The 52,537-nt window shown below is 44.0% G+C and carries 45 protein-coding genes and 1 other annotated feature (1 of these 46 running past the window's edge); of the genes, 34 read left to right on the forward strand and 11 right to left on the reverse strand.

Features of this window, described 5'->3' with window-relative positions:
• From H539_RS0111400 to H539_RS0111410, 3 genes are all read left to right on the forward strand, one after another.
• Window positions 1-898, forward strand: partial view of an NERD domain-containing protein gene (locus tag H539_RS0111400; RefSeq protein WP_026693614.1) — the 3' portion only. 101 nt of this gene lie to the left of the window's left edge; 898 of the gene's 999 nt are visible here — the last part of the coding sequence; the start codon falls outside the window, past its left edge; its stop codon occupies window positions 896-898.
• A 267-nt stretch (window positions 899-1,165) separates the two neighbouring features.
• Window positions 1,166-3,319 carry a type I pullulanase gene (pulA, locus tag H539_RS0111405; protein ID WP_026693615.1) on the forward strand — a complete coding sequence of 718 codons (2,154 nt, stop codon included), beginning with the start codon at window positions 1,166-1,168 and terminating at the stop codon, window positions 3,317-3,319.
• 441 nt (window positions 3,320-3,760) lie between these two features.
• A complete protein-coding gene (locus H539_RS0111410) occupies window positions 3,761-4,537 on the forward strand; it encodes a phosphotransferase family protein (protein WP_026693616.1) in 777 nt (258 codons plus the stop codon).
• Here H539_RS0111410 and H539_RS0111415 read toward each other — a convergent pair.
• Window positions 4,534-4,812, reverse strand: coding sequence for a YtzH-like family protein (locus tag H539_RS0111415; RefSeq protein WP_026693617.1), 279 nt, complete (start codon window positions 4,810-4,812; stop codon window positions 4,534-4,536). The genes H539_RS0111410 and H539_RS0111415 overlap by 4 nt on opposite strands.
• 175 nt (window positions 4,813-4,987) lie before the next feature.
• On the opposite strand from H539_RS0111415, the gene trmB reads away from it, so the two are divergent.
• Complete coding sequence (trmB, locus tag H539_RS0111420) at window positions 4,988-5,626, forward strand: tRNA (guanosine(46)-N7)-methyltransferase TrmB (RefSeq protein ID WP_026693618.1); 639 nt, start codon at window positions 4,988-4,990, stop codon at window positions 5,624-5,626.
• Window positions 5,627-5,749: 123 nt separating this feature from the next.
• Complete coding sequence (locus H539_RS0111425; RefSeq protein WP_026693619.1) at window positions 5,750-6,598, forward strand: YtnP family quorum-quenching lactonase; 849 nt, start codon at window positions 5,750-5,752, stop codon at window positions 6,596-6,598.
• Between the two features lie 55 nt (window positions 6,599-6,653).
• Here the strand turns inward: H539_RS0111425 and H539_RS0111430 are convergent, their stop codons facing one another.
• Window positions 6,654-6,965 carry a peptidase M4 gene (locus tag H539_RS0111430; RefSeq protein ID WP_026693620.1) on the reverse strand — a complete coding sequence of 104 codons (312 nt, stop codon included), beginning with the start codon at window positions 6,963-6,965 and terminating at the stop codon, window positions 6,654-6,656.
• Window positions 6,966-7,161: 196 nt separating this feature from the next.
• Between H539_RS0111430 and H539_RS0111435 the strand changes: the two genes are divergently transcribed.
• From H539_RS0111435 to murC, 7 genes are all read left to right on the forward strand, one after another.
• On the forward strand, window positions 7,162-8,235 hold the full coding sequence (locus H539_RS0111435; protein ID WP_026693621.1) for a M42 family metallopeptidase: 1,074 nt from the start codon (window positions 7,162-7,164) through the stop codon (window positions 8,233-8,235).
• Window positions 8,236-8,303: 68 nt separating this feature from the next.
• Complete coding sequence (locus tag H539_RS0111440) at window positions 8,304-8,822, forward strand: DUF84 family protein (RefSeq protein ID WP_026693622.1); 519 nt, start codon at window positions 8,304-8,306, stop codon at window positions 8,820-8,822.
• Between the two features lie 314 nt (window positions 8,823-9,136).
• Window positions 9,137-9,259: a hypothetical protein gene (locus H539_RS33095; RefSeq protein ID WP_281171413.1), complete on the forward strand. Its 123-nt coding sequence runs from the start codon at window positions 9,137-9,139 to the stop codon at window positions 9,257-9,259.
• A 21-nt stretch (window positions 9,260-9,280) separates the two neighbouring features.
• Window positions 9,281-9,592 (forward strand): thioredoxin family protein, encoded by a 312-nt coding sequence (locus H539_RS0111450; protein ID WP_026693623.1) that lies wholly within the window; start codon window positions 9,281-9,283, stop codon window positions 9,590-9,592.
• A gap of 108 nt (window positions 9,593-9,700) precedes the next feature.
• Window positions 9,701-10,516, forward strand: coding sequence for a DUF1444 domain-containing protein (locus H539_RS0111455; RefSeq protein WP_026693624.1), 816 nt, complete (start codon window positions 9,701-9,703; stop codon window positions 10,514-10,516).
• A 486-nt stretch (window positions 10,517-11,002) separates the two neighbouring features.
• On the forward strand, window positions 11,003-13,771 hold the full coding sequence (locus tag H539_RS28375; RefSeq protein ID WP_245602168.1) for a DNA translocase FtsK: 2,769 nt from the start codon (window positions 11,003-11,005) through the stop codon (window positions 13,769-13,771).
• A gap of 411 nt (window positions 13,772-14,182) precedes the next feature.
• Entirely contained in the window at window positions 14,183-15,490 is a 1,308-nt protein-coding gene (gene murC / locus H539_RS0111465) for a UDP-N-acetylmuramate--L-alanine ligase (protein WP_026693625.1), read from the forward strand.
• A gap of 372 nt (window positions 15,491-15,862) precedes the next feature.
• Here the strand turns inward: murC and H539_RS0111475 are convergent, their stop codons facing one another.
• Window positions 15,863-16,978 (reverse strand): aminopeptidase, encoded by a 1,116-nt coding sequence (locus H539_RS0111475; RefSeq protein WP_026693627.1) that lies wholly within the window; start codon window positions 16,976-16,978, stop codon window positions 15,863-15,865.
• Between the two features lie 237 nt (window positions 16,979-17,215).
• Here H539_RS0111475 and H539_RS0111480 point away from each other — a divergent pair, with 237 nt between their 5' ends.
• From H539_RS0111480 to ytxJ, 3 genes are all read left to right on the forward strand, one after another.
• On the forward strand, window positions 17,216-17,710 hold the full coding sequence (locus tag H539_RS0111480; RefSeq protein ID WP_026693628.1) for a DUF948 domain-containing protein: 495 nt from the start codon (window positions 17,216-17,218) through the stop codon (window positions 17,708-17,710).
• Window positions 17,711-17,744: 34 nt separating this feature from the next.
• The gene (locus H539_RS30140; RefSeq protein WP_051348548.1) at window positions 17,745-18,497 is read left to right on the forward strand and encodes a YtxH domain-containing protein; all 753 of its coding nucleotides are present in this window, start codon (window positions 17,745-17,747) and stop codon (window positions 18,495-18,497) included.
• 83 nt (window positions 18,498-18,580) lie between these two features.
• On the forward strand, window positions 18,581-18,904 hold the full coding sequence (gene ytxJ, locus H539_RS0111490; RefSeq protein ID WP_026693629.1) for a bacillithiol system redox-active protein YtxJ: 324 nt from the start codon (window positions 18,581-18,583) through the stop codon (window positions 18,902-18,904).
• Between the two features lie 106 nt (window positions 18,905-19,010).
• Here ytxJ and H539_RS0111495 read toward each other — a convergent pair whose 3' ends face one another.
• Window positions 19,011-21,155, reverse strand: coding sequence for a cell division protein FtsA (locus H539_RS0111495; protein ID WP_026693630.1), 2,145 nt, complete (start codon window positions 21,153-21,155; stop codon window positions 19,011-19,013).
• Window positions 21,156-21,336: 181 nt separating this feature from the next.
• On the opposite strand from H539_RS0111495, the gene H539_RS0111500 reads away from it, so the two are divergent.
• A complete protein-coding gene (locus H539_RS0111500; protein ID WP_026693631.1) occupies window positions 21,337-22,413 on the forward strand; it encodes a bifunctional 3-deoxy-7-phosphoheptulonate synthase/chorismate mutase in 1,077 nt (358 codons plus the stop codon).
• Window positions 22,414-23,024: 611 nt separating this feature from the next.
• The gene (ccpA, locus tag H539_RS0111505; protein ID WP_026693632.1) at window positions 23,025-24,020 is read left to right on the forward strand and encodes a catabolite control protein A; all 996 of its coding nucleotides are present in this window, start codon (window positions 23,025-23,027) and stop codon (window positions 24,018-24,020) included.
• A 231-nt stretch (window positions 24,021-24,251) separates the two neighbouring features.
• On the opposite strand, the gene H539_RS0111510 is transcribed toward ccpA, so the two are convergent.
• From H539_RS0111510 to H539_RS0111520, 3 genes are read right to left on the reverse strand one after another with little or no spacing between them, the layout of a single operon-like run.
• Window positions 24,252-25,433 (reverse strand): acetoin utilization protein AcuC, encoded by a 1,182-nt coding sequence (locus H539_RS0111510; RefSeq protein WP_026693633.1) that lies wholly within the window; start codon window positions 25,431-25,433, stop codon window positions 24,252-24,254.
• Entirely contained in the window at window positions 25,430-26,077 is a 648-nt protein-coding gene (locus H539_RS0111515) for an acetoin utilization AcuB family protein (RefSeq protein ID WP_026693634.1), read from the reverse strand. The genes H539_RS0111510 and H539_RS0111515 overlap by 4 nt, the downstream gene beginning before the upstream one ends.
• 55 nt (window positions 26,078-26,132) lie before the next feature.
• A complete protein-coding gene (locus tag H539_RS0111520; RefSeq protein WP_026693635.1) occupies window positions 26,133-26,765 on the reverse strand; it encodes a GNAT family N-acetyltransferase in 633 nt (210 codons plus the stop codon).
• A gap of 190 nt (window positions 26,766-26,955) precedes the next feature.
• On the opposite strand from H539_RS0111520, the gene acsA reads away from it, so the two are divergent.
• The 4 genes from acsA to H539_RS32410 all read left to right on the forward strand — a co-directional run bounded on the left by acsA (window position 26,956) and on the right by H539_RS32410 (window position 29,852).
• Window positions 26,956-28,674: an acetate--CoA ligase gene (gene acsA, locus H539_RS0111525; protein WP_026693636.1), complete on the forward strand. Its 1,719-nt coding sequence runs from the start codon at window positions 26,956-26,958 to the stop codon at window positions 28,672-28,674.
• 121 nt (window positions 28,675-28,795) lie between these two features.
• Window positions 28,796-29,089 (forward strand): hypothetical protein, encoded by a 294-nt coding sequence (locus tag H539_RS0111530; protein WP_026693637.1) that lies wholly within the window; start codon window positions 28,796-28,798, stop codon window positions 29,087-29,089.
• 239 nt (window positions 29,090-29,328) lie between these two features.
• Window positions 29,329-29,592, forward strand: a complete 264-nt coding sequence (locus H539_RS0111540; RefSeq protein WP_026693638.1) for a hypothetical protein — start codon at window positions 29,329-29,331, stop codon at window positions 29,590-29,592.
• 119 nt (window positions 29,593-29,711) lie between these two features.
• A complete protein-coding gene (locus H539_RS32410) occupies window positions 29,712-29,852 on the forward strand; it encodes a hypothetical protein (protein ID WP_169816031.1) in 141 nt (46 codons plus the stop codon).
• Between the two features lie 144 nt (window positions 29,853-29,996).
• Here the strand turns inward: H539_RS32410 and H539_RS28385 are convergent, their stop codons facing one another.
• Complete coding sequence (locus H539_RS28385) at window positions 29,997-32,759, reverse strand: transglycosylase domain-containing protein (protein ID WP_425414706.1); 2,763 nt, start codon at window positions 32,757-32,759, stop codon at window positions 29,997-29,999.
• A 180-nt stretch (window positions 32,760-32,939) separates the two neighbouring features.
• Window positions 32,940-33,161 (forward strand) — a binding site (T-box leader).
• A gap of 39 nt (window positions 33,162-33,200) precedes the next feature.
• Here H539_RS28385 and tyrS point away from each other — a divergent pair.
• Together tyrS and H539_RS0111560 are read left to right on the forward strand one after the other, a co-directional pair.
• Entirely contained in the window at window positions 33,201-34,463 is a 1,263-nt protein-coding gene (gene tyrS / locus H539_RS0111555) for a tyrosine--tRNA ligase (protein ID WP_026693639.1), read from the forward strand.
• A 332-nt stretch (window positions 34,464-34,795) separates the two neighbouring features.
• Window positions 34,796-35,581, forward strand: a complete 786-nt coding sequence (locus H539_RS0111560) for an SDR family oxidoreductase (RefSeq protein WP_026693640.1) — start codon at window positions 34,796-34,798, stop codon at window positions 35,579-35,581.
• A gap of 286 nt (window positions 35,582-35,867) precedes the next feature.
• Here H539_RS0111560 and rpsD read toward each other — a convergent pair whose 3' ends face one another.
• A complete protein-coding gene (gene rpsD, locus H539_RS0111565) occupies window positions 35,868-36,470 on the reverse strand; it encodes a 30S ribosomal protein S4 (RefSeq protein ID WP_026693641.1) in 603 nt (200 codons plus the stop codon).
• A gap of 476 nt (window positions 36,471-36,946) precedes the next feature.
• Between rpsD and H539_RS0111570 the strand changes: the two genes are divergently transcribed.
• Together H539_RS0111570 and H539_RS0111575 are read left to right on the forward strand one after the other, a co-directional pair.
• Entirely contained in the window at window positions 36,947-38,797 is a 1,851-nt protein-coding gene (locus H539_RS0111570; protein WP_051348549.1) for a sensor domain-containing diguanylate cyclase, read from the forward strand.
• A gap of 52 nt (window positions 38,798-38,849) precedes the next feature.
• Window positions 38,850-39,380 carry a membrane protein gene (locus H539_RS0111575; protein WP_026693643.1) on the forward strand — a complete coding sequence of 177 codons (531 nt, stop codon included), beginning with the start codon at window positions 38,850-38,852 and terminating at the stop codon, window positions 39,378-39,380.
• A gap of 321 nt (window positions 39,381-39,701) precedes the next feature.
• Here the strand turns inward: H539_RS0111575 and H539_RS0111580 are convergent, their stop codons facing one another.
• Window positions 39,702-40,181, reverse strand: a complete 480-nt coding sequence (locus H539_RS0111580) for a GAF domain-containing protein (protein WP_026693644.1) — start codon at window positions 40,179-40,181, stop codon at window positions 39,702-39,704.
• A 147-nt stretch (window positions 40,182-40,328) separates the two neighbouring features.
• Here H539_RS0111580 and refZ point away from each other — a divergent pair, with 147 nt between their 5' ends.
• The 7 genes from refZ (at window position 40,329) to rarD (ending at window position 49,883) form a co-directional block, all read left to right on the forward strand.
• Window positions 40,329-40,970: a forespore capture DNA-binding protein RefZ gene (gene refZ, locus H539_RS0111585; protein ID WP_026693645.1), complete on the forward strand. Its 642-nt coding sequence runs from the start codon at window positions 40,329-40,331 to the stop codon at window positions 40,968-40,970.
• Window positions 40,971-41,285: 315 nt separating this feature from the next.
• Complete coding sequence (gene ezrA, locus H539_RS0111590; RefSeq protein ID WP_026693646.1) at window positions 41,286-42,977, forward strand: septation ring formation regulator EzrA; 1,692 nt, start codon at window positions 41,286-41,288, stop codon at window positions 42,975-42,977.
• A 136-nt stretch (window positions 42,978-43,113) separates the two neighbouring features.
• Entirely contained in the window at window positions 43,114-44,259 is a 1,146-nt protein-coding gene (locus H539_RS0111595; RefSeq protein WP_026693647.1) for a cysteine desulfurase family protein, read from the forward strand.
• Window positions 44,260-44,264: 5 nt separating this feature from the next.
• Complete coding sequence (thiI, locus tag H539_RS0111600; RefSeq protein ID WP_026693648.1) at window positions 44,265-45,473, forward strand: tRNA uracil 4-sulfurtransferase ThiI; 1,209 nt, start codon at window positions 44,265-44,267, stop codon at window positions 45,471-45,473.
• 142 nt (window positions 45,474-45,615) lie between these two features.
• Window positions 45,616-47,199 carry an acyl-CoA synthetase MbcS gene (gene mbcS, locus H539_RS0111605; RefSeq protein WP_026693649.1) on the forward strand — a complete coding sequence of 528 codons (1,584 nt, stop codon included), beginning with the start codon at window positions 45,616-45,618 and terminating at the stop codon, window positions 47,197-47,199.
• A 46-nt stretch (window positions 47,200-47,245) separates the two neighbouring features.
• Complete coding sequence (locus H539_RS0111610; protein ID WP_245602169.1) at window positions 47,246-48,862, forward strand: amidohydrolase; 1,617 nt, start codon at window positions 47,246-47,248, stop codon at window positions 48,860-48,862.
• 94 nt (window positions 48,863-48,956) lie between these two features.
• Window positions 48,957-49,883 (forward strand): EamA family transporter RarD, encoded by a 927-nt coding sequence (gene rarD, locus H539_RS28390; RefSeq protein ID WP_035322486.1) that lies wholly within the window; start codon window positions 48,957-48,959, stop codon window positions 49,881-49,883.
• A gap of 84 nt (window positions 49,884-49,967) precedes the next feature.
• On the opposite strand, the gene H539_RS0111620 is transcribed toward rarD, so the two are convergent.
• Window positions 49,968-50,768 carry an NAD kinase gene (locus H539_RS0111620; protein WP_026693651.1) on the reverse strand — a complete coding sequence of 267 codons (801 nt, stop codon included), beginning with the start codon at window positions 50,766-50,768 and terminating at the stop codon, window positions 49,968-49,970.
• Window positions 50,769-50,911: 143 nt separating this feature from the next.
• On the opposite strand from H539_RS0111620, the gene sppA reads away from it, so the two are divergent.
• Entirely contained in the window at window positions 50,912-51,919 is a 1,008-nt protein-coding gene (gene sppA, locus H539_RS0111625; RefSeq protein ID WP_026693652.1) for a signal peptide peptidase SppA, read from the forward strand.
• Between the two features lie 13 nt (window positions 51,920-51,932).
• On the forward strand, window positions 51,933-52,451 hold the full coding sequence (locus H539_RS28395; RefSeq protein ID WP_051348551.1) for an RDD family protein: 519 nt from the start codon (window positions 51,933-51,935) through the stop codon (window positions 52,449-52,451).
• The last annotated feature ends 86 nt before the right edge of the window (window positions 52,452-52,537 follow it).

Genomic DNA, 52,537 nt, shown 5'->3' on the forward strand with positions numbered 1-52,537 from the left:
ACAGGTCAAAGCAGCATTTTTAGCAGGGGAGCTGGAGGGATATCTTGCAGGGAGAGAGCCAGAAGAACCGGCTGCGGAAGAGGAGGAAAAGCCTCATGGGAATGTCCTCTCAAGATTTTTCAGCAGGTTTAGGCCGCTGGAGCCAGAGGATACTCCATTGCAGGAAGAGAAGAAGGAGGAGGAAAGTGAGCCTGGAATGGATATTCGGCTCAGCCTGCCTTCCATGGGAACAGACCTTGAGGATCTTAAAAGGAGCTTCCTGAATCAGGTATTTAAATTTCAATTAAAATGGGTCAGCTCTACGGCAAGAGAGAAATCATTCATTGACCAGGTCTACTATTTCGATGAAAAGCTTAAGCTTTTCTTGCAGAGGTTTCCTGATAATTTCCTAGTTTTATATAAGCCGATCTTTATCATTAAAAACGCACCAGTGGAATTGGAGATCATTCTTATATCTCCAACTGAGGCATTGTGCCTGTCCTTTATCGAAGGAGAGGAGGATGCGGCATATCTGGGCTCAAAGGAGCGGTTCTGGACTAAAAAATACAAGCAGAACCCGGAAAAAAAAATACTGAATCCCATAATGGCTGCCTCAAGGACCTATGCTGTTGTGCAGGGGATTTTTACCGCGAACGGAATAGACCTTCCAGTGAAGAAGGCTGTACTTTGCAGGAATGGGTACATCGACTATCCCGCAGCTCCCTATGATATACACATTGTGGACAAGCGGAATTATGGGCAGTGGCTAGAAAAAACGAGGACCCATTCATCTCCTATAAAAGGTATGCAGCTGAAAGCGGCACAATGTCTATTGGAAAGCTGCCAAACGACCTATCTGAGCCGGGCAGGCTGGGAAGAAAGTACATCTTCAGGGAATGATAATGGAGAAGAGGCATAAATTAAAGAAGGTAGCTGCAGGCAGTAAAGACTTTTATAAAAACTGCATAAACTAGTTTATCAAGATGCTTTTTAGGTCAAATAGGAAATAAGAATGTGCCGGGAAAATGGACCCGGGCTTATTATCATAATTTCATACAATAATTTTTTACTCTAACACAATCGTGAACCTGAAGCTGCCTGGCAGATTAAAGGGCGATGGCTTTAACCCTCGAATTTTCCTATAAGAGAAATCAATGAACCTGGGAAACTATTAAGGAGGCAGACAATGACTGGTGTTGACAGACCTTTTCAAGCATATTTAGATAAAATGGATACCATTGCAGTTCTGCTGCCCTATTCTCTGAATGCCGGAGAAGCAGAAAACTTCACACTTAAATTGAATGAGACCCGGACAAGGCTCGATATAGTGGAAAGCCGATCCCTTGACACAGTCCGGAAATATATTTGCAAAGCTCCTGAACGCATCAGTCTTGAGAATTCTTACTTAGTGGAAGATTCGAAAGGCAATCTGACAGATTTACAGATAGGGGCAGTCATCAGGACCAAGGAATTTGATGAATTGTATTATTACAGCGGCAGTGACCTCGGAGTTTTATATTCCATTGATCAAACCCAATTTAAAATCTGGGCCCCCACAGCCTCGGAGATCCGCATCCGATTGGAGGATCCCCTGGGGAATTTTCTTGGCATGCATTCCTGCAAAAGAGAGGACCAAGGGACCTGGTCCTGCAGAATAGCTGGAAACCTTGAAGGGATCCATTACCTATATGAGGTGTGCATCAATAAAACATGGCAGACAGCTGTTGATCCATATGCGGCCGCTGTTTCCTTAAATGGTGAATACGGGGTCATTATAAACCTCGAGCGTACACGTTCAGTGGGTCAGGTTTCAGAAGATTTTCCGCCAGCTTCCGATACGGTCATTTATGAAGCGCATATTAGAGATTTTTCCATCCATCCGGATAGCGGAATGGTTCAAAAAGGAAAGTATACGGGCTTTATCGAAACTGGGACCAGGACGTCACAGGGAGGATCCACAGGGCTGGATTATTTGGCCGAATTGGGAATCACTCATGTAGAGCTCCAGCCGGTCAATGATTTTGCAGGGATTGATGAATTAAATCCCTTAGAACAATACAATTGGGGATATAATCCAGTTCATTTTAACGCGCCTGAGGGCTCGTACAGCACAAGCCCTTGGAACCCCTATTCGAGGATCATAGAGCTGAAAAGCCTGATATCCGGTCTCCAAAAACAGGGAATCGGAGTCATTCTTGATGTTGTATACAATCATGTATATGAAAAAGAATCTTCCCCATTTGAAAAGATCGTCCCCGGGTATTATTTCCGCTATGATGAGTTCGGGGCACCTTCCAATGGCACAGGAGTCGGAAACGATTTTGCCTCAGAAAGGGCCATGGCAAGAAAGTACATTCTGGACTCAACAGCCTACTGGCTTAACGAATATAAAATCAACGGTCTAAGGTTTGATCTAATGGGGATCCTTGATGTTAAGACCATGAGCGAAGTAAGGAAAATTGCGGATGGCATCCGTAAAAACATTATCATTTTAGGGGAGGGATGGGACCTTAATACACCTCTTGCACAGAATGAAAAGGCAGTTATTAAAAATGCGGATCAACTGCCGGGGATTGCTTTTTTTAATGATTGGTTCAGAGATACAATCAAAGGGAGCACCTTTAATTTGTTTGACAGGGGTTTTATCTTAGGTAACACCCATAAATTAGAAGCGGTTAAACAGCTTATTGCAGGCAGTATACCGATGAACGAGGCACCGGGCCTTTTCAGCAGTCCGCTTCAGTCGATTAATTATATTGAATCCCATGACAATCATACCTTATGGGATAAACTGAGTTTATGCAGTCCTGAGGACAGCGATGAAATACGGATGGCGAGGCATCGTCTCGGCACCTCTATGGTGCTGCTTTCACAGGGAATCCCCTTTCTGCATAGCGGACAGGAGTTTTTCAGGACTAAATATAATGTGGAAAACAGCTATAAGTCCCCGGATGAAATTAATAGGCTGGATTGGGACCGGAAAGAAACATATGCCGATCATGTAAGCTATATGAAAGGCCTTCTCCAAATCCGGCAAACGCATAAGGCTTTCCGCATGGGAGACAGCGGACTAATAAAAAAACATTTAAAATTCCCTTCCGCTCCATCTAATACGGTCGTCTTTTTTCTAGAGGAAGTGGGAGATTATGGACCGTGGAGAAATATTGCGGTCATTTTCCACAATGGCCTGAATGCCAAGGAAGTTTCTTTCCAGCTGGGAGGAGACGGAGAATGGCTTCTCTTATGCGATGGGACAAAGGCCGGGGTCAATCCGATCCAAAAAGCGGATACGTTGTCATATAAGGTAGAACCGCTCAGCACCTATGTTTGGGTCCAGTAAGAAAATCCTTCCCCCTCTTGACGGCTAAACCTATTTTCATCTAAAATTTACAAGATAGCTATTTTGTCGCTCGTTAGAAACAAAAGCGGCCGGCTGTCTTTTTTGTTGGCTGTTTTTTTATAAGGTTTTTAGGTTGATTACGTTCCAGGATGCCCGCTTTCCGCGGGGCGGGCGTTGGGCCTCCTCGGCGAAGCGCCTGCGGGGTCTCACCTATCCCGCTAATCCCGCAGGAGTATCATACCTGGAACGTAATCAACCTAGTTTAACAGAGGGTATTCATCCTTAAAGACGTTAAATACAACAATCTATTAGTAAATAGCCCTTTTTATTTACTTATAGACTTGAAAAGTATTTGAATATATTGCCAATGGATATAAATAATACAAAAAATCGGGGCCGGCTGTATGCCCTGTTAATCCGTTAAAATTGAAGGTGAACCATTTGGAATATTTATTAGGCCGGGATTGGGAAATATCTCCTGCCGGGGGAGCAACAGGAGAAGCCTTCATTGCCAAAAATGATGATCAGAAGCTTTTTCTTAAAAGAAATTCATCTCCATTTCTTGCGGTTCTTTCAGCCGAGGGGATTGTCCCAAAGCTGGTCTGGACCAAGAGGCTGGAAAACGGGGATGTAATTACCGCCCAGCACTGGCTAAGCAGCAGAGAGCTTAAACCTCAAGAAATGAATGATGAAAATGTGGCGAAATTGCTGTGGAAAATCCATCAATCCCACCCGCTGTTAAATATGCTTAAAAGGATGGGGAAGGCTCCCCTAAAACCTGAAGCGCTATTAAAACAGCTGGAGTCCTCTCTAAATGAAGATTTGGGGGATGAGCCGATTGTGGTGAAATCACTCGACTTCCTTAAAAGGAATGTGGATGCGATTCAATGTGAAGAGCATGTTGTCTGCCATTCGGACGTCAATCATAACAATTGGCTTCTTTCGGATGAACAGGAACTTTATCTAATCGACTGGGATGGGGCCATGATAGCAGATCCCGCCATTGATTTAGGTATGCTTCTGTACTGGTATGTCCCTAAAGAGGAATGGGCTGCATGGCTCAGGATGTATGGAGCGGAGCTTACGCCACATCTTGAACTCCGCATGAAATGGTATGTGATCTGCCAGACGATTATTTCCATCCAGTGGCATCTGGAGAAGGACAGGATTGAAGAAAGCACACGCTGGCTCCAATCCCTTGAGAAGATGATGGACTAACTGAATTGTCCAATGTCTTCTATCCATTGAGATATCTGGCTTTGATGCGATAGGATGTGGCCATCCAGATCGGTGGAATTCCTGCCATTTTGGCTGTAACGGTAAACTTCCTCTAGGATGGTTTTTACTCCCGTGTCAATATTCGCATTTACCATGAGGGATTTAATAAGCCTTTCCAATTGTTCACACTCGGCGACAGAGCCGCAGCAGTCAGTCTGATGATCATTTAATATATCGGTTAACAGGGACATCTGATGTTCGCATGAAAGCGGCATGAGCTCACAGCCTTTCTAGTTTTGTTAATAAGGTTCTTTTATTAAAGTCCCGATTTTTGATTGATTTTATACTGTCCTTTGAAAACGGCTGTTCAAATCACAGCCTTTTTTAATGATAAAAGGCTAATTTCCAGCATGATGATACAAATTAAGTAAGATATAAAGGAGTGTTACAATGCGTACCAGACATAAACCTTGGGCAAAAGAGAAATTGGCCCAATTCCCTCAGTATGTCATTCAAGATCCGGTCAGCCACAAAGGCAGCTGGGCAGAAGTCTTCCATAATGAGAATCCTCTTCACATAGAAGTCGGAACAGGTAAGGGAAGTTTTATAACAGGCATGGCGAAGGCTCATCCAGATATTAATTACATTGGAATCGAGCTATCAGAAAGCGTAATTGTCGCAGCTCTTGATAAAATTGTTGAAGAAGAGCTGCCAAACATAAAATTGATGAATCTCAATGCCGCGGATCTTGAAGAGTGCTTTGCCAAAGGCGATGTGGACAGAGTTTATCTGAATTTTTCTGATCCATGGCCAAAAACCCGCCATGAAAAGAGGCGGCTGACGTATAAAGACTTTTTAAAGATTTATGAGAACATTCTTCCGGATAAAGGGGAAATCCACTTTAAAACCGATAATCAGGGATTGTTTGAATATTCCCTGTCCAGCCTTTCCAGGTATGGGATGACTTTGACCTTTGTGAGCCTTGACCTTCATAACAGCGATTTTGAAGGGAATATCATGACAGAATATGAAAAGAAATTTTCAGAACGAGGTCAAAGAATTTATCGTCTTGAGGCACATTTTAACTAATATGCGTTCACTCCAGAAGCCTCCTTTCTGGAGTGTTTTTTGTGTGCAGTATATTCTCCGCATTTTCTAAATTGTTTTAATCTTGTGATATGAAATGATAGAATTTGTATGGGAGGGATTTCTATGGAAACATTGCAGGCAGGAGACTTTCAGCTTACATGGCTGGATGGAGGGGTGACCAATCTGGATGGAGGAGCCATGTTCGGGGTGGTTCCGAAACCATTATGGTCAAAAAAATATGCGGTAAATGAATTCAATCAAATCGAGCTGAGAACAGATCCAATTTTAATCCAAAAAGGTGGAAAGAACATCCTTGTTGAAAGCGGTATCAACAAGGGGAAGCTGAGTGCTAAACAGCTTCGCAACTATGGAGTCACGCAGGAATCGAATCTGGAAGAGTCCTTGGAAGTGCTGGGTATCTCTCCGGAGGATATACATATAGTTTTGATGACTCATATGCATTTTGATCATGTCTGCGGACTTACGAAGCAGGATGAAACCGGGGCATGGATTTCCGTTTTTAAACATGCGGAAATTATTACTTCCAGGGTGGAATGGGACGAAATGAGGAATCCGAATATCCGGTCTGTCAATACATACTGGCCGGAAAACTGGGAAGCCATCGCCCACCAGGTAAAGACCTTTGAAGAGGAAAGAGAGATTATGGATGGACTAAAAATGGTCCATACTGGCGGACACAGTGACGGACATTCCATTTTAGTCATGGAAAGTAAGGGAGAAACGCTGATTTATATGGCAGATTTAATGCCTACTCATGCACATTCCAATGTCCTGTGGGTTCTGGCTTATGATGACTATCCGATGAAATCCATCGAACAAAAACAAAAATGGATGAAGTTCGGCCTTGAAAAGAATGCATGGTTTACTTTTTATCATGACGCAGTCTATAGGGCCGTTAAATGGGATGGGGAAGGTAAACAGATACTTAAAACTATCGAAAGAAAGAGATAGCCATATTAAAGAGGGGCCGGATTTAGTAAGAACCGGCCCCTCTTTTTAATCTTTTCTATCTCGCGATTAATTCAATTATGCCTGCTGTTTTTGCGTCCGCTATGAATTCAAAGCTTTCTTGGCGGCCATTGGTGTTTTTGGTAATTCCTCCGCGGTAAACCTTATATGGCAAATCGTATTTTTCGTACATCTCCGGCTTCATTAAAATCCAGGAACCTTGAATTCTTCCATCAGTTTTTAACAGGGATTTTACGTGATTAAGAACCTTCTCAGGGGAAGCTTCAGATTTCTGATCCAAGGCCCGCCATAGTACAAAACCTGCGGCAAAGCCCGCCCCTAATCCGGCACCAAAGGTTTTCCAGTTCATATTGCACCCCGATTCAAGTAGATAAGCTGCTTTATCCTCCGAAGCATTTGGACAGCGTTCGCCTAAAGCAGCTGAATATTATTATAATCAAGTATAACAGGAATGTTTATACTATGTAGAACAATATTCTGGTAGGGATTCATAAATTTCTGTAAAATTGCAAAGTACATAATCTTTAATGAATGGGGTCTTTTGAATGAACCAGGAAACATTATCTCTTTTTAAGACATTGACAGAGCTGCCGGGAGCGCCCGGAAATGAATATTTAGTGCGCGATTTTATGAGATCGGAATTGGAAAAGTATTCTGACGAAATGGTGCAGGATAAGCTTGGCAGCATCTTTGGAGTCAAAAAAGGAAAAGAAGGAGATCCGGTTGTAATGGTTGCCGGACATATGGATGAAGTCGGCTTCATGGTAACGGGAATCACTGATAATGGAATGATCAAGTTTCAGCCGCTTGGAGGATGGTGGAGCCAGGTATTATTGGCCCAGAGAGTTCAGGTCATAACGGATAATGGCCCTGTTATCGGGGTGGTTGGTTCGATTCCTCCTCATTTACTTGGAGATGCACAGAGAAATACACCGATGGATATGAAAAATATGCTGGTTGATATTGGCGCGGATGATAGGGAAGATGTAAAGAAAATGGGAGTCAAGCCCGGTCAGCAGATTGTTCCGGTTTCACCATTTACACCGCTCGCAAACGAAAAGAAGATTTTGGCAAAAGCCTGGGATAACCGTTATGGCTGCGGCCTTTCAATTGAATTAATGAAGGAGCTGAAGGATATATCCCTGCCGAATACCCTGTATTCAGGTGCGACCGTCCAGGAGGAAGTGGGCCTGAGAGGGGCAAAAACAGCCGCCAATTTAATCAAGCCTGATATTTTTTACGCGCTTGATGCGAGCCCTGCAAATGACATGAGCGGAAATCCAAATGAATTCGGCCAGCTTGGCAAAGGAGTATTGCTAAGAATCTTAGACCGTACGATGGTCATGCACAGAGGAATGAGGGAGTTTATCCTGGAAACAGCGGAAGACAACCATATTCCTTACCAATATTTTGTATCACCAGGCGGCACGGATGCTGGAAGTGTCCACCTTGCGGGTGAAGGAGTTCCAAGTGCCGTAATCGGCATTTGCTCCCGTTATATCCATACATCAGGATCCATCCTGCATATCGATGACTATGCAGCAGCAAAGGAACTGCTTGTGAAGCTTGTAAAGAGCACGGACCGGACAACTGTAGAAACCATCCATAAAAATGTCTGACAGATGTCAACTAAATGTGGGGAGGGCCTGGGGCCGTCCCGCTTTTTTGCAGAGAGGAGAGGTTTTAAGTGAAAAAGGCTGCAATAGGAAGTAAGAATCCAATGAAAGTCAAGGCTGTAAAGGATGTTCTGGACGAGTTTGAAATTCTGTCCATGGAAGCAAAATCCGGTGTGTCAGAGCAGCCCTTATCGGATGAAGAAACGATTACCGGTGCGATTAACCGGGCCAAACAATGTGTGGATGAGCTTCAGGCAGAAATCGGATTCGGGCTTGAGGGCGGTGTCCTGCAGACAGAAAGAGGCGTTTTTTTATGCAATTGGGGAGCACTTGCCTCTAAGGGCGGCGAAGTTTTCATCGCAGGCGGGGCCAGGATTCCGCTGCCAGAAGAGATTGGAAAAAGACTTATGAACGGTGAAGAATTAGGGCCTATTATGAACGATTATACAGAGCGCCATAATGTAAGTAAAAAGGAAGGAGCGATTGGCGTTTTTACGAATGAACGGATCGTTCGGTCGGACATGTTCAGCCACATTGTTTCCCTGCTCCTTGGACAATATGAATACAGCAAAAAACTAAACCATGGATAATTTCTAAGGGCAGTCATCCAGGATAGCGGATGGCTTCCCTTTTTGCAGGGGCTGTGCCACTGCAAAAAGGGAAGAAAGATCTTAATAAAAAGTATGCCAGCTGTGTAATAATAAGGAAGAGGCAGCGCCTGCAATGGGCGGGGAGGGTTACGATATAAAGCGGGTTACACATAGCAGATCAGCTTTTTAGGAGGCTTACTTCCCCTAAAGCTGATTTATAGTCGAAGCAAAGCTTTGATGATAGAATCAAGATATGATATAACGATATTTATAAGAAAGACTTTTTTATGAAAATCGTTGATACGATAGGTTGATTGGAGTGGCTGCTAGGCTCCTGCGGGATTAGCGGGACAGGTGAAGCTGGAGATGGCACACCGCCCGTCCAGCGGAAAGTGAGCATCCTGGAAGCGGAAATCAACCCCTTATTAATAGCCTAAAAAACCTGAAGGGGAATAAATATGAAAAAATTAGAATCCATGGAACAATATGAAGAACTAAAAAATCAAGGGAAAACCATCTTTTTATTTTCTGCGGACTGGTGTCCGGACTGCAGATTTATAGAACCTTTTCTACCTGAAGTTGAAGAGAAGTTTCCTGAATTCACATTTGTCTATGTAGACCGGGATGACTTCCTTGAGGTTTGTGCCGCGAATGACGTATTCGGCATTCCGAGCTTCGTTGCATATGAAGAAGGAAAAGTGCTTGGGAGATTTGTGAATAAAGACCGGAAAACCCAGGAACAGATTGAAAGCTTCATTCAATCCCTGTAATTCTCTGAAAAATTGGATGTAAAGGCAGCAGGGGACTATGGACCCTGTCCATTTTTCCCCCGCCGATAATCGGATGGGGGAATTTCATTTACGCGGGGAGGCGTCCACATGAAGATGTCAGGAATTAAAATGAAAAATATATTGACGGAAAAACTCAAAAGCCCGGAAAGGACCTTTGAGTATAATAAGGAAAAGGAAACTCTTAGGATTACCAACACGAAAACAGGAAAAGGGATAACGATTTCTCTGCCGGGCATTATCGCCGGATGGGAGCAGAAAGCTGAAAAGGCCGTGGAAGAGGTTGTTTATTATGTGAATGAAGGGCTTGCCGTTATGGGTGAATCTCATATCCTTGAAGGAAATGAGAAGAAAATCCTGCCGGTCATACGTTCTACCTCCTTTCCTAATGAATCAAAAGAAGGAGTTCCTTTCCTGTTTGACGAGCATACGGCTGAAACGAGAATTTATTATGCGCTTGATCTTGGGAAAACGTATAGGCTTATTGACCAGGAATTAATCCAAAAAGAGGGATGGGAAATCGACCGGATTAAAGAGATTGCGGGATTTAATCTCCGGTCTCTATCCACTCAGCTGAAGGAAGACCGGGTCGCAGGGAATATCTTTTATTTTCTGAATACCAACGACGGCTATGATGCCAGCAGGATATTAAATACTGCATGGCTTTCCCGGATGAAGGAACAAATCAATGGAACGATGGCGGCGGCTGTTCCTCATCAGGATGTACTGATTATTGCAGATATACAAAACCAGACGGGATATGATGTTCTTGCCCAGATGGCCATGAGCTTTTTCGCGAATGGGCATGTACCGATAACGGCCCTTTCATTTTTGTATGAGAACGGAGAATTGGAACCGATCTTTATCTTAGGCAGGAACCGTCCGGCGGAAGAAGAAAAGAAATGAGCCTGAATACAGCAGAAAGTCCCGCCGCTTACCCGGCGGTTTTTTTCGTTCTTCTTTTTTGATAGATCAATAAAAATGAAATTATGCCGAAATATGTAAAGCAAGGGTGCATTTTCAAAAAAGAAGAGGCTATTGGCTCAGTTTGAAGAAATGGAGAAAAGGGAACTGTCATTAAGGGGGTATAGGTGCAGTCCTCCGGGAAAAAACCCCTATTTTCTCCCATTCTCTACATAGATTTTACTAATCTTATTTTTTTGCTCGAAATTTTGATAATTACTGTTAAACTATAAAAAAGCGGCTATTCTAGAAGCAATGTAAATAGAAGTCTTCTTTGGCTGAAGGAGAGCATAGCCCTTAAGCCCATAGATGTTTTTGTCAAAAAATGAACGACCCGTTATAAGGGGCCCTGGGCATTAGAATCAGGGATATCCATATGAATGAACAATGCATACTTAATGACTAAGAATAAAGAAAAGAGTGATTTCGTTGAAGTGGCTGATAAAAAAGCTTTCCAAACTTTTTCAGCATGAAGAAGAAATAATTGAAGTAGAGGAAATCATTGTGGATGATTCCATTGAGGCGGAAGAGCTTCACCGGAAAATTGAGGAAGCTAAGCTGAAGGTCAAGAACAGTAATCCCGAGAAGCATTCCCTGGCTTCCTTCCATGTACCTGATGTGGAGGAGCCGCCTGTTGAAGCCGTGAGAAACCACAAACCCATCATCCCTATTATTAATCCCTCGACTCAAAGCAGGGAAGTGGATGCCAAGATATCCTATCAATATCCAAAAGGGAACTTCAGGTTTCCTGTTGAGATCGAAACAGGAAGCAAAAAACCGAGGAGAACCGGTACAAGCCGGAATATTTCAACAGAACCGCCGCGCACTGTCACCCGGGAAACCAAACAGCCGGTTAAACGCGAGTACAAAAATGCAAATAAGGAGAGAGACGCTGATCTGTCTGAAAAGAAACGGCCATTCCGCCCGACGGAAATTCCTTCTCCCATTTACGGCTTCAAACAAAGGCCGGATAAACAGGAGCTTCCATCAAATCCGTATGGAGGGCAGCCTCAAGACCGCTCTCCGCTTGATCGAATCGGGAACAGCACCCTGGATTATATGGATATTTCTCATAAGATCCATATTGCCTCTGCCAAAAAGAGTGTCACCAGGTCACCTGAGACAAAAAAAATGGCTGCTGAACAGCCATCCCGTCTTGAAGGGAGTGAGGAAGAACATGAACACAGCCCCAGGCCTGTTTTAAATATGGATTCCGCTTTTCAGAATGAATCCATTCAGGTTGAACATCCAGAGGAATATCCAATGGAAGAACCGGAAGCAGCTATAGAATCATTACCTTCAGCAGACTGGGAAGAGGAAGAAGTGGCGGATGAAGCTTGGGAAACCGAGAGCGCGGGAGCAGCTCTCCTCTTTCAGGACGAAGAGGAAGAATCGGGCCAGGACGCTTCAGCTGAGGTGGAACATAAGCAGGTGCAGGAATCGGCTTTTTTTAACGGAGAGCCTTTCGGCCATGAGGAGCAGAGGCCAGAGGCAAACCATAATCATCAGGAATACCCTGTTCAGGAACAGCAGCCACAGGATGCGCCGTCACCGGCAGAACCCAGAAAAGGAAAGACCATCCCTTTTAACGTGGTCATGTTAAAACAGGATAAAAAAAAATTAAATTCTAGGCCTGCTTCAGGCCATAACCAGGTATATCAAAATACACCGGTCCTGCAAATGATGCCTAAAGCGGAAGCGAGGGAGGAGCGTCTTCCGGCAAAGGAAAGTGCCAGACAGGAAGAAGATGACTCCTATTCCCCTGCAGACACCCGTTATACACTGCCTTCCATCGATCTTCTGACTCCGGGGGCGCACGCTGAAAATGATGAGGACTGGCTATTTGAGCAATCTGAAATATTGAATGAAACTCTGCTTAATTTCAATGTCAGGGCAAGAGTGGTAAATGTGACCCAAGGCCCGGCCGTTACACGTTTTGAAGTCCAGCCGGAACCGGGAGTAAAGGTAAATAAGGTGACAAACCTTACAGATGATATAAAACTGGCCATGGCAGCGCAGGATATAAGGCTTGAAGCACCAATACCTGGGAAGCACACTATAGGGATTGAAATCCCCAATCGGAAAAGCAAACCGGTTTTCATCAGGGAAGTGCTGGAAAGTGACGCTTTTCGGATGAATGCTTCACCGATGGCCGTTGCTCTCGGGCTGGATATATCCGGAGAACCGATTGTGACGGATCTTAGGAAAATGCCGCATGGACTTATAGCGGGAGCTACAGGTTCAGGAAAGAGCGTCTGTATCAATACCATGCTGGTCAGCCTGCTGTTTAAGGCTGCCCCGCATGAATTAAAGCTATTATTGATTGATCCAAAGATGGTGGAACTGGCACCATATAATCATATTCCCCATCTGGTCAGCCCTGTGATCACGGATGTAAAGGCGGCTACAGCCGCCTTGAAATGGGCAGTGGAGGAAATGGAACGAAGATATGAGCTATTCGCCCACGCCGGGGTAAGGGATATAAACCGGTATAATGAAAAAGCCCAGGATGCCGGACAGCTTTCTCAAAAGCTTCCGATGATGCTGATCATTATTGACGAGCTGGCGGATCTGATGATGGTAGCCCCAGGAGAGGTGGAGGAAGCCATTTGCCGGATTGCCCAGAAGGCAAGAGCCTGCGGCATCCACTTGATTCTTGCTACCCAGAGGCCCTCGGTGGATGTCATTACGGGATTGATTAAGGCCAATATACCTACAAGAATTGCTTTTTCCGTTTCCTCCCAGGTGGATTCTAGAACGATCATCGATACGGCAGGTGCAGAAAAGCTCCTTGGCCGGGGAGACATGCTTTTTGCGGAAAATGGTTCTTCCAAAACAGTAAGAATTCAAGGGACTTTTGTATCGGATGATGAAATCGACCAGGTCGTTCAGCATGTTAAATGGGAACAAGAGCCCCAGTATTTATTTGAACAGGAAGAACTTCTGAAAAAAACACAGATTGCAGATGAGGCTGATGAGCTCTTCCTGGAAGCCTGTGAATTTGTGGTAAATCAGAGTGTCGCATCAGCCTCAAGTCTCCAGAGGCGGTTCCATATCGGGTATAACCGGGCTTCCCGTCTGATTGAAATGATGGAAACGAAAGGAATCATTTCGGAAGCTAGGGGAAGCAAGCCCAGGGACGTCCTGATCTCTGAAGATGAACTTGAATACCTGCAAACCACGAATACCATGGTGTAAAATCATGGTATTTCTTCTGGCTGAGGGAATCACCGCGAGAATGAAATCTTCCCGTTTCTTCCCAGCACATAAAAAATGGGCAGTTGGTCCTTGATTTTGAACACCGTTTATGGGAGATGTATATACTATCGTATAACCATCTAAAGAACTATTTGCTTTTTTGTGATTAGAGATATAATATTCAAGAATATACGATTACTAAACAGCGGAATCCTTGGTGTTCGATAAGCAAAAATTGGAGAGACAATTCTTATGGTGCTTATCATAGCTGTTCCTCATTTAAAATGGTATAATAAAAAAGCTGTACTTAAAAAAACTATCCATATTTTTTATAGAAATTAATGGACATCTGTAGAAAAAAGATCATATCTTTTACTGTCATACAGTAGACGATTGCTGGAGGTTCTCTTTATGACTGTTTATCACTTTGTTGGAATAAAGGGGTCTGGGATGAGCGCGCTTGCCCAAATCCTGCATGACATGGACTATACTGTCCAGGGTTCTGATGTAGAGAAGCGCTTTTTTACCCAGGCTGGATTAGAAAGATCAGGAATTAAAATTCTTCCGTTTGATGCGGATAATATTACACCAGGCATGACCATCATCGCCGGTAATGCCTTTCCTGACAGCCATCAGGAAATTCAGAGAGCGATGGAGCTTGGCCTTCCTGTAGTCAGATATCATAAATTCCTAGGGGACTTTATGAAAAGCTTCACCAGTGTAGCTATTACTGGTGCGCATGGAAAGACATCCACTACCGGTCTCCTCGCCCATGTCATGCAGGGAGCTAAGCCCACCTCATTCCTGATTGGAGACGGTACGGGCAAAGGAAATAAAGAAGCGCAGTATTTTGTATTTGAAGCATGTGAATACCGGAGACATTTCTTATCCTATCATCCGGATTATGCCATCATGACAAACATTGACTTTGATCACCCTGATTATTTCTCAAGCGTGGAAGACGTATTCCAGGCGTTCCAGGAGATGGCGCTTCAGGTAGGCAAGGGCATTATCGCCTGTGGTGACGATGAACAGCTGCAGCGTATACAAGCTAAAGTGCCTGTATTATTTTATGGATTCAGCGCGGAAAATGATTTCCAGGCAAGGGGAGTCCAGACTACGTCTGAAGGAACTTCCTTTGAGGTTTATGTTCGCAATACGTACTATGAATCTTTCTCCATTCCTTCCTATGGAAATCATAATGTATTGAATGCCCTGGCTGTAATTGCCCTTTGTCAATACGAGGATATTGATGTCGAAGTCGTCAAGGAACAGCTTAAATCCTTTACGGGGGTTAAACGCCGTTTCACTGAAAAGCAGCTGAATAAACAGGTAATCATTGATGATTATGCACATCATCCTACCGAAATAACTGCTACAATCGATTCAGCCAGAAAGAAATATCCAGGAAAGGAAATTGTGGCTGTATTCCAGCCGCATACCTTTACAAGAACCCAGACATTCCTGGCTGATTTCGCAGACAGCCTGAATCTGGCTGACAAAGTATACTTATGTGAAATTTTTGGTTCTGCCCGTGAAAACCAAGGAAAACTGTCCATAGAAGACTTACGGGAAAAAGTACCTGGAGCAGAGCTGATCAATGAGGAAAATACAAGCCCTTTACTTTCCCACAATGACGCGGTGATTTTATTTATGGGAGCCGGGGACATCCAAAAGTTCCAGGTTGCATATGAAAAATTGGTCCTTCAGGAAAGCTGAAGGAAAGTAAAGGTTAATGCTGTCTTAAAGACAGCCTGGACTGCAGGCGGACTCAGATGAAAATCGGGTCTGGCTGCAGTTTTTTTATCCCGAGGTAAAAAAGCAGCACGCGGGGCTGGCGGGGGATAATTATGATCCGGAATTTCAAATCCATGGTAAGTCCTTAAAACAAAATCAGGCGGAGAAAAACGAAAGCTTTTCTCCGCCTGATTTTGTTTTAGCTCGGCTGATTTCTCCATCTAGGATTTTATCTTATGCAAAGAAGCCGATAAATAGACGGCGATCCTGACTGAAACATTACTTGCTTCATGTAAAATGGGCTGTTCGGAAAGCCGGTAGACTTTCTGAACAGCCCCTTCATCATATCAAGAATTATTTTAGATTTTCAGGATTTAACTGCTCAAGCTCTGGAAGGACGAACTTGCCGTCCTTGCGGATTAATACATCATCAAAGTAGATTTCTCCGCCGCCGTATTCAGGACGCTGGATATTCACCATATCCCAGTGGATATTGGAATGGTTTCCGTTATAAGCTTCGTCATAGCACTGCCCAGGCGTAAAGTGGAAGCTGCCATCGATTTTCTCATCGAATAGGATATCCTGCATCGGAGTCTGGATATAAGGATTCACTCCAATAGCAAATTCCCCTACAAAGCGTGCTCCCTCGTCTGTATCAAATATCTTATTGATTCTTTCAGTATCATTAGATTCCGCTTCTACAATTTTTCCATCTTTAAATGTAAGCTTCACGTTTTCAAATGTAAAGCCGTGATATGGAGATGGTGTATTGTAAGTGACTGTGCCATTTACTGAATCGCGGACAGGCGCTGTGTAAACCTCACCATCCGGTATATTCATCTGGCCGGAGCATTTTATGGATGGAATGTCTTTAATAGAGAAGGTAAGATCCGTGCCAGGACCTGTGATGCGGACTTTATCCGTTTTATCCATCAATGCAACTAGGCTGTCCATCGCTTTATCCATCTTGCTGTAGTCAAGATTACATACATCGAAATAGAAATCTTCAAAGGCTTCTGTGCTCATTTTTGCCAATTGGGCCATGGATGAAGTAGGGTAGCGGAGTACGACCCATCTTGTTTTTGGAACGCGGATTTCTCTATGTACTTTTTTGCCTACCGTATCGCCGTAGATTTTCATTTTATCTGCAGGAACATCTGCCTGCTCATTGATATTGTCGCCTGAACGAAGGCCTATATAAGCATCCATGTTAGCCATTACATTCGCTTCAAAGTCAGCAATCATGCTGTACTGCTCTTCCTGTGCACCCATGAACATTGCTCTGTCCACCTGTGCATCCTTCAGTAATACGAAAGGATATCCCCCCGCCGCATAAGCTTCTTTAACAAGCGCTGTTACAAGCTCCCGCTGAAGGCCGAAGTTTTCAATCAGCACTTTCTCACCTTTTTGAAGCTTGACTGAATAGTTGATTAAATTTTTTGCAAGTGTTTCAATTCTTGGATCTTTCATAAGATATACCCCCGTTCATTGATTAGAGAGGCTGAACATTTAGACAGTCCCTAACATATTGTAACCGAATTTTAAAATAATTTTTACTATATTTGCTTGGATGGAGCGAAAACATTTTTTTATGGACATAATGATTATGGCAGGAATTTTAAATGATAATATTGAAAAAAGACTAAGTAGTTTATAATAATAACATTCGGGTAATATCATTTATGTATAGTTGAAGGAGGTGTTCTTGTGAGAATCATTTTATATTTAAGTGTTGCAGTTATAGCCATAGCCTTTTTAATCTTAGTGCTATATCTGGCCAAAACCCTAAAATCACTGCAAAGTACTTTAGACAGCGTATCACACACACTGTCAGGGCTTGAAAAGCAGATGCAGGGCATTACTCTGGAAACAACTCAGCTGCTGCACAAAACTAATGCTCTCGCTGAGAATATACAAAAGAAATCAGAAAACCTGGACACTGTGTTTGTCGCCGTTAGAAATGTAGGGACTTCCCTGCAAAGCTTTAACTCTTCGCTTCAGAAGGTTTCGGCTAAAGCACAGAACAGGCTGGAAGACAATCAGGATAAAATTGCGCAGGTCGTTCAATGGGGCAACGCATTCATGGAGCTCCGCGACCGGTGGAAGAACAAAAGGTCCCTTTCCGAACCAGCACAGGCAGGGATTGAATCCCAGCTTCCAACTGACAATCTCCCTAAAAAGAGATTCTTAAGGTCCCGTTGATTATTTAAAATTATAAATGAAAAGGGGAATTACGATGACTCAGAGAGAAAACATGCAGGCTTATAGAGAGAATGGACAGGCATACCGTGAAAATGGGCAATCTAATCGTGAGAACCACCAGCTGTACCAGGAATACCGCGACAGCAAAGAGAGCATGAACACAAAGGACTTCTTAATTGGAACACTTATCGGAGGAATAGTAGGTGCGGCTACCGCATTATTCATGGCTCCGAAGTCAGGAAAAGAGCTACGTTCCGACTTGAATAATCAAACTACGAACCTGCTTGATAAAACGGAGAAGATCCGCCAGACCGCCATGGAAAAAGGGACGCAATTGGCATCCGCTGCCAAGGACCGCACAAGCTCCATTTCAGGCATGGTTACAAACAAATCCCAGGATCTTATGAACAAATCCCAGGGCTTGATGAGCAAATCCCAGGATTTGATGGGCAAAGTCAAGAATATGACTGGTAAACAAAGCGGCAGCACGGAAAGCAGCTCCAATGGGCTGACAAATACGGCAAGTTCAATTACTCCAGTGACTGCTCCACAGGATTACAGTGAAACCGCTGAAGAAGAGCTATTGACCGGAACAGCTGAGACTGGGGAAGTATCATCAAATGATACAACCTCCAGCTTAACAGATACCATGGATGCTACTACAGAGGGCCAGACAGCAACTAATCCTTATTCTGCATCCAGTTCTAAGACGACCGGAAATTCGGATTCTACTCAGGCTGATTCTGAGGAGAATAAAGAAGAAAGCTCAACTGGAAAAAACTCTTAAGCTAAGGTTTTGTCATTGCGGGCGGTGAAGTGGTAAGATGGCTTCATCGCCTGTTTTAGTTAGGAAAGAAAAGGAGAATGAGGATGTCATTAAAGAAAATTTTATCTCAGGAGCAATTTGAGGAATTAGCCGATTCTGATATGTTTCTTTTGGTTAAACATAGTTTAACTTGTCCGGTGAGCCAGGCTGCTTTCGAGGAATATGAAAAGTTCGCAGTGGCCAGCGGCATAAATACAGCTTATTTGGCTGTCCAGGAAGCGCGCCCTTTATCCAATTTTGTAGCAGAGAAATACCAAATCAAGCATGAATCTCCACAGGCCATACTCTTTAAAAACGGAAAGCCTGTATGGAATACTTCTCACTGGAAAATCACTGAGAAGTCTTTGCGCGAAGCATCTCAGGCATAATAACCCCGCACCCCGCAAATGATGGGGTGTTTTTTTTGCAAAGATCTTAAAAGAGGAGGGATCCTTATCCCATCCTCTCTGGATTGCCCCTTGTGTCTAAAAGGTGTTAGGCCTTTTCCATTCTCCTTGATGCAGGCCACATGAGCTTTAGCTCGTCGCCAGCTTCTATCTGTTCGTCAAAGCTGCTTTCCTTATTATTTTTTAATAACAAAAATTTGGATGAAGCCGAGGGAGGCATTTCAATTTCAATCGATTGGAAAATATCTTGGAAGATGAACCCTTCTTTATTTTGAATCATGGTAAGATCTGCAAGATGCTCAATCTCATTGTTTTCGTCCAGCAGTTTCCCGTCCATAAAAAAATCAGCAAAGGGCTTTTCTAGCCGCAGCTTTTTTCCATTAAAGCTAACTTCGATGACTTGGCGGGGCAGCTTCAGCGATTTGCACAATTCTTCAATGGTAATCGAGGTGTGTCTTTCTATGACGATGTCATCCTGATCTTCATAATCTGCATCGTTATACGTTTCTGCTCCGTTTTTACAGATCCTGAACCCGATTCCCTCTATGGCATACAGTCTGCTGTTAATCCGAACTTTGAATGACCCCGACACAGCACCTGAGGTGAGTCTGAGCGACTCAAGAAGATGCTGGATCGTTTGGGGCAGTCTGCATGAAATCCGGTCCCCGTTCTTTACAAAAACATTGCGGTCAGCAGGACGTCCATTCACGAACACACGGGCTTCCACCACATAGGTAATCCCATTAATGGAAATGGTTTTCCTCGGAACTTCCGGCAGCAATTCAGACAGCACGATCGCATCTGAATATGGAGAACTTTCTAGATCAAACTTTATAGAGTCTCCTTCCACTATTGGATCTTCCAAAAAACAGGGCTGCTGGTTAAGAAGGAGAGCAGCATGCTTTTTCTTCTTCAGGGGAATTTGAAGAAGCTTATGATTGAGTTCGACGGTCATCATTTGATCATCTGGTGAACATCTTTCAGGGTTTTTCCCGCATGCCGCAAGGGCCTCCCTGACAGTTAATTGTTTATATTGAAACAAGCTAACCTTTTGATCGTTTACAGTCACCTGGATATAGGGGATGGAGGGATAGATTCCGGTTAATCCAATCCCGATAGGAGTGACATACTCAGGGCCAAGAAGAGTTCCCTCAGGCAGGACGGCACATGGTATAGCGTCAGGACACTGGATTACAACCCGCTCCTCCGGTAATTGCAGTTTTCCGGCAAGGAGGCGTGGAAGCTTTGGGGTCTGGCTACCGCCGCCTATCAATATGACAGCCTGCGGCGGCTTATGATGGTTAAGCTTTATAATTTCTCCGGCAATGGAGTCAGCCAGGGCATCCAGTGCCGGAGAAATCCTTCTGACCGCCTCTTCCTTCGGTATTCTGGATTCATGCCCTAGGACATTTTTAACTGTAATTGATTCTTCTGTCATAAGTTCTCTCTTTACTTTCTCAGCCTGCTGAAAGTCAAGCAGCAATTCTCTTGCCAGGGACTCGGTTATCCTGTCTCCTGCTGCTGGTACCATTCCATAGGCTATGACCGTATCCTGATCAGTAATTGCTACATCTGCTGTTCCTGCACCAATATCGACAAGTGCCAGATTAAGGTTTCTCATGGATGGTCCCACTAAAGCACTGATGGCAGCAATCGGTTCAAGAGTGAGTCCCGCTAGTTGAAGGGAAGCACGATTTAAGGCAGCTGTTAAGGACTCCACTACTCCTTTTGGCAGGAATGCAGCAATGATTTCAACACCAGCCTTCAAGCCGTATTGTTCTAAAAGACAGCCAATCTTATGCCCATCCACCATGTAAGATAGGACAGAATAGCCAGCGCAGATATACTCCCCGGAGGCTGCCCCATTTTCGGTTGAAAGCTGGATCAAAGCTTTTTCGAGGGCTTCCCGCTCCAGCTGCCTGATATCCTCCTCTGTCTTTATGGGATAATCAGCTATATGTTGATAAGAACAGGCCTTCTGTGTTTTTAAAGATCGTCCTGCTGCAGCAGCAAAAACAGATTCCAAAGCTCCGTTCCTTGTTTCCAATCCCTTTTTTATGTCGCTAATCAAGAGCGATACAGCGGGAATATCATGAATCTGGCCATCCTTCATGGCTCTGGTCCTGTGGGTACGTACCTCTATATCGAGAATAAAATAGGTATTATTTCGTTTTTCCAGGATCATTCCAACAATAGAATGTGTACCAATATCAAGAGCAAAAATCTTTTCCATTACATCACCTCATTTCTCTTTTGTACTTTAACGCTTAAAAGCGTTTTATTGTTAAAGAAATAATTCGTGACATCTAGAATCTTTTGCTATATAATGAACACTAATTACTAAGGATACTTGTTTAAAGATTTTCAACGTATAAGAAAAATATGAATGCGACCAGCTGAAAGGGTGAAGGAATGTGAGTAACCAGGAATTGGATTTATTGCGTAATAAGCTTGATGATATCAATCTTGATTTATTAAAGCTTATTAACGAGAGGGCAACACTTGTTCGTGAGATTGGTAAAGTTAAGGAAAAGCAGGGAGTTAATAAATTTGATCCTGTCCGGGAAAGAAAGATGCTGGATTTGATAAAATCACAGAATAACGGACCGTTCAATAACTCTACAATCGAGAAGCTGTTTAAGGAAATCTTTAAAGCTGGTCTCGGCCTTCAGGAAAGCGAGCAGAAGAAGACTCTTCTTGTTTCAAGAAAACAAAAGCCGGAAGATACGATCATCAATCTAAAAGGTGAATTGATCGGAAATGGAACACCAAGCTTTGTTTTTGGCCCTTGTTCAGTGGAATCCTACGATCAGGTTGCCGCAGTGGCAGAAGCTGTTAAACAAAAGGGTCTAAAGCTTCTTCGCGGCGGAGCATATAAGCCTAGAACTTCTCCTTATGACTTCCAGGGACTTGGGCTGGAGGGCTTGAAAATCCTCAAAAGAGTAGCGGATGAGTATGATCTGGCTGTAATTAGTGAAATTGTAAATCCGGCAGACATTGAAACAGCGGTAGAATATCTAGATGTGATCCAAATCGGTGCCAGAAACATGCAGAACTTTGAACTGCTGAAAGCAGCAGGAAAGGTCGATAAGCCGATCCTTCTGAAAAGAGGCCTTGCTGCTACAATTGATGAGTTTATCCATGCAGCTGAATATATCATCTCACAGGGAAATGGAAAGATCATTCTTTGCGAGCGTGGAATTAGGACGTATGAAAAAGCAACCAGAAATACATTGGATATATCTGCTGTGCCTATCCTTAAACAAGAAACCCACTTGCCTGTCATGGTGGATGTCACCCACTCCACTGGCAGAAGGGACTTGTTAATCCCTACAGCAAAAGCTGCCTTGGCAATTGGAGCTGATGGAGTAATGGCCGAGGTCCACCCGGATCCAGCTGTTGCGCTTTCCGATTCTGCCCAGCAGATGGATTTTGAACAATTCGATGAATTCATGGAAGAAATACGTAAGTTAAACTGGGTTACCGTTTAAAGCTTAGCAAAAAAAGCTTCAAGCCTGGGCAGCCATTTTCAGCTGCAGTCCTTTTCATTCAGTTTACAGCCTCCCTAATTGGGAGGTTTTTCTGGTTTTTTCAAGCGGTGGATGAGGTAATTTAATAGGAGCAAAGCAAATTTCAAAAATTATTTTGAGAAACTATGCTTATCATTGCAGGAATGCCACAAGGTATCGTAATATTAAATACATATAATTAGGACAGGTTGTTTATTCCATGATATGAGTCCATAGCCTGGCAATATTCATGGACCCGGCAAAAATTGGCCTGGGCATAAGCATATAGCAGATTTTATATATAGCAGAATAATGTTGTTCAGAACTTAAGATGTTGTTTCTATAAATGAGTTAAGCAGTTTGGCCCTTTTAGATAAGAAGCCGCTTGAATGTCTATATGGACGCGTTTTTCACATGTAAGTACAACTATTTATGCAGCTGACAGTGATTCTGCTTGGGCAGGGATATTCATGTTCCCAGGGAAGCTTGCCCGGGGGTCGCCGTATTCAGGCTAAAGACGGTACAGCAATGTTCTATAAAAACAAATAAACCTTTGTAATATGGGGAAAAAGAATACTATAGGAGTGGTGACTATGAACATAACCATTTACGATGTAGCTAGGGAAGCTAACGTATCAATGGCGACCGTTTCAAGAGTGGTAAACGGTAATCCAAATGTAAAACCAGCAACAAGAAAGAAAGTAATGGAAGTGATCGACCGGCTGGGATACCGTCCGAATGCAGTGGCCCGCGGTCTGGCCAGTAAAAAGACAACAACAGTGGGGGTAATCATCCCTGATATCTCAAGCATTTTCTTCGCCGAACTGGCACGCGGAATTGAAGATATTGCGACGATGTACAAATATAATATCATTCTTAGCAATTCCGATCAGAACACAGAAAAAGAACTGCATCTTTTGAATACGATGCTTGGAAAGCAAGTGGACGGAATTGTCTTTATGGGATCCAAAATCAGTGAAGCCCATATTGAAGAATTTAAAAAGTCCCCAGTGCCAATCGTACTGGCCGGTACTCTTGATGAAACAGGACAGATTCCTTCAGTCAATATTGATAATGAATCAGCTGCCTATGATGCCATAAAATTCTTTACAGAAAAGGGACATAAAAAGATTGCCTTTCTTTCAGGTGTCTACAAAGATCCCATCAATGAAAAGAGAATGGCCGGTTATAAGAAGGCTCTGGAGGAAGCAGACATTGAATTTAATGAAGAGTATGTAGTCGATGGAGACTATACATATGATTCAGGAATGGAAGCAATAGACCGTCTAATGAAGATTCAAGAAAAGCCAACTGCCCTCTTGGCAGGCGGAGATGAAATGGCTCTTGGAGTCGTTCATGCGGCCCAGGATGCCGGTGTTCAGGTTCCTGGCGATCTGGAGGTCATCAGCTTCGATAATACTAGGCTGACATTGATGGTAAGGCCAAGAATCACGACGGTGGTTCAGCCGCTTTATGATATCGGCGCGGTATCCATGAGACTCCTGACCAAACTGATGAACAAGGAAGAAGTGGATGATGAGTCAGTCTTCCTTCCGCACCGTATTGAAGAAAGAGATTCCACGAAATAAAAAAGTTATAAAGCCTGGCAGGGATAAGGTTCCCTCCGGGCTTTTTTCATGCAATCTGAAGAGTGAATAATTAAAATAGCTGTAAAAAGTTTACTGGCTCGTTCCAGGGCTTCGCTTTCCGCAAGCTTCGATGCACAGAAATAGTATGCCTTTAAATGGAGGCACCATAAGTATCTAATAAGCAAATGAAAAGAGGGGTTCAGAATGAGAGCATTCTAAATCCCTTTTCTCTTAATTTTGCTTTTGCCCGCAGGCTGTATTTTTACTGCTTTGGATAGGGTAGAGCGCTTTTTCCAGAGTCAGGGCATTTTTCTCCTCAATATCCGGTTTTCGGGGAATCGGTTTGTATATGCCCTCTGGGTCATCCCAGTATTCAGGCAGAGGCATCGTCGCCCTGCTTTTCCACGCTTCCAGCCATGCAGCAGGGAGAGGGCCGGTGCTGCGGGGATTATCCGTCATTTCAAGCCAGATGAGAGCCCATGCGCGCGGTACGACCCGCCAGATATCATATCCGCCTCCCCCGACCGCAATCCATCTTCCGTTACAGTATTCGTGTGCAAGCTCATGTGCAAGCTTCGGGATTTCCCGGTAAATTTTCATTGTAGCGGATAAATGAGTAAGTGGATCATAGTAGTGGGCGTCTGCACCGTTTTGGGTTAAAATGACGTCCGGCCTGAAGTAGGCACATACCTCTCTAAACGATTTTCGATAGGCATACAGCCAGGAATCATCTTCAGTAAATGCATCGAGAGGGACATTGAAGGTAAAGCCGTATCCCTTGCCCTGACCTCGTTCATTAATTCCCCCTGTTCCGGGGAATAAGTACCTGCCTGTTTCATGCAGGGAGAGAGTACAAACATCCGGGTCATCGTAAAAGGTCCATTGGACTCCATCTCCATGATGTGCATCTGTATCAATATACAGCACCCGTGCCCCATATTTTTCCTGGATGTATTTAATGGCAACAGAACTGTCATTATAGACACAGAACCCTGAGGCCTTGCCCCTGAAGCCATGATGGAGGCCGCCGCCAAGATTCAAGGCATGCTCCGCCTTTCCGGTCATCACATAATCTGCCGCTGTAAGCGTGCCTCCAACGAGTTCTGCACTCGATTCATGCATATTCGGAAAGATTGGGGTATCTTCTGTTCCAAGTCCATAGCTTTCTGCTTTATTGCCTGGAAGCGTTCCCCGGCCGGCCTGCCTGACAGCGTTTACATATCCAGGGTCATGAACCAGCTCCAATTCCTCGTCAGATGCCTGTCTGGACGGAACGATATCAGAAGGCGATATGGCCCCATGCTTATTAAGCAGATCAAGGGTCAGCTGTATGCGCTGCTGATTAAAGGGGTGCTCACTGTTAAATTTATAACTCAGATATTTTTCTGAGTAGACAAAGGCTGCTTTTTTCATGACTCGTACCCCGCAGGATTGGGCCATAATACTTCATAGCCTTTTTCCCGTATTGCTTGGGCGACACCCGATGGATCCATGGTTCGCACTCTTATGGCCAGTATTTTAAAGGCTTCGTCCTTTTTGTCGGAATAGACGAGGATACTATTGATATTTGAATTTTTCCCTTTTATCAGTGATGCGATGTCGCTGAGCGCGCCTGTACGGTCAGGAACCCGTACCTCGATTTGTGATCCAGGCTTATTGGCGCCGGTCAGCTCCACCAGGGTGTGCAGAAGGTCTGTATCTGTAAGGATCCCTACCAATTTTTTTTCTTTTACTATAGGAAGGCAGCTGATCTTGTACTCACAAAGCAGAGCCGCTGTCTCTTCCACAAAATCAAGGGGATGGCCGGTTATGATCTCTGTTTTCATAATGGATGTAAGAGGTCTTTGCAGAGCTTCTTCGTTTTCCTTTAAATGAAGTATGGAAGGGGCTGCATCACGCAAATCCCTATCCGTCACAAGGCCAATCAAGTGGTTCTGGCTGTCAACAACCGGTATATGGCGTATTTTCTTTTGAGCAATGATCTGGAGTGCTGTTTGTATGGTATCTGTTTCAGTAAGTGAAATAAGATCGGTTTTCATCATTTCTTCTATAATCATACCGCTGCCTCCTCGGCCGTTAGGCATCATTCCTGTTTAGATTTTACTGGGAAAATCAATACATAAATCTATTCATAAAGCGGAGGTTATCAAATTTTTGTACCGATTCGGGCGGAACTCTCTTTCCAATTCTGGCCATGAGGCAGTTAGCGGGATGAGAGCTGATCTCCGGGTCATCTGTCGCATAGTAAACAAGGCCGCCGGCATTCATCATTTTTTCCATGACTTTTCTGTACTCCCACACATTCAAGCCGGTTCCTTTTAAATCCCAATGCCAGTAATATTCGGTTGTAATGATAATAAAGTCTTCCATTGCATTGTCCATCATGGACACCTTCAGCAGATTCTTCCCTGCAGAAGCACCCCTGAACTCAGGGATTACCTCTATGGCCCCCAATTCGATTAAATCTTCCATTTTTCCTTCTGACCATCTTTCGAGCGGATCAGGATACAAATAAGTAACATATCCTACGACCGTGTCCAGATGTCTTGCAATGATGATTCTTCCTTCGGGAAGGCCAGCGATTTCAATCAGTGCCTTATGCTGCTGATGTGCCGGCCTGAACGCCGTAAGATCCTCATGAAAATGGCAGCTTTCCAGTTTTTCAGGAGAAATCGGACCTTCAATGATCAACGTGCCATGCCGTGTTTTAAGCTCTGCAGCATAATATGTCTTTTTAAATTCCATTCCCTCACCACCTCTATAAAACTCCCTTTCTATTATACATGAATCAACGCCATCCTCCGCCTGCCTTCACTCTTTTTTGCTGAAAATTCCTTAAATCTATTCTTCAGACTGCATTAGTTATCTAAAAATTGAGAATTAATTTTTATTATACTATAATTATTTGTGTATATTAAATAAAGGGGGAGCTCAAATGAAAGTGGAAGCGCTGCCAGTGGTGAATGGAAATTACAATATGAAAAGCTATGATGATACGTACAAAAGCTTCGATTGGACAGAAACTGAAAAAGAATTCAGCTGGTATGAAACCGGACGGGTTAATATGGCGTATGAAGCGGTTGACAGGCATGCAGACACTTTTAGAAAGAATAAGGTAGCACTATATTACCGAGATGCAGAACGCAATGAAAAATATACATTCAAGGAGCTGAAGGATCTCAGCAATAAGGCAGCCAATGCTCTAAAAGCGCATGGAAATGTGGAAAAAGGGGATCGGGTATTTATTTTTATGTCAAGGTCGCCTGAGCTCTATTTTGCCATGCTGGGTGCCATCAAGCTTGGGGCTATAGTAGGGCCGCTTTTTGAAGCCTTCATGGAAGGAGCAGTGCGTGACCGACTCTCTGACAGCGGTGCGAAGGTCATTGTCACGACTCCGGATTTATTGCCGCGGATTCCGGTGAGCGAGCTCCCGGAGTTAGAGACCATCTTCTTAGTCGGAAAAGATATTGAAGAAGGAAATAAAATCGTCGACTTCAATTCTAAAATGGAATCAGCCGAAAAAGAACTGGAGATTGAATGGGTGGACCGTAATGACGGATTAATCCTCCATTATACGTCTGGATCCACCGGGAAGCCGAAGGGAGTCCTGCATGTGCATAATGCCATGATCCAGCATTATCAGACCGGAAAATGGGTCCTTGATCTGCAGGAAGAGGATGTATACTGGTGCACGGCGGATCCAGGCTGGGTGACAGGAACCTCATACGGCGTATTCAGTCCATGGCTGAATGGAGCAAGCAGCGTAATTGTAGGCGGAAGGTTCAAGCCTGAATCATGGTATCAGACGATCGAGGACTTTGGAGTTACGGTATGGTACAGTGCTCCTACTGCATTCCGTATGCTGATGGGGGCAGGAGACGAAATCGTCAAAGAATTTGACTTAAGCAGCCTGCGCCATGTCATCTCAGTAGGAGAACCTTTAAATCCTGAAGTTGTTCGCTGGGGCATGAAGGTATTCAATAAGCGGATACACGACTCCTGGTGGATGACAGAAACAGGTGCACAGATCATTACGAATTATCCGGCTATGGAGATTAAACCAGGATCCATGGGCAAGCCAATTCCGGGTGTCAAAGCTGCCATTGTGGATGACCAGGGAAATGAGCTTCCTCCAAACCGAATGGGCAATCTGGCCATCAAAAAGGGCTGGCCGTCCATGATGAATGCCATATGGAATAACCCGCAAAAATATGAATCATATTTTATGCCGGGAGACTGGTATGTATCAGGGGATTCGGCCTACATGGATGAAGATGGCTACTTCTGGTTCCAGGGCAGAATTGATGATGTCATCATGACATCAGGTGAGCGGGTAGGGCCGTTCGAAGTGGAGAGCAAGCTGGTCGAGCATCCAGCTGTTGCCGAGGCAGGTGTAATTGGCAAGCCCGATCCGGTCCGGGGTGAAATCATCAAAGCATTCATCGCCCTTAGAGATGGCTACGAGGCATCTGATGATTTGATTGAGGAAATCCGTCAATTTGTGAAAAAAGGACTGGCAGCCCATGCTGCCCCTCGAGAAATTGAGTTCCGGGAAAAGCTTCCTAAAACCAGGAGCGGAAAAATCATGAGGCGTGTCCTGAAAGCATGGGAATTGGATCTGCCTACCGGGGACCTTTCAACCATGGAAGACTGATCTGAATAGAAGCTGCATTCTGAAAAACAGGATGCGGCTTTTTTATTGTACTTAAAAGGAAATCTTATCAGCCTCTCAGGGCATACTACCATTGAACTTTCTAAAATAGGAGGAAAATAAAATGGAATCCCGTTCATTTAAAGTATCAGATACAGATCTTCCTATACTGCAGTCTATGGAAGAGATTTGGAAAACCACCTGCGGAACCTGGCAGAATTGTAACAGCCAAACCGTACTTCAATTTCTGGGTGCATGCCATGAAAAGCAGATCGATCCGCAGTTCTGCATGAGCTGGATCGAGCAAAACAGCAATCAAATTCCCAATTGGTCAGAAGTTTCCGACACCACCCGCGAATGGATCAATGAGCATACTTCGACAGGATCTCCCATAACAGGCGAAAATGATCTGAGTTAAGCAGCATTTAAAAGGGGACCGATTAGGTCCCCCGCTGTCTATTATTTCCCGCTTTTTCCAGCATTCTGTTTTTGATCAGTACGAAAACCTGTCTGAGAATCCTGATCGCTGCGCTCCTGTTCTATACTATTATTGCTTTGTCCTTTTTTCATTTTCTCACCACCTTTGGTTGTTATATTTTGTATTAAAATACAGGCTGCTATACGAGGGAGTTTTACATAATACAAGGAGAGTGAATCATGAATTCAAATGAAATACAAAGCTATATTTTTGAAGTGAAAGATGAACAAGGAAACACAAACCTAAAAGGAAAGATTACAGGATCATCGGCTCTCCATTTTTATGATGATTTAAAATTAAGGGCAGCTGCGGCGCTCTTGAATTCTGTGGACCAAGATCATTTCAAGGAAACACCTGAGTTATTTAAGACCCTTATGGAAGAAATTGAAGAAACACTCGAACAGGTAAAGAAGCACGGACATTTCCAGGGCAGAACTCGTTAACACGGGAATGTGTGTAAGACAGGTAACGAGGCCTCTGCTGCCCGATGGAGGATTGCGGACGTTTATAGGGGGAAGGGTGAGGTTAATACAATAAGTAAGAATAATAGGGAGGTGGTCAGATGGTGGAAAGGAAAATCAGGATGCTCTGCGATACCTGCGAACATGAAACGGTACATGTAGCAAGTGAGAATGCACTGGAAATAGACTATAAGTGCACGGAATGCGGACGGGAAAAAGAGGTCGTAAAGTCTTTTTTTTAACGAAACAGGGGTAAGGAATGGCATGGCTTCAGAGAGACCGATGAACGAAATATGGATAAAAAAAAGCTGCCTTATATGTAGTCTGCCCTCCTCCTGCTAGTTTCAGCTGGAGGAGGGCAGACCCTGTAAGACAGGTTTTTTGCGTTAGTTTGCAACTGGTTTTTTCTCTGTTGTACCCGTTTCCTTGGAGGTATCTTCCTTAGCCGGTTCTTGCTTAGAAGAATCTTGTCCGGAAGGCTTGGTTTCCTCCGATTTCTGCTCTGGAGAAGATTGATTTTTTGCTGGCTGCTGCTTTGTCCTTTTAGGATCGCTCTGTGCAGTGACTGAATTAGAAGTGGATAGAACATTTCCTGATTTGTCCACTGCCTTTACTGTATACGTGCCGCCTGTCACTGAATAAGTTCGGGATGATCCGGCACTTACCGTACCTGCAAGGGATCCATTTCTATATACGCGGTATCCTGCAATTTCCGGGTTTGAGCTTTTACTCCAGGATAAGGTCATGCCGTTTAAAGTAAGATTGACTGCTTTATCCTTATCCGATCCGTCTCTTCCGGAGAAGAGCGCTCCAGGATCCTTCATATATCTGCTTCCCAGTCTGGCGATAATATCATTGCGGTCCGTCACTTTTGATGCCGAATAATTGATATTGGCCAAATCAGATCCAGGCACATTCAATCCTTTACACATCCCTGCTGGAATTCCGGTTACCTCACAGGATGATCGGGAGACAATTCCCCCCGGCATTTCAAAGCGTTTGCTGGTTGCGACCTTTGCTGAATCTGCTTTATAGGCAGCATTCATCAGGTCAGCCCAGAGATACAGATTCCTTTGGGAATAGGTAAGGCCCTGATAGCGCTGGACGAGCGGCTTAGGGGTATCATATCCCATCCAGGTGCCAAAGGTGACTTTTGGATTGGAGGCCACGAACCAGGCATCCCTATAATACTGGGAAGTACCCGTCTTTCCTGCCCAGTCGCTGCTGAATTGAAGCCTGTTCCTTACGCTGGCAGCCGTGCCGCTCCTTACGACATCCCTCATCATATCAAGGGTTAAATAAGCCGTCTGCGGGCTGAATACCTTAACAGGCTTGTTTTTATGCTGATAGATGGTCTTACCCGTTTCATCCGTAATTTTTTCAATCATATAGGCATCGATGAACTGGCCGCCGTTCGCAAAGGTTGTATAGGCATTAACATCCTCCTCGACAGAAACGCCATTTGTCAATCCTCCGAGGGCAATGGAGGTCGTTGAATAGTCTTCCTTCGCCAAGGAGCTGAAGCCCATCTTTTCAAGATAGCTCACTGGATTTTGAGATTTGATATCCAGATAGAACTTAACGGCTGGAACGTTGTAAGAATTAGCCAGGGCCTTTCTTGCCGTTGTAATTCCGTGGAAACTTTCCCCATAGTTCTGTGGTTCATATCTTTTAGAACCTGCTGGTACACTAATCGGCATATCAGCTACGAGGCTTCCAGGTGAAAGAGCGCCAAGCTCAATTCCTGGTCCATACACCAGCAACGGCTTCATGGTGGAGCCGTTTGATCTTAATGTGCTCGTAGCATGATTGGTCTGCTCAATCTTATAATCCCGGCCACCGATAAAGCTCAGGATCTTTCCAGAAGTATTTTCAATCAACACCGCCCCAGCCTGAACGGGCTCCACAACGGTCTTTTTCTTTTTTGTCTCCGGATCTGTAACAGTCTGGAGTTTGTCAGGACCATAATAAGGGTACTTACTCTTAGCAGCTTCCATTTTATCCAGAATTTTTTTATTAATCGTTGTATCGATCCGGTAGCCGCCCTGCCTGATATTTCGATCTGCGAGTGTATGATACTTTTCCTGGATTTTCTCATCCTTTTGATAATCTTTGTCTGAGATGCCATCCTTTTTGGCCAGGTACTCTGCAAGGATTTTGATGGATCTTTTCTCCACCTCGTAGGTCAGCCATGGATATTTTTCCAAAAGTTCTGGCTGCGGTTTTATGAAGTCTTTTTTAATATCATATTTCAGCGCGTCTTCATATTCCTTCTTGTTAATAAACTCTTCCCGGTGCATCCTGCTGAGCACGGTCTTCATTCTGTTGAGACCTGGTTCTAGATTGTGCTTCAGGGTGCCATCCTGTGTGTAAGGCGTATAGCCGAATGGACTCTGGGGAAGGCCGGCAATGAAAGCTGCCTGAGGAAGGTTCAGGCTCTTTACGTCTTTTCCGAATATGCCTTTCGCTGCGGATTGTACACCCGCAATGTTTCTTCCATTGGAGTTTCTTCCGAATGTAGATAAATTTAAATAAGCGGTGAGAATTTCTTTTTTATCAAAGAATTTTTCCAGTCTGAGGGCCAGCAGAATTTCTTTAGCCTTTCGGTCAAAGGATACCTCATTTGTGAGAATTTGGTTTTTAATGATCTGTTGGGTAAGGGTACTTCCTCCGGATTGTACGGCCGAATTCGTCATATCCTGAAAAATGGCCCTAAAGATTGCCTTTGGAACCACGCCGTCATGCTTATAGAAGTATTCATCTTCAGTGGCGATTAATGCGTTGGATAAATATGCGGGGATTTGATCCATAGTGATGGTTTCACGCTCTAAATCCGACCTCATTTTTCCCATATACACATTGTCAGCGAAATACATTTCAGATGTTTCATTATAATTATAAATATCCTTTTGAAGCTCTTCCTTGGACCGGACTTTCTCATCCTTGACAAGCGAGGCGAAGTAACCTGCGCCGACTCCTCCTGCAAAAGATGCACCCAAAACGGCCACAATGATAAAAATCAATAATAAATTCCATATAACTCCATATGTAATGTTAAAGGTCCGTTTGGTTCTTTCCTGTTCAAAAAAGGATAGGGCCTTCCGAACAAAATCCATAAATGGATTTCTCTTTTTCTCCAAATATTCCACCCCCTAAAATCAGATACATTATAGCACAGATAGACAAATAATTCCTGAATTTCATCATTTTTCTGATAACTGTTATTTCCATTTGACTCTTTGTTTATTTTATGATAAAAATGCATTATTACTAATAGGCTCTTTTGCTGTTTTTATCCTTAAATCTGCAGGGGTATGCCTTGTTATATTCGATAAGCGAAGATAGGATTCAGTAGTTTTTTTATCCCTGTTAAAGAGAGCCGGTGGATGGTGTGAACCGGTACAAATAAAAAAATGAATTACCTCCTGGAGCTTTTGGTGTGAAAATCTATGGGATTGTAGCATCAAACGGATAACGTACGTTAACGTTTCAAGCGGAGAACAAATATGTTCTCAAGTCGGGTGGTACCGCGATTCATAATCGTCCCTTCATATTTGAAGGGGCGTTTTTATTTTGAGGAGGAATTTATGATGGATTTATTGCAGGATTTAAAATGGCGTGGAATCATCTATCAGCAGACGGACGAGGAGGGCTTAAAGGAGCTTTTGGAGAAGGAAAGCATCTCCATTTATTGCGGGATCGATCCAACGGCTGACAGCATGCATATCGGGCATCTGCTTCCATTTTTAACGCTAAGGCGTTTTCAGCAGCATGGCCACCGTCCACTGCCGGTTATCGGCGGGGCTACAGGACTGATCGGTGATCCGAGCGGGAAGAGTGAGGAAAGAAATCTTCTTACCGTAGAAACCGTGCAGCACAATGCGGACAGCATCAAGGAACAGCTGAAGAGAATCTTTGATTTTGACGGTGAAAACGGGGCAGTCATGGTCAACAATTATGACTGGACCAGCACAACAGATTTGGTCACATTTTTAAGGGATATAGGAAAGCATATCGGAGTGAACTATATGCTTGCAAAGGATACAATAGCCAACCGTCTGGAGACAGGCATCTCCTTTACCGAATTCACCTACACCATTCTGCAGGCGATGGATTTTAACCATCTATATGAAACATACAACTGTAAGCTGCAGATCGGCGGAAGCGACCAATGGGGCAATATTACGACCGGCCTGGAGCTGATCAGGAAAAAGCAGGAAGAAGGAGCCAAGGCATACGGGCTGACTATTCCGCTCGTAACAAAAGCAGATGGCACGAAGTTCGGTAAGACAGAAAGCGGTGCTGTCTGGCTTGATGCCCAAAAGACATCACCATACGAATTCTACCAATTCTGGATCAACACAGCAGATGCTGATGTGGTGAAATACCTGAAATACTTTACATTCCTTTCTCATGAGGAAATAGAGAGCCTGGAACAGGCAGTAGAAACGGAACCGCATTTGCGCAAAGCGCAAAAAGTGCTTGCTGGGGAAATGACGAAGCTGATTCACGGTGAAGCTTCTTTGGAGCAGGCCATCAAGATTTCCGCCGCGTTATTCAGCGGAGATATCAAGAGCTTGACTGCATCCGAAATTAAGCAGGGATTCAAGGATGTTCCGTCTTTTGAAGCGGAGCAGGGGGAGCTTTCATTGGTGGACCTTCTCGTCCAGGCCAAAATATCTCCATCAAAGCGCCAGGCACGTGAAGACATCCAGAATGGCGCTGTCAGCATAAACGGAGACAAAGTGACCAATTTAACTCACATGCTCTCAGAAGAAGATCGTATTGAGGGAGAATTCACGATTATAAGAAGAGGAAAAAAGAAATACACCATGATTAAGTATACTAACTAAAAAGCTTTTACATGGAGCCTGGCTCTTTCCACCCTTTAGGAAGTGGAAGAGTACGGGCTTTTTTTTCTATGAAAGTGCGGCTTTAACAGGATATATTGTTTTTTATTCATAGAGTACATATGAATTTAATTTCCTGAATTAGTTCTGTTACCTAAGATGTTGGGCCCGGATGAAATTGATGGGCAAGCGGAGAAACACCATACCGAAGTAAAGGGTGCAAACTCCTCGTTCTTATCAATTTTTCCATGCCAGTACATATTGAGAATTAGCATCTCCCTTACTGTAATTGGGAACAATAAATTGGCATGCTATTTCGAATGGAGGAATTTAACATGGACAAAACAATTTTCATTACTGGTGCAGGCACCGGGCTTGGCAGAGGCGCAGCAATTGGTCTTGCCAAAAAAGGTCATCGTGTGATTGCCGCTACAGAGCTTACTTCTCAAAAAACAGACCTTCTGCGGGAAGCGAATGACCTGGAACTGGATATAGAGGTGATTAAAGTCGATATTACGAACCCTTTGGATCTGGAACAGATAGAAAAGTATGATTTTGACATATTTGTTGCAAATGCTGCCATTAATGAACGAGGGCCTCTCGGGGAAGTGCCGATGAACCGATTTCGGGCACTCTTTGAGGTAAATGTTTTCGCAACCTTGGAAACAGTACAGATAGCTGCACGTAAGATGGTTCAAAAGGGAAGCGGAAAAATCGTCTTTATGAGTTCAGAATCTGGAGTTTTGGCATCTCCATATGGCGGTCCATATGCCGCTACAAAGCACGCGATTGAAGCAATTGCCCATACCCTTCAGTTGGAACTTCAAGGTTTTGGAGTAAAAGTTGCCACCATTAACCCTGGTTCCTTCAAGACAGGTTTTAATGACCGCGCGGCAGAAGAGCTATGGAAATGGTACGATGAAGAGAAAAACTTTACGAGAAAAGAGGATATTAAAAAGGCGGAAGAGGGCTTAAACAACCAGTTTGATCCGGAAGATATGATTGCAAAAATGGTAGAAATCATCCCAGCTGACCATCATAAATTCCGGACCGCCTATCCTCAGCAAACCGAGAAACAGATGAAGCAAGAAGAACAAAAATGGTGGGAGATGGACATATAGGACGCTTCTGGCTTTGGGCAGCTGCTCCCCGCTTAACCAGAACTGGATGTTTATGTTTACAACACATTTTTAAGCTGGATGCAAGACATCTTTCCGTTCCCGAGTACACTCCGGTTGTTTTATAATGAGGTTCTAATTATTGATCGCAAAGATAAAGGACAGACTACGGATGCAGCTGCAGGCATTATTTGCCCGTGGGTATCACAGCAGTAAAAACAAAGAACCCTAGAAGCGTTGATGCAACGCTTCTAGGGTTCTTTTGATTGCTGATTAATAAGCAAATCAATTAACGAGAGTAGAATTCAACGATAAGAGCTTCGTTGATTTCAGCAGGCATTTCAGAACGCTCAGGAAGGCGAGTGAAAGTACCTTCTAACTTGTCAGCATCGAAAGTCAGGTAATCAGGAACAAAGTTGCTCACTTCGATTGCTTCTTTAACGATGTCAAGGCTGCGAGATTTTTCGCGAAGGCTGATTGTTTGACCAGGCTGCACACGGTATGACGGGATGTCTACGCGGCTTCCATCAACAATGATGTGGCCGTGGTTAACAAGCTGACGAGCTTGACGGCGAGTACGGGCAAGTCCAAGACGGTATACAAGGTTATCTAGACGGCTTTCAAGAAGAACCATGAAGTTCTCACCGTGTTTACCTTGCATTTTACCAGCTTTGTCAAAAGTAGTGCGGAATTGACGCTCGTTAACTCCGAACATATGACGAAGCTTTTGCTTTTCTTGTAATTGTAATCCGTATTCAGAAAGCTTTTTACGTTGGTTTGGACCATGTTGTCCAGGAGCGTAAGGGCGTTTTTCAAGTTCCTTACCAGTTCCAGTTAATGAAATGCCTAGGCGGCGGGATAATTTCCAGCTTGGGCCAGTATAGCGAGCCATAAATGACTCCTCCTTTAATTGTTTTTATTTTGGTAAAATAAAAACAGATGTGATCGTACATTATATGCCATTATGTTTTCATGCACCTTCGCCCTAGCAGCACAGGGTTACGAGATGCACCTCCAGAATGTGAGGAACAAAATGAGTACATATAAGTGTTCACATAGGCTGCGATATTTTACACAAAAGCCATTATATTATGGATTGTATATAAAAGTCAATACCAGGATTTGAATTTTATCTTTATTAGTAGCTGCTTTAACAAAAAGAACGCTGCAGCAACAGCCATTTTTTTAAAGTGCCCTTATTTGAAGATGGAGATTTTTAAAAATATTAAAAACTTATAAAGGAAATTTTATACATACTTGTATATAATAGATAATAGATTTCGTCGGAAATCTTACAGCATAGCAGGAGCTATTATTCTGTGGGGTTTGCCGTGCTTTTCGACTATAGACATATTTAGGATGAGCAAAATGAGCATACATAAGAGTGATTGGATCTGTAAATTAAATAGAACCTTTTTTCAATTCGACTTCACCGGGGATTGGACAGAGGAAGATTATATAACCTGGCTGCTTCTCAAGCTTCGGGAAGAGCTGGATGATGTAAAGGCCATCTCCTATTACAAATATAATGAATGGAACAGGAATTATACCTATTCTGGTTCTGCTGGGGAGGAAGGAGAAGTTTCGTTTCCAGCTTCGGATTCCCTGCAGGAAATGCCATATTATTATAAACATGCACCATGCAGGGAGCTCAAAGCCTTTGATTTGGTGATGCCTTTAAAAACGGAGAAGCACATATTCGGTATTTTGGCTTTCAAGGAGTATACTCTGGGATCGCTTGAGGCACATGCGGACGAATACAAGGAGCTTGCAGAAGAAATCAGCAAGGTTTTTTATGCAGTTTACGACTTTGCGAGTTCTGTGAAAAAGGCCAGGAGGTACAAAAAGCTTTTTGAGATTACTGAGACATTTCAGGCTTCCATGGATATGGATGACGTACTTCATGGTATCATCCAGATTCTAAAAGAAGTTTACCCTCTATTCAGCTACAAGCTTCTCTTATCACATGATTCAGGTGCCAGTGAATGCCTGCCGATTGATGAGCTTGAATATGAATCAGAGGATACTCCTGCCATGCAGGCGCTTTTGACAGGAACCATCCAGACGAAGGCCGGTGCTGATAAAAGAAGCATATCCCTCTATGCGCCATTAAAGGGAAGACAGGGGATTTATGGTGTCCTTAAGGTCGCTGCTGCCGGTGCGCTGTTTTTCCCAGCAGAGGAAATCGAGTTCGTACAGCTTCTTGCAGGAACAGCAGGGGCTGCCCTGGAGAATGCCCAGCTTTACCAGCAGTCAAGGAGATTAATTTCCGATCTGCAGCTGATCAATGAGACTTCCCATAAATTGAATTCTAATCTGCGTTTGAGTGAAACCATCAGTTATATGAGAAACCAAATAGTTAAGAACTTTGGGGCCCAGGAGATTGGTTTTTTTATGTTCAGCGAGGAGAAAAAGCCGATTGTTCTGGAAGAGTCCACAGACTTCTTTCGTGATTCGGATTCAGAGGAATACACTGCATTCATCACAGCTGAAATCTTTCGGGAAAGGGAGGCTCTCTACATGGGGGACGCCCGGGGACAGGGGGCTTTATCGGAAGCAAAATACCGATCCGTAATCGCAGTTCCCATGATCCAGAGTGATTCTCTGAATGGATTTGCCCTTGTTTTGCATCAGGAGCCTTATCATTTTACTTTTGATAATTTCAAGCTTCTTCAATCTCTGATCCATCATTCCACATTGGCTTTTGCCAACTCCATGCTTCGGGAAGAACTGGAAAAAATGGTGATTACTGATTCGCTGACCAAGCTGTACTCCAGGGGCTATCTGGATGAAAAATTGCAGCACTCCCTTGAACATGATTCAGAGGGGACGTTTATCCTTCTTGATATTGATAATTTTAAAAAGGTCAATGATACATATGGGCACCAGGTGGGGGATGAAGTGCTGGTACAGGTGGCGGATTTGATCATGAAGAACATCCGCGGGACGGACATTGGAGTAAGATGGGGCGGAGAAGAATTGGCCATTTATCTTCCGGGCGTTTCCCTTGATATTGGTGTCTGCATTGCTAAACGGCTCCTGGACAAGGTGAAGAGCACCTCATCTCCGGCCGTAACCATTTCCTGCGGAATTTCCCATTGGATAAAAAGTCCTGGAGAAACCGCCAAGGCTCTGTTTAGAAGAGCGGATGAAGCATTGTATAAGGCGAAGAACTCCGGGAAGAACCGCCTGTTTATCCACGAGGAGGATTCTCTGTAAGGTCCTCCTGAACCGCAGGCAATAAAAATGGCTGGATATTGGAGGGAGAACGATGTCGCTGCTATTGCTCCTGGGCATTCTTGGATTCATCCTTGTTATTGTATTAAAAAAACCCCTTATCATTTCATTTGAGGAAAATAATAGATGGGTGAACAAGCTGAAAAGAGCCAAATGGTTTCAGAATCATTGGCTGTCAGGATTATTCTTGTTTTCTATGAATGCTGCCTTGTTTGCAGCAGTCTGTTTATTCTTTATCCTGCTGAGCTTTTTTGTTATTCCCTATTTACATATTCTTGTGGGCTTTGCTGCTGTTATTCTCAGTTTTATTTTGTGGATTGCTATCACGAAAGCATGGAAGGGCACAAGGTGGAACCGTTTTAAGATGGGAATCACGGGAAGCAGCTTTTATATTTTACTTATTGCTGGTTTCGCCTATTGGATGAGGGAACTGAAGCCCTCTTATCCGGGGGAGGATATATTCATGGGAGCAATCTTCCTGATATTTGGAATGATTGCAGCCCTGATCGCCTTTATTGCATGCCTGGTCATTACTGGATTTTCACATAAGCAGTCTGAATTGTAGATGATAGAGGCGCTAAATCATCAGATCATAAAGGCCATTGATAAGAGAAAATGAGCCGTTAAGCTAATTTACTCCGGCTTATAAGGTAATACATTAAAATCGCCTTGGTTTTACTGCTGCATTCTTTTTTATATCCTGCCGAGTGGAATGTAAGGTGCGAAGACTCCTGCGGGATCAGCGGGACAGGTGAGACCCCGCAGGCGTAGCTGAGGAGGCTCACCGCACGCCCCGCGGAAAGCGAAGCGCCTGGAATGGAACTCGGGCAGCCCATTTAAACGAAAAGCCCGGTTCTAATGTGAACCGGGCTCCCTTCATTTGCTCCTATAGATGAGCACAAAGCTCTTTTACGAATAGCTCCAGATATTTTTGGTCTTCTTCGTCAAAACGGTTTTTTTCTGGGGAATCGATATCCAGGACGCCAAGGAGCTGGCCGTCTTTTAGGAGCGGAACCACAATCTCTGACTGGGATGCCGCATCGCAGGCTATATGGCCTGGGAACTGGTGGACGTCCTCTACACGGACCGTTTCGCGCTTTTCAGCAGACGTACCGCAGACACCGCGTCCAAAAGGAATGCGGACACAAGCAGGAAGTCCCTGGAAGGGTCCGAGCACAAGCTCATTTTCTTCTGTTAAATAAAAGCCCGCCCAGTTAATGTTATCCAGGAATTGATTGAGCAGGGCGGATGCATTGCTTAAATTGGCGATTTTATTCGTTTCGCCCTCTAATAGCGCAGCAAGCTGCTTAATGGCAAGCTGATAGTTTTCTTCTTTTGTACCTCTGTATAACTGTGGATTAAACATATTTCCATCTCTCCTCTTAATTTTCTGCAATTTATGGAATCGGTTTGTAGATATACCTGCTAGTTTGTCGAGATGTTTTTAAAGGGAAATAACATGCATAAGAAGAATATATCTAAAAAAGACTCTTGTGAAAAGCAGGTGGATCAAATGAGCCGAAATAGTGAAACCAGGAACTCGATCATTGACGCTGCTCTTTATTTATTCCATATTAAAGGATTTCATGCAACATCTGTCCGCGACATATCTGCAAGGGCTGGAGTCAACTCAGCGAACATTTCCTACTATTTTAAAAATAAGAATGGCCTGCTGGAGCATTGTTTAACTTCTTTCTTGGACGAATATCTGCAGCTGATTGAACACCATCTTGAAACCCTTTTTATTGCCGGGCCTGAAGGATGTTTAAGGAGCTTGATTAAGGAAATATTAGCTTTTCAGCGGTCCAACCATCTGGCAGCGAGGTTTGTTTATGGCGAACTATCCTTTGACTCCAGCTTGAACAGGGAGATTTTATCCACCTACTGGACAAAGGAAAAATATTATCTGACCACGATTTTAGAAGCTGGAGTCGAAGGCGGTGTGTTCCGGAAAGTCTCTCCGCCAATGTTTATCCTTCAATTAAAAGGCCTTTTGACAGCCCCTCTTCTTCATGCACATTATTCCATGGAAGTTTTGTATCAATTTCCCCAAGAAGAATTTTTCACAGCTAAATATTTGGATGAAATATATGAATATATGGACCACCATATCCTTAATCCGTATATCCGGATCGCAGCAGGGATGCATGGATAAACGGACGATCGCAGCTAAAGCGGCCGCGGCTTGAGCACTTTCCCATTAGGCTGGGAGGTGTTCTTTTTTTGTCAAGATGAATGGGTGACCTATTTTATAAGAGTAGAACTGCCATTTCTGCTTATGGAGCAGCAGCCCCTTCTTTTTTTGAAGCAATTTTTTTGACTTACATGTAATGGAAATAAAATGTCTAAAAAAAATCATTTTTCTAGTCAAAAATGTATGTGAACATGGTATCATAAAAGCACTGACATTAAGCTAATTAGAGAAATTCGTTCATATACATGATTTTTTCCTTAGAGCAGGGGGCTTACAATGGAATACATAATCGGTGCCATAGTGATTATTTTAGCGTTTTTTACAATGGGTTATATCTTAAAAAAGAAGCATTATAAAGAATTGGACAGGCTTGAGGCGTGGAAGCTGGATATCATGAACCGGCCCGTACTGGAGGAACTTTCTAAGGTAAAACAGCTGAATATGACCGGTGAAACGGAAGAAATGTTTGAACGCTGGAGAAGAGAATGGGATGAAATGATCACCATCCGCCTTCCTGAAATAGAAGAGCTGCTTTTTGACGGAGAAGAGCATGCGGACAGGTTTCAATTTAAAAAGACTAAAATGGTTCAGAGGGAAATTGAGGGGAAGCTCGTTTCGTTCGAAAAATCCATTCAAAGCATCCTGGGTGAATTGAATGAGCTTGTCGGGAGTGAAGAAAAAAACCGTGCGGAGATAGAAGAATTAAAGGATGGATATCGAAGCTTGAAGAAGTCTCTTCTTGCACACCGGCACACCTTCGCAAAAGCGGCAGACAGGCTTGAGGGCATTCTGGAGAATGTGGTTCAGATGTTTGGAGAATTTGATGAAGCGACAGAAAACGGGAATTATTTAAAGGCAAGGGAATACCTTCTGCAGATTAAATCCATGCTGGAGGATGTCCGGAACAAAATGGAATTGATCCCGGAGCTCCTTATTGAAGCTCATTCGGGAATCCCATCCCAAATTGAGGAATTAAGAAACGGTTTTAAAGAGATGGTGGAGCAGGGGTATATCCTGGATCATATCCAATTTGAGAAAGAGATGGACCGCCTGGAGGAAGAGTTAACGGTTTACAGCTCTCATGTGGATGCTGGAGAAGCTGGAGAAGCTGAAAAAGGAATGGCAGAGATACAGGAAAGCTTGAACAATCTGTATGATGTGCTGGAGGGAGAGGCTGTAGCCAGGAATTATGTTTACAGCCAAGAACCAAAAATGAGAGAAGAACTCTCCATTCTCGAATTTGGCAATGAAAAGCTGAAGGCTGAAACGGCGATTGTCCTTCAAAGCTACCATCTTCCCGAGCATGACCTGGAGTTTCAGAAAGGTCTTGAGAAAGTGATGTCCCAGCTGTCCAAGAGATTCCTCCTGCTTCAGTCGAAACTGGATCAGGATAATCAGGCTCACTCGGTCTTGAGCGGCGAACTGAAGGAACTTGAAGAACAGATGAGGCAGGTCAGGGAAGAGCAGGCCGTTTATTCAGCTAAGCTTCATGCCCTGCGGAAAGATGAATTGGAAGCGAGAGATTCTCTGTCTGTCTTGAAGAAAAAACTGGGTGAAATTTCCCGTATGATTGCAAAAAGCAATATCCCGGGCCTTCCTGAAGAGTATGAAGTCAGTGTGGGTGAGGTGAGGGAAAGCTTGTCTGATGTTGAAACCAAACTGGAGGAGACTCCTCTTGATATGGCGTCCGTCAGAATTTTCCTGGAAAAGGCAGAATCCTCTGTCGCCAAGCTGTATGAGATGTCCAAGGATCTTGTGGAGAATATGGTGATTGCTGAAAAGGTCATTCAATACGGGAATAGATACAGAAGCAAATATCCATCTGTGGCTGAGGCACTCAGAAGGGCGGAAGTTAACTTCCACAATTATCAGTATCAGGAAGCCTTGGAGCAGGCCGCATCTGTACTTGAAAAAGTGGAGCCTGGCTGCTTAAAAAAGATTGAGCACGATCTTGAAAAAGTGAAATAATACAAGTATTAGTCTCTTTTTGAAAGAGGCTTTTCTTTTTGCTGGCCAATACATCTTTCAAAACTCATCATTTGAAGCATACTAATTTTAATTCATTCTATTTCCTTTATAATGTTAGTTGAATGTAGGTGAACTTATGATATATTTCGATAATAGCGCAACAACCCAGCCTTATCCTGAAGTTCTGGATTCGTTCATGAAGGTTTCCCAAAGGTATTTTGGAAATCCTTCCTCCCTTCACTCCTTGGGAGCAGAAGCTGAGAAATTACTATCTCAATCCAGGAAACAGGCGGCAGACTTATTAGGAGTAAGGGAAAACGAGGTGTTCTTTACTTCCGGGGGAACAGAAGGGAATAATCTAGCCATCAAAGGTGCTGCTGTCAAGCATTCTAAGAGGGGAAGGCATATTATATCAACGGCAGTCGAGCATCCTTCTGTTAAGGAGGCACTCGAACAGATAAGAGAAGAACTGGACTTTGAAATAACTTACCTCGGAGTGGATGAAGAAGGGCGCATTTCCCTTGAGGAGCTGGTTCAGGCACTCCGCCCCGATACGATTTTGGTTTCCATCATGCATGTGAATAATGAAACTGGCACTATCCAGCCCATTGAGGAAGCAGGCGCGATTCTATCAAAGTATCCGAAGGTTTTATTCCATGTGGACCATGTGCAGGGGGCCGGAAAGGTGCGTCTCGATATCCAGAGATGCAAGATTGATTTACTGACCTTGTCATCCCACAAGGTACATGGATTGAAAGGGAACGGGATTTTGTATATCAGAAATGGGGTCCAGATTTCTCCGTTGTTTGCAGGCGGAAGCCAGGAATCCAGGTTTCGTTCTGGAACAGAGAACGTGGCCGGCATTGTTGCCATGGCGAGGGCCCTCAGGATCACGATGACAGATATGGACATAAAAACCGAAGAAATAGACAGGATACGGAAAAGAATACGAGATGGAATAAGCAGTATGGATTCTGTATCGATGAATACACCATCTGATGGATCCGCCCCTCATATTCTTAACTTTTCAGTGCCCGGGATCAATACGGAAGTGGTGGTCCGTGCTCTTCAAGAGAGGGAGATCTTTGTTTCTACCACAAGTGCCTGCTCGTCAAAAAAGAAAGCTTCAAGCTCTACTGTGCTGGCGATGTTCAAGGACTCCAGGCGTGCGGACAGCACCTTAAGGATCAGTCTTTCGAGCCAGAATACAATGGAGGAAGCGGAACACTTCATTTCTGCAGCAGAGGACATTCTAACAAATTTAAGAGAAGTAATGAGGTAATCAACATGCAATATGATCATATATTAATCCGTTATGGAGAAATTTCTACTAAAGGCAAGAACAGAAGGGGCTTCATTGACCGCCTGAAGGCGAATATCAGACGAACATTGAAATCATACAGTGCGATCAGGGTTGAAGCTGACCGAGACCGCATGTTTGTATTGCTGAATGGCGAAGACCATCTCGCGATATCTGAGAAGCTTAAGGGTGTTTTTGGCATTCAGAATTTCAGTCCGGCCATAAAAACAGAACCCGGCATCGAAGAGATTAAAAACGCGGCTCTTTCTTATATGAACGGCCTGACCGCACCGATAAAAACGTTTAAAGTTAATACAAGGCGGGCGGATAAGAGTTTTTCATATTCCACGGATGAAGTGAACCACATGGTAGGAGGATATCTCCTGACAAACACCGAGGGGATCACAGTGAATGTGAAAACACCTGATTTAACTGTCAGGGTCGAAATCCGGAAGGAAGCTGCCTATATATCTGGGGAAGTTATACAGGGGGCAGGCGGCCTCCCAGTCGGCAACGGCGGAAAAGCGGTGCTTATGCTCTCAGGAGGAATTGACAGCCCTGTTGCAGGATATATGTCAATGAAAAGAGGACTTGAGCTTGAATGCATCCATTTCCACAGCCCGCCATTTACAAGCGAGCGTTCCAAGCAGAAGGTCATTGATCTATGCGGCAGGCTCAGTGAGACGGCAGGACCCATTAAACTGCATATTGTTCCTTTTACAGAAATCCAGAAACTGATTCAAAAGCAGATTCCGGAAAACTATACCATGACAAGCACAAGGCGCCTTATGCTCCGCGTCGCGGACAGCATCAGGGAAAAGCAGGGGGCCTTAGCTATTGTAACCGGCGAAAGCCTTGGCCAGGTAGCCAGCCAGACCATTGAAAGCATGCATGCCATCAATGAAGTGACGAGTACACCTGTTCTAAGGCCGCTCATTACCATGGATAAATTAGAAATCATGAAAATTGCTGAAGAGATTGATACGCTGGAAATATCAAACAGGCCCTATGAGGATTGCTGCACGGTATTTACCCCGGCGAATCCAAAGACAAAGCCTAAAAAAGAAAAAGTGAATTTTTACGAAAGCTTTGTTGACTTCGATAAATTAATAGAAGAAGCAGTTGATGGTGTAGAAACATTGGTTATCTCTCCTGAAGCTGAGACTAAGAGGGATGAAACCCTGGATTTATTTTAATTCACATAAAGAAAAAGACGTATGTCCATTCATACGTCTTTTCTTATATCAGACAAAATGTAAGCCGTTACAAAATAATTATCTAATAATTCTAATATTTTGTATACTAAAAGAGAGAAAGCATTTAAAGGAGGAGCATGGTGTGGAGAGAGAAGAACTAATAGCCCCGAAGGAATACAATCTAGTTAGTGAGTTTGAAAGATTTGCGGGCAATCCTGATAGAACAGCCCTGATTCTTGAAAAAGAATCAGGAGAAACAGCAGCCATTACATATTCCCAATTAGTAAAGAACGCTAGCAGAATCAGCAATGTCCTTGTGGAAAAGGGTCTGAAGCAGGGCGATACAGCCCTGATTATGATTCCAAGATCGATTGAAGCTTATCAGGTATATATTGCGGCTCTTAAGGCGGGCATCGCTGTTATACCAAGCTCTGAAATGCTGAAGGCGAAAGACCTTGAATACCGGATACAGCATGGAGATGTAAAAGCAGTCATCAGCTGCTATCCGTATACTGAACAATTCCAGGATGTGAAGAATACAGAGAATGTACTGCTTTTCTCTGTTGGAGAAGAGTCTGAAGGCTGGCTGTATCTGGACAGGATGATGGAGACAGCATCTGAGGAGTTTGAAACAGCCAGAACATCCAGAGAGGATATGGCGTTTTTGTCCTATACATCAGGTACGACCGGAAATCCAAAAGGAGTGGTCCATACCCATGGATGGGCATTTGCGCATTTAAAAACAGCTGCTCCTTCCTGGCTTTGCATCAAGGAAGGAGATATGGTCTGGGCAACAGCAGGGCCTGGCTGGCAGAAGTGGATCTGGAGTCCTTTTCTTTCTGTATTGGGGTCAGGTGCAGCGGGTCTTGTTTATCAAGGAAAGTTCAATCCAGAAAAATATCTTTCCCTTTTAGACAAGCATAAAGTAAATGTCTTATGCTGCACTCCTACAGAATATAGATTTATGGCAAAGACGGAAAGTCTGAAAACCTATTCTTTGTCATCCCTTCACAGTGCCGTTTCGGCAGGAGAGCCTTTAAACCGGGAAGTAATTGAATCCTTTCAGAAGTATTTCAACCTCACGGTCAGGGACGGCTACGGACAGACAGAAAATACACTGCTCGTCGGTGTAACCAAGGATATGGAAGTCCGTCCGGGTTCCATGGGAAAACCTATGCCGGGGAATTCTGTAGAAATCATTGATGATCAAGGCAGACCATGTGAGCCCGGGGCAGTCGGGGATATTGCGGTCCATATTGATACCCCTGCGCTTTTTAAAAATTATTATAAGGATCCTGAACGGACTGCCATGCAATTCCGGGGCGATTATTATGTGACGGGGGACAAAGCGCTGAAGGATGAAGATGGTTACTTCTGGTTTGAAGGACGCGGTGATGATATTATTATTTCATCAGGTTATACGATCGGTCCTTTTGAAGTAGAGGATGCCCTTGTGAAGCACCAGAAAGTAAGGGAATGTGCAGTAGTGGCAAGTCCTGATGAAATAAGGGGGCATATTGTAAAGGCTTTCGTTGTGCTGAAGGATGAAAGAGACAGAAATGACTCAGGACTGATCCGTGATCTTCAGGAGCATGTCAAACAATTAACCGCTCCTTATAAGTATCCTAGGAAAATAGAATTTATTGAAGAACTTCCGAAAACAACCTCCGGAAAAATAAGGAGGATTGAACTTCGGCAAAAGGAAAGCGGGGCAGGAAAAAGATAACTTCCTCCGGCTGGCTTGAAGCTCGTCATTTGGCGGGCTTTCTATTATGAATTTTTTAGAAGGTGAAGAGATGGGAACATTATGGTTTGGCGGCAGCATTTATACCATGGAGAAGGAAAATGCGACGGTGGAGGCTGTGTTTACCGAAGACGGCCGGATTATTGATACAGGAAGTCTCCGTTTGTTAAGCACTGCCTATGAAAATAGAATTCAAGAAAAAATCGATCTGCACGGAAAAACGATGCTGCCGGGTTTGGTCGACAGTCATATGCATTTAATCGGACACGGGGAAAAGCTGATGAGGCTTAATTTGGCTGGAATGAAATCAAGAGAAGCCGTCCTTGAGGCACTTCGTGTCCAGACGGACCAATTTTCCGCCGGGGAATGGATAATAGCGGAAGGCTGGAATGAAAATGAATGGGTCGATTCCGAGCTTATTCTGGCAGATGAACTCGATGAGATTTCTTCAGAGCATCCGATATTGATCAAGCGTGTATGCCGGCATGCTGCGGTAATCAACTCAAAAGCCATGGAGATGCTTGGGTTAGATGAACATATGGTGGTGCCCGCAGGAGGGGTGGCAGGAAGGTCGAAGAACGGCGGACTGAATGGTCTTTTTAAGGATGCCGCGATGGATGCTGTCCTGAAGGCTCTTCCTCCGGTTACGAATGAGTATCTGAATAAGGCTCTTACCCTTGCAGTAAAAGACTGCCACCGTCTTGGCCTTGTCGGGGTCCATACGGAGGATTTAAATTATTATTCAGGCTTTCATCCGACCTATAAGGCTTTTTTGGATGTGATGGAGGAAAAAGGGCTTACGCTGAAGTGCCACCTTCTTGTCCATCATGGGGTAGTGGATGAGATGTATGCTGGCGGTCATCGATTTAAGTCCCGGAACGGGAGCATAGAATTTGGCCCAATGAAAATATTTGCCGACGGATCATTAGGCGGAAGAACAGCCCTTCTTGGCCAGCCGTATGCGGATGATCCAGAAACCAATGGTGTTGCCATACACCCGCTTACAGAATTGAAAAGCTTGGTGGCAAAAGCCCGGAGCCTAAGGATGCCGGTTGCCGTCCATGCCATTGGGGATTTGGCTTTTGAGTATCTTCTGGATGCCATTGAAGAACATCCTCCAAAAGAGGGACAGAGAGATAGGCTCATTCATGCCCAGATCCTGCGCCGTGATCTCATTGATCGGGCAAAAAGGCTGCCGGTGGTCCTGGACATTCAGCCAGTATTCGTCACTTCAGATTTTCCATGGGTAATGGACAGGGTAGGAAGGGAGAATATGACATATAATTATGCCTGGAAGACCCTGCTGGACGAAGGTCTGAAATGTGCTGGAGGCTCCGATGCGCCGATCGAAGAACTTAATCCGCTCCTTGGTATATATGCTGCTGCCGTACGGAAAAAGCTGGATGAAGATGGTACGGTTTACGGAGAAAGTGAACGGCTGTCGGTGTATGAAGCCATAAGCCTATTTACGAAAGGAAGCGCCTATGCAGCGATCAATGAAGGAGAAACAGGAACGATTGCTCCAGGAAAATGCGCGGATTTTACGGTCCTAGATCAAGATCCTTTCCGGGTGAATCACGAGGCATTGCTCCATACCAAAGCGGTCATGACCGTAATTAATGGCGAAACTGTTTTCGAAATATAAGATTATCATGCTCTTAAATTATATAGAATTCATTTAGGGATAGGCTTATAATAGATTCATATTTCGAGAATAGAAGTAAAAGGGGAGCTTTAGGGTGAGCAGGTTTAAAGAAAATGAAGGCGTCTTTTATGCAGCTTTATCTTATGTCATTTGGGGAATTGTCCCGATTTATTGGAAGTGGATTCAGGATGTGCCGGCCGTGGAAATTTTGGCGCACCGGGTTTTTTGGTCGTTTATTTTTATGGTGATCCTTCTCTTATGCACAAGGAAATGGCGGGCGTTCACTTCCTACTTTAGGGAAATAGTGAAGCAGCCGCGCCGATTGGCCGCACTGCTGGCTGCCTCCGTGCTTGTCAGTGCAAACTGGGGGATTTTTATCTGGGCTGTAAACTCCGGAAGGATATTGGAAACCAGCCTGGGCTATTACATCAATCCACTCGTAAGTGTGCTGCTTGGAGTGGCGGTTTTAAAGGAAAAGCTGACCCTTGTCCAGATCATCTCCTTTGTTCTTGCTGTTGCAGGCGTACTGATCCTGACCATTCATTATGGAAACATCCCCTGGGTTTCGCTTCTGCTTGCCGTCACATTCGGCCTGTATGGTCTGGCAAAGAAAATGATCAGCGCAGATTCCGCGGTGGGTCTTACTTTGGAGACGTTCATGGTCACGCCGCTTGCACTGGGATATATGGTTTATATAGGGGCAGAGTCGAAAGCCATGTTTTTCACCACTCCAGCTCACAGCCTGCTTTTAGCGGGAGGCGGAGTAATTACTGCACTGCCTCTCCTTTATTTTGCAAAAGGTGCGCAGAAGGTTCCGTTATCCATGCTTGGGTTTCTGCAGTATATTGCACCTACCTTAACATTAATTCTCGGAGTCTTTGTCTATCATGAGACATTCACTAAAACTCACCTCGTTGCGTTCATCTTCATCTGGAGCGCCCTGACTCTTTATACATTATCAAAAGCCAAATGGAAAAAGCCTTCTGTGAAAGGAAAAGGCAAAAAGGAATTGAGTGCATAATCGTCTGCATTAAAAGGAGCCAGTCCCCTTTCCCGCTTTTTTACTCGGCAGGAAGGAGCGGCTCCATTTTAATTTAAGGCTATGTTATAAAAACGTCCTTTTAACCTTTTCCCAAAAGGAATTATCTTTTAGCTTTAGCGTTTTGATCTGTTTTCCGCTCAAAGTCACCTCAATTTCTTCGATATGCTTCATGCTCAAAGCCTCGTTATCCATTCCAATGATGGGATAATTATTAAGCTCTTGATTCATTCTAAGAGACAGGGTCCTATTGCTTCCCAAAATAAAGGAAGAGCCAAGAGTGCGGTAGGTGTTGTTATTCAGTGAAGCCATTTCGCTGACCTGCATGCAGGGAAGAAGCGGGTCAACGATGGCTCCATTCACAGACTTATTATAGGCAGTGCTGCCCGTAGGTGTGGCGATGACCATTCCGTCTCCTCTAAAGGTCTCAAAGTGGAGTTCATCAATAAATACATCCATGACAAAGGTTTTAATGATGGAAGAACGGACACTGCACTCATTCAGGCAAAAGAAGGAGCTTTCTTCGTTCAGCTTCACTTCAAGGGTAGGATAGCGTCTTACTTCAAGATTTTCATTCGTCATGGCATCGATCATTTTGGAGGTATCATTGATGTAAAAGTCACAGTACATATTCAAATTTCCGGAAGTAGACACTCCTGCATATAGGCAATCTTCACGGAAGTCCGTTTTTCGCAAAGCCTGGAGAAATGCACCATCTCCACCCAGGCTCACAATGATATTTGCGTCCTGATGATCCTTCACCTGATGAAATCCATATCTTTCAGCTAACTCGAAAAGGGGCTGGGCTTTTGTCAGTAAATCGGATGAATGATTATGATGAAAATATACATTGCGCCGTTCCTGCAAGTGTATGGCACCTCCGGTAATAACTAGTATTTCCATATTCTTTCTGAAAATTAAATGTTTTGTTACAATATTGCTAGTTTATAGTTTAGCATGGATAGAAGTTGTTTGAAAATTGTGCTGATTTTAGGAGGCTCTTAAGAAAAATGAATGGGAAAAGATGGGTGGCCTTGGGCATTGCTGTGGCTCTTTTTATCATGTCGATTGTATTCAACCTGGCATTGTCCTACGCTGCCTCAGACAGAAAATCCTTTATGGAAGGGTTATTTTCGAATAGTTCTGAAACTCATACAGAAGAAGTCATTGATGAGGGAGACAGTGATCAAAAAATTGTGATCCTGAATGTGGATGGAGTGATTCAGGATAGTGGTGAATCCGCATCCCTTCTTGGCGGTTCAACTTATAATCACAAAGCATTTATGGATCAGCTGAAGGAAGTCAAGGATGATGACACAGTCAAAGGAGTGATCATCAGGGTCAATTCTCCCGGTGGAGGGGTAGCGGAAAGTGCGGAAATTCATGATGCCCTCCTGGATATAAAAAAAGAAGGAAAAAAACCGGTCTATATTTCCATGGGAGCGATGGCTGCATCCGGAGGATATTATATCTCAACCGCCGCGGATAAAATATTTGCTGCACCGGAAACCCTGACAGGCTCGCTGGGCGTTATTATGGAAGGCTACAATTACGAAAAGCTGGCAGAAAAATACGGAGTGGAGTTCGTTACAATCAAAAGCGGAGAGCATAAAGACATCATGAGTCCTACAAGGCAGATGACAAAAGAGGAAAAAAATATCATGCAGAGCATGGTCAATAACTCCTTTGAACAATTTGTGAAGGTCATTTCTGAGGGGCGCAGCATGCCAGAGGAACAAGTCAAAAAGATTGCCGATGGCCGGGTTTACGACGGCAAGCAGGCCAAACAGCTTCATTTAATTGACGAATACGGATATTTGACTGACACATGGAAAAGCATGAGGAAGGATCTTAAGCTAAAGGATGCGGAGGTTGTGCAATACAGCCCTGATGAAGGATTTGGTTCCCTCCTGGGGGTGAGTGCGAAAAAAATCACAGGACAGAACGATATGCTCGGCCTGATGAAAATGATATCGACTCCAAATTCACCTCGTCTAATGTATTTATATGCTGAGTGAAGGAGGTAATGAAATGGAAACGCCAATCACAGAGCAGGAAAGCACAGAGAGAGCACAATCCACAGAATGGGACAGCACCACTGTGTTTGCGGGATTCTGGCTGAGGTTCTGGGCTTATCTCCTGGATCTTGCTGTCATTTGGAGCATCAGCAGAATCATTGTCAAACCTGCCGTACTCTTATTCGGATTATCTCATAAAGAAATACTTGGATTCACCGCATCCGAAGCGGGATGGGCCCTTGTATTCTATCTATACTTCCTATTAATGACCAAGTTTCTTAGGCAGACTTTAGGAAAGATGGTATTCGGATTAAAAGTGATCAGCCTGAAGGGAGACGGTCTCACCTGGCCGGCAATTCTCTTCAGGGAAGTCATCGGGCGTTTTATTTCTAAATTTATATTGATCGGATACATCGTCACGGCATTTCACCCTAAAAAACAAGGAATCCACGACCTATTCGCAGATACAAGTGTGATCCAAGAAGAGCGCAGGACGGTGCCTTCCAGCATAAACCGAATGAGAACACCATGACCATCAGATTAATTTTTTAAACAAAATCCATTGGAAGGCAGAGACCCGAAAAGCATAAGACAGGGCAGCTGTGGGAAGCGGTTTTC

Source organism: Peribacillus kribbensis DSM 17871, from assembly GCF_000430765.1.
Lineage (GTDB): Bacteria > Bacillota > Bacilli > Bacillales > DSM-1321 > Paraperibacillus > Paraperibacillus kribbensis.

What these genes read in the sequence shown, in the direction of transcription:
- trmB (WP_026693618.1), top strand. Translation starts at nt 4,988, where the DNA reads ATGCGTACCAGACATAAACCTTGGGCAAAAGAGAAATTGGCCCAATTC.
- H539_RS0111415 (WP_026693617.1), bottom strand. Translation starts at nt 4,812, where the DNA reads ATGCCGCTTTCATGCGAACATCAGATGTCCCTGTTAACCGATATATTA.
- H539_RS0111450 (WP_026693623.1), top strand. Translation starts at nt 9,281, where the DNA reads ATGAAAAAATTAGAATCCATGGAACAATATGAAGAACTAAAAAATCAA.
- H539_RS0111570 (WP_051348549.1), top strand. Translation starts at nt 36,947, where the DNA reads ATGAGCATACATAAGAGTGATTGGATCTGTAAATTAAATAGAACCTTT.
- tyrS (WP_026693639.1), top strand. Translation starts at nt 33,201, where the DNA reads ATGGATTTATTGCAGGATTTAAAATGGCGTGGAATCATCTATCAGCAG.
- H539_RS0111435 (WP_026693621.1), top strand. Translation starts at nt 7,162, where the DNA reads ATGAACCAGGAAACATTATCTCTTTTTAAGACATTGACAGAGCTGCCG.
- H539_RS0111530 (WP_026693637.1), top strand. Translation starts at nt 28,796, where the DNA reads ATGGAATCCCGTTCATTTAAAGTATCAGATACAGATCTTCCTATACTG.
- rpsD (WP_026693641.1), bottom strand. Translation starts at nt 36,470, where the DNA reads ATGGCTCGCTATACTGGCCCAAGCTGGAAATTATCCCGCCGCCTAGGC.
- murC (WP_026693625.1), top strand. Translation starts at nt 14,183, where the DNA reads ATGACTGTTTATCACTTTGTTGGAATAAAGGGGTCTGGGATGAGCGCG.
- H539_RS0111540 (WP_026693638.1), top strand. Translation starts at nt 29,329, where the DNA reads ATGAATTCAAATGAAATACAAAGCTATATTTTTGAAGTGAAAGATGAA.
- H539_RS0111560 (WP_026693640.1), top strand. Translation starts at nt 34,796, where the DNA reads ATGGACAAAACAATTTTCATTACTGGTGCAGGCACCGGGCTTGGCAGA.
- H539_RS0111520 (WP_026693635.1), bottom strand. Translation starts at nt 26,765, where the DNA reads ATGGAATTTAAAAAGACATATTATGCTGCAGAGCTTAAAACACGGCAT.
- H539_RS0111595 (WP_026693647.1), top strand. Translation starts at nt 43,114, where the DNA reads ATGATATATTTCGATAATAGCGCAACAACCCAGCCTTATCCTGAAGTT.
- refZ (WP_026693645.1), top strand. Translation starts at nt 40,329, where the DNA reads ATGAGCCGAAATAGTGAAACCAGGAACTCGATCATTGACGCTGCTCTT.
- H539_RS0111510 (WP_026693633.1), bottom strand. Translation starts at nt 25,433, where the DNA reads ATGAAAAAAGCAGCCTTTGTCTACTCAGAAAAATATCTGAGTTATAAA.
- H539_RS0111425 (WP_026693619.1), top strand. Translation starts at nt 5,750, where the DNA reads ATGGAAACATTGCAGGCAGGAGACTTTCAGCTTACATGGCTGGATGGA.
- H539_RS0111610 (WP_245602169.1), top strand. Translation starts at nt 47,246, where the DNA reads ATGAATTTTTTAGAAGGTGAAGAGATGGGAACATTATGGTTTGGCGGC.
- ytxJ (WP_026693629.1), top strand. Translation starts at nt 18,581, where the DNA reads ATGTCATTAAAGAAAATTTTATCTCAGGAGCAATTTGAGGAATTAGCC.
- H539_RS0111515 (WP_026693634.1), bottom strand. Translation starts at nt 26,077, where the DNA reads ATGATTATAGAAGAAATGATGAAAACCGATCTTATTTCACTTACTGAA.
- H539_RS32410 (WP_169816031.1), top strand. Translation starts at nt 29,712, where the DNA reads ATGGTGGAAAGGAAAATCAGGATGCTCTGCGATACCTGCGAACATGAA.
- H539_RS0111575 (WP_026693643.1), top strand. Translation starts at nt 38,850, where the DNA reads ATGTCGCTGCTATTGCTCCTGGGCATTCTTGGATTCATCCTTGTTATT.
- acsA (WP_026693636.1), top strand. Translation starts at nt 26,956, where the DNA reads ATGAAAGTGGAAGCGCTGCCAGTGGTGAATGGAAATTACAATATGAAA.
- pulA (WP_026693615.1), top strand. Translation starts at nt 1,166, where the DNA reads ATGACTGGTGTTGACAGACCTTTTCAAGCATATTTAGATAAAATGGAT.
- sppA (WP_026693652.1), top strand. Translation starts at nt 50,912, where the DNA reads ATGAATGGGAAAAGATGGGTGGCCTTGGGCATTGCTGTGGCTCTTTTT.
- H539_RS0111475 (WP_026693627.1), bottom strand. Translation starts at nt 16,978, where the DNA reads ATGAAAGATCCAAGAATTGAAACACTTGCAAAAAATTTAATCAACTAT.
- H539_RS28395 (WP_051348551.1), top strand. Translation starts at nt 51,933, where the DNA reads ATGGAAACGCCAATCACAGAGCAGGAAAGCACAGAGAGAGCACAATCC.
- thiI (WP_026693648.1), top strand. Translation starts at nt 44,265, where the DNA reads ATGCAATATGATCATATATTAATCCGTTATGGAGAAATTTCTACTAAA.
- ezrA (WP_026693646.1), top strand. Translation starts at nt 41,286, where the DNA reads ATGGAATACATAATCGGTGCCATAGTGATTATTTTAGCGTTTTTTACA.
- H539_RS30140 (WP_051348548.1), top strand. Translation starts at nt 17,745, where the DNA reads ATGACTCAGAGAGAAAACATGCAGGCTTATAGAGAGAATGGACAGGCA.
- ccpA (WP_026693632.1), top strand. Translation starts at nt 23,025, where the DNA reads ATGAACATAACCATTTACGATGTAGCTAGGGAAGCTAACGTATCAATG.
- H539_RS0111495 (WP_026693630.1), bottom strand. Translation starts at nt 21,155, where the DNA reads ATGGAAAAGATTTTTGCTCTTGATATTGGTACACATTCTATTGTTGGA.
- H539_RS0111430 (WP_026693620.1), bottom strand. Translation starts at nt 6,965, where the DNA reads ATGAACTGGAAAACCTTTGGTGCCGGATTAGGGGCGGGCTTTGCCGCA.
- H539_RS0111455 (WP_026693624.1), top strand. Translation starts at nt 9,701, where the DNA reads ATGAAGATGTCAGGAATTAAAATGAAAAATATATTGACGGAAAAACTC.
- H539_RS0111580 (WP_026693644.1), bottom strand. Translation starts at nt 40,181, where the DNA reads ATGTTTAATCCACAGTTATACAGAGGTACAAAAGAAGAAAACTATCAG.